Here is a 53,092-nt window from a genome sequence, read left to right on the forward strand (position 1 = left end):
CCCGGGTCGACACCGTCGGCGAAGGTGACCTTGGCCTTCTCCGTCGCGTAGTTGACCGTCGCGGTCACCCCGTCGAGCTTGTTGAGCTTGCGCTCGATCCGGTTGGCGCAGGAGGCACAGGTCATCCCGCCGATCGAGAGCTCGACCGCCTGGTGTGACCGGCCATCGGCGAGGTGAGACGTGTGGTGGGACATCGTCTCTCCCTTCTCGTGTCGGGCGGGACGCTCACCCTTGTGACACCACCTTGTATCCGGCCTTCTCGACGGCGGCGGTGATCTTCGCCGGGTCGACCGGGCCGTCGCCGCCGACGGTCAGCAGCCCGCCGGCCAGGTCAACCTCGACCGAGGTGACACCCTCGACCTCGCCGACCTCCTCCTTGACCGAACTCACGCAGTGGCCGCAGGTCATGCCCTCGACGACATAGGTGCTGGTGGTGGTCATTCCCATCAATCCTCCGTTAGCCGGCTCTTTCAAACGTCATTAATACCATACCCCCCCACCCTATTAGGAAGGCAACGCGGCACACCGCTTCCGGCCTCACTCGACGATCTCGGACAGTGGCCGGCGGACGGCGTCCTTGTCGTCGAACGTGATCCCGAACCGCATGATCATCTGCGGGTACTCGCCCGAGCACAGCTCGTCCTTGAGGAACTCACGCAGGTGGTGCATCTCCAGCACCTGGGTGTGGAAGGCGGCGCTGACACCGTGCGCCGAGGCCCGCAGCAGGACCCGCTGCAACGCCTGACCGGCGGCGATCCACTCTTCGCGGCTGTCGTCCGAGGTGGTCAGCAACGCGACCACCCCGGTCGCCGTCGACATGCTCTGGTCGGCCTCGCTGCCCCACTCGTGCCGCCAGGCGTAGTCGCGCTGCGCGAATCGCGGATCCGTCCGCGCAGCCTCGCGCGGGTAGCCGCCGGCCGGCACGCCGTCACCGCGGCCGCTGCCCGGCGGGCGCGCCCAGCGGATCACCTCCAGGCTGAAGCGCCGGTCCTGCGACTGCACCCCCTGGGCGGCCCGGGTGAGCGCGGCCACGACCTCGATCGCCTCGGGCGAGACGACCGGCGTCAGCCTGGCCCCCTCGCTCCTGGCCTCGCCGACCAGCGCCTCGATCAGCCGCTCCGGGATCGGCAGGGTGGTGAACCCCGCCCGGTGGGTGCGCCGCCGCTCGATCTCGCCGCCGAGCAGCCACGTGTGCTCGTCGGCCTCCATCGGCGCCCCGACACCCACGGTCGCCACCAGCGACGGGCGATCCGGGTCCGGCAGCACCCGCGCGACGGGCTCGAAACCCTCGCTCCGCAGGGCAGTACGGATGTTGAAGACGGCCGCGCCGCAGCCGATCAGCAGCTCCCGGCCGGCGCTGTCCTCCACGCGCAGCTTGCGGTCGGTGTCGGCCCGCACGCTGATGACCTCGCCGGACACGGAGAAGGACCAGGGTTGCGTGTTGTGCACCGACGGGGCCCAGCGTCCGGCCTCCAGAGCCGCCGTGATCGCATGCTCCCGCTCCTGTGCCGTACGACTGCTCATCTCTGCCTCCAACCGGTATCGATTCCAGCTCATCACAGGTGGGAGGCGCTCGGTGAGGGCCGAAGGTCCCGTCCGGCTAGGGCCCGTCGGCCTTCGCTCAGCCGGCTCCGGTCAGGCGGCGGCGGAAGACCCAGTACGTCCACCCCTGGTAGGCCAGCACCAGCGGCGTGAAGATGACCGCGACCCAGGTCATCACCGTGAGGGTGTACGGGCTGGAGGCCGCGTTGGTCACGGTCAGGCTGTTGGCCGGGTCGAGCGCGGGCATCACGTTCGGCCACAGGCTGGTGAACAGGGTGGCGGTGACCGCGGCGATGGCGACGGCGCTGGCGGTGAACGCCCAGCCGTCACGGCCGATCACGGTGGCGACCAGGGTGCCCACGATGCCCGCGAAGGCCAGGCCCACGGCGGCCCAGGAGACGGTTCCGGACCGGATCGCGACCAGGAACGCCATGACCACCAGCACGGTGGCCGGGGCGAGCACCCGAGCGGCGCGGACGGCCCGCTTCCTCAGCTCGCCGGTGGTGCGCAGGGCGAGGAAGACGGCTCCGTGCTGGGTGAACAGCAGCAGCGTGGCCGCGCCGCCGAGCAGGGCGACCGGGTTGAGCAGGGTGAGCAGTGTCCCGGTGTATTCGTGGTCGGCGTCGAGCGGCACGCCCCGCACGATGTTGGCGAACGCGACGCCCCACAGCAGGGCGGGGCCGAGCGAGCCCCAGAAGAAGGCCCGGTCCCAGCCCTTGGTGCTGTCGCTCTTGTCGCGGTACTCCAGGGCCACGCCGCGCATGATCAGCGCCAGCAGGATGAGGAACAACGGCAGGTAGAAGCCGCTGAACAGGGTGGCGTACCACTCGGGGAAGGCGGCGAAGGTCGCGCCGCCGGCCACGAGCAGCCACACCTCGTTGCCGTCCCACACCGGCCCGATCGTCCGCGCGATGGTGCGCCGGTCGGTCTCGTCCCGTCCCAGGAAGGGCAGCAGGATGCCGACCCCGAAGTCGAAGCCCTCGAGCACGAAGTAGCCGGTCCATAGCACGGCGATGAGCACGAACCAGATGGTGGTGAGTTCCATGACCGGGAATCCTTAGTAGCTGAGGGCGGGGACGGCGTCATCGGGCTCCTGCTCCTCCTGCGGCCCGATGCGGATGAACTTGAGCAGCAGCCGCACCTCGATGACGGCGAGCACGGCGTAGACGAGGGTGAAGCCGACCAGCGTGATGGCCACCTCGGTGACGTCCACGCCGGGTGAGACGGCGGCGGCGGTCCGCATGAGGCCGAACACGGTCCACGGCTGGCGGCCCATCTCGGTGAAGATCCAGCCGAGGGCGTTGGCCAGGAACGGCAGGCCGATGCCCACGATGGCCAGCCGGTAGGGCCACCGGCTCGCGGGCAGCCTGCCGCGCCTGGTCAGCCAGAGCCCGCCCAGCGCCGCCAGCGCGGCGAGCACCCCGAACCCGATCATCAGCCGGAACGACCAGTAGGCCAGTCCGACGATCGGCCGGTAGTCGCCCGGGCCGTAGAGCGCCTCGTAGCGGGCCTGGATGTCGTTGATGCCCTCGACCTCGCCGTCCAGGGTGTTGGTGGACAGCAGGCTCAGGCCGTACGGGATCTGCAGGTTGACGTGGTTGCGCCCGTTCTCGACGTCGCCGATGGCGAACAGCGAGAAGCCGGCCGACGTCTCGTCCTCCCACAGGGCCTCGGCGGCGGCCATCTTCATCGGCTGCTGCTCGGTCATGATCTGCGCCTGCCAGTGGCCGGAGAAGGACACGCCGATCGCGGCGACCAGGCTGACGACCATGGCCATCCGGGCGGAGACGCGAAAGATGTCCACGTCCCGCTTGCGCAGCAGGAACCAGGCGCTGACGCCGAGCACGAACGCGCCGGCGGTCATGAACGCGCCGAAGATCACGTGCGGGAAGGTGACCAGCGTGGTGGAGTTGGTGAGCACGGCCCAGATGTCGGTGAGCTCGGCCCGGCCGTTGTTGATCCGGTAGCCGACCGGGTGCTGCATCCAGGAGTTCGCGGCGAGGATGAAGTAGGCGGAGATGTTGGTGCCGATCGCGGCCACCCAGATCGTCGCCAGGTGCAGCCGGGGCGAGAGCCGGTCCCAGCCGAAGATCCACAGCCCGAGGAACGTGGATTCGAGGAAGAAGGCCATCAGCCCTTCCATCGCCAGCGGAGCGCCGAAAACGTCACCGACGAAGCGGGAGTAGTCACTCCAGTTCATCCCGAACTGGAACTCCTGCACGATGCCGGTCACCACTCCCATGGCAAAGTTGATCAGGAAGAGCTTTCCGAAGAATTTGGTCAGCCGCAGATACTCCGGCTTCCGCGTGCGGTGCCAGGCGGTCTGCAGACCGGCCACGAGGATCGACAGCCCGATCGTCAGGGGGACGAACAGAAAGTGGTAGACGGTCGTAATGCCGAACTGCCAGCGCGAAAGGTCCAGAACATCCATTGCAGCAGGGTCGGGCACCGGCGGGCACCCCTCGTAGGGCCGGCAGACCCCATCCCGATGGGACCTTTGGCACCGACCCGAGGGCCCTCCGGCACTGCCTCGCCCTGTGCGCGCTGCGCGAGCGTCTGGGTAGGAGGTGTGCCATGTCTACCCCACTCGCCACCGAACTGGGCGTCCGGAGGTTGCTTCTCGCCGCCGGGCACGCGCCGTCAGTGCTCAACACCCAGCCGTGGCGCTTCGACGTCGTCCGTCACGAGTTCGTCGAGCTGTTGGCCGACCCCGACCGGCGGTTGCGGGTGAGCGACCCTCGCGGGCGCTCGCAGCATGTCAGCTGCGGCGCGGCACTGTTCAACCTGCGGCTCGCGGTGCGGGCGGCCGGGCAGCGCCCGGTGGTCTGGCTGCTGCCGGCCTCGGTCGAACAGCCCGAGCTGCTGGCCGCCGTGCGCATGACCGACGCCCGCCCGGCGTCGGGCGAGCAGCGTGAGTTGTACGACCTCATCTGGGTGCGGCGCACCAACCGTGAGCCCTACTACGAGCGCCCGGTGCCGCCGTCGGTCATGGCCGAACTGCGCATCGCCGCCTCCCGGGAAGGCGCCAACCTGGTGCCCCTGGACCGGCACGGCACGGCCGACCTCCTGGACTACACCGCGATCGCCGAGGACGAGCTGTCCCGCGACCACGACTACCAGGCCGAGCTGGCCGCGTGGACGATGCCGGGGGCGCGGTACGACGGTGTGCCCGACTACGTGCACGGACCGCGTCCCAGCCGCGAGCCGGCTCCGGTGCGCGACTTCGGGCGGCGTGCGGACAGCGCGCGGTTCGAGGAGCGTCCCCAGATCGCCGTGCTCACCACGCCGGGCGACCGGCCGGTCGACTGGCTGCGGGCCGGCCAGGCGCTGCAGCGGGTGCTGCTGGTCGCGACCAGGCACGGGCTGTCGACGTCCTTCCTCAACCAACCCCTGGACCTGCGGGACATGCGCCGCCGCAGGGACCCGCACCACCGGCGCGGACACCCTCAGATGATCATCAGGCTCGGTTACGGCCCGTACGTGGCCCGCAGCCCGCGCCGACCCGCCACCGAACTGGAGACCTCGCATGTCTGACGGCTATGACGTCCTGTTGCGCAACGGCGGCATCGCCCACGTGCGCCCGTTGACCCCCGCCGACCGCCCGGCCCTGCACCAGCTGGTCGACCGATCCTCCGAACGCTCCGCCTACCTGCGCTTCTTCACCGGCGGCCGCAACACCGCCCACTCCTACATGGACCGGCTCACCAGCCCCGCCTACCAGGGCCACGCGCTGGTGGCCACCATGCGCGACCGGCTGGTCGCCGTCGCCGAGTACATCCCGGTCAAGGACGACATCGCCGACCTCGCGATCCTGCTGGACGACGCCGTGCACGGCCACGGACTGGGCACGCTGCTCCTGGAGCACGTCGCCCTCGACGCCGCCGCCCACGGCGTGAACGAGCTGATCGCCGACGTGCTGGCTGAGAACCAGACGATGATCCGCGTGCTGCAGAACCTCGGGCTGGACGTGCAACGCCGCTTCGAGGGCGGCTCCATGCACATCAGCATCGACGCGCAGCCGACAGCCCGGCTGCAGGCGGGCATCGAGGCCCGCGACCACGAGGCCGAGCGCGCCTCGCTGGCCCGCGTGCTGGCGCCCCGGTCGGTCGCCGTGATCGGGGCCGGCCGCAACCCCGCGAGCGTGGGCCACCGGGTGCTGCGCAACCTCATCGACGGTGGCTTCCCCGGAGACATCTACCCGATCAACCCCAAGGCCGACAAGATCGAGGGACTGGCCTGCCTGCCGAACGTGGGCGCGATCAAGGCGGGCGTGGACCTGGCGGTCGTCGCGGTGCCCGCCGAGCACGTGCTGAAAGTGGCCCGAGAGTGCGCCGAGGCAGGAGTGTCCGGGCTGGTCGTGCTGACCTCCGGGTTCGCCGAGGCCGGGCTGCGGCACGTGGAGACCGACCTGCTGCGGATCTGCCGCACCGCCGGGATGCGGCTGGTCGGGCCCAACTGCCTGGGCGTCGTGAGCACCCCCGCCCGGCTCAACGCCAGCTTCCTGCCACAGGCTCCGGCCCGAGGCCGCGTCGCGCTGATGTCGCAGTCGGGCGCCGTCGGGGCCGCGTTGCTGGAACGGCTGAGCGTGTCGTCGTTCGTCTCCGTCGGCAACAAGGCCGATGTGAGCGGCAACGACCTGCTGGAGTACTGGGAGGACGACGAGAACACCGACGTGATCGCGCTCTACCTGGAGTCGTTCGGCAACCCGCGCAAGTTCGCCCGCATCGCCCGGCGCGTCTCGGCGAAGAAGCCGATCCTGCTGGTCAAGAGCGGCCGGTCCGGCGCCGGTGACCGGGCGGTCCGCTCCCACACCGCGGCCGCCGCCAGCCCCGACGTCGCCGTGGACGCGCTCGTCCGCGCCTCCGGCGTGCTGCGGCTCGACAGCGTGCACGATCTCATCGACACCGCCCGCCTGCTGGCCACGCAGCCGCTCCCCCGGGGCCGCCGCGTCGCGATCGTCGGCAACTCCGGCGGCCCCGAGGCGATGGCCGCCGACGCCTGCGAGCGCCACGGGCTCGTCGTCCCCGAGCTGCCCCGCGGGCTGTTCGAGGCCCGCGAGTCGGCCGCCCTGGGCAACCCGATCGATCTGACCGCCGACGCGCTGGCCGACGAGATCGGCACCGCGATCAAGGCCGTGGCCGACTCCCCCGACGTCGACGCGATCCTGGTCGTCTACACACCGCCGTTCGGCTCCGGGCTGGAGGAGACCCGCCGGGCCATCGCCGCCGCCACCGAGCACACGAACAAGACCGTGCTGGCCTGCGTCGTCGGCCATGACGGGCTGATCGACGACCGCATCCCCAGCTACGCCTTCCCCGAGCAGGCCGTCGAGACGCTGTTCAACGCGGTGCGCTACGCCGAGTGGCGGGCCCGCCCGGCCGAGGCGGCGGAGGCCCGCCCCCAGGCCCAGGCGGAGGCGGGCCGGGAGATCGTACGGGCCGAGCTGGAGGCGCACCCCACCGGCGGCTGGCTGTCCCCCGCCGACGCCACCGCCCTGCTCGGCCACTACGGGCTGACCCTGGTGCCCTCCGTGGACGTGGACGGCCCGGAAGCCGCCGCCAAGGCCGCCGCCAAGGTCGGGCTGCCCGCCGTGCTGAAGGCGACGGGTCCGGTGCACAAGAGCGACGTGGGTGGCGTACGCCTCGATCTGAAGACCACCGAAGAGGTACGGCAGGCGTACGAGGACATGTCCGCGCGGATCGGGGCCGAGATGACCGGCGGCATCGTGCAGCCCATGCTGCCCAAGGGCGTCGAGATCATCGTGGGCGGCGTCAACTATCCGTCGTTCGGGCCGCTGGTCATGGTGGGAATGGGCGGTGTCACGGCCGAGCTGCTGGCCGACCAGGCCTTCCGGGTGCCGCCGCTCAGCCGTGCCACGGCCGTCGAGATGATCGAGCAGCTCCGCTGCGCGCCCCTGCTGCACGGCTACCGCGGTTCGCGGCCGGTGAACGTCGAGGCCCTGGCCGAGCAGCTGATCCGCATCGGCAGGCTGCTGGAGGACCTGCCCGAGGTGACCGAGCTCGACCTGAACCCGGTGATCGTCACCCCCGACGGCGCCACGACGGTGGACGTCCGGATCCGGGTCGCCCCGTCCCGGCCGCAGCCCTCGCCGCTGCTGCGCCGGCTGCGCTGACCGCGCCGGCCGCCCCGGCCGCGCTGACCAAGGACCGCGCGCATTCGGGACTTCCGCCCCTACGGGCGGGGCGTCCCACGAGATGAGATGAGAGCACCCCAAGGAGGTAGTCATGAGGATGACCGTCAAGGACGTGATGACCGGCCAGGTCGCCTCGGTGAGAGGCGACACCCCCTTCAAGGACATCGCCGAGACGCTCATCTCGGGCGGCATCAGCGCCGTGCCCGTGGTGGACGCCGGCAATCGCGTCATCGGCATGGTGTCGGAGGCCGACCTGCTCCGCAAGGAGGAGTTCAGGGAGCAGTTCTACCGCGAGGGCTACCAGCCGCCGCTCCGCGCCCGGCTGCGCCACCCCAAGGGCAGGCAGAAGGCGGCCGGTGACACCGCGGCCGAGCTGATGAGCTCGCCGGCGATCACCATCTCCCCGGAGGCGTCGGCGGTCTCGGCCGCGCGCCTGATGGACTCCCGCGACGTCAAGCGGCTGGCCGTGGTCGAACCCGGCGGCAAGCTGGTCGGCATCGTCAGCCGTCGTGACCTGGTCAAGCTGTTCCTGCGCGGTGACGAGGAGATCGCCACCGAGGTGCGGGACGAGATCCTCGACCGGGCCCTGTGGGTCGACACCTCCAGCGTCACCGTCGAGGTCCACCAGGGCGTGGTGACGCTGGGCGGATCGATGGACCGCCGCAGCGAGACCGGCATCGCGGTGCGGATGACCCAGCGCGTCAACGGCGTGGTGGACGTGATCGACAAGCTGGCCTGGAAGCAGGACGACTCGAAGTGGGAGGGCAGATAGCCATGCTCGTCCGCGAGGTCATGAGCAGCCCGGTCGTCACGGTCCTGCGCACCGACCCGGTGCGCAGGGCCATCCGGGTGTTGCACGGCCACGACATCACCGCCGCTCCCGTGGTCGACGCCGGGGGACGGCTGGTCGGCGTGGTCAGCGAGCTCGACCTGCTGCGCGGTGAGTTCGAACCCGATCCCCGGGCCTCGGCACGTCCCGTCGAGACGTCCGCCGAGCCGCCGCCGCGCCAGGTCTCGGAGGTCATGACCGGCGAGGTGGTCACCGTCACCGAGACGACGGACGTCACCAAGGCCATCGACCTCATGGTCGGCAAGCGGATCAAGAGCCTGCCGGTTCTCAGAGGCGACGAGATCGTCGGGATGGTGAGCCGCCGCGACCTGATGGCGATGCTGGCCCGCCCCGACGAGGAGCTGCGCCAGGCCGTGCTCGACGCGCTCGGGGAGCAGTATCCCTTCGGCCCGAGCTGGGAGGTCGCCGTCCACGACGGCGTGGCCGAGCTGAGCGGGCCGCCCCACCGGCACGCCGACCGCATCGCCGACGTGCTCGCCCGCACCGTGCCCGGCATCGTCCGGGTCAGACACCCGAGGTGATTCCCATGAGGATGACCGTCCAGGACGTGATGACCACCGAGGTGGCCGCCGTCAACCAGAACGCCTCCTTCCACGTCGTCGCCGAACTGCTCATCGGCAAGGGCGTCAGCGGCGTGCCCGTGCTGGACGACGACGACCACGTCAAGGGCGTCGTGTCCGAGGCCGACCTGCTGGCCAAGGAGGAGTTCAAGGAGCGCTACTACGGCGACGACTACCGCCCGCCGCTCCGCGCCCGGATCCGCCACTCCGTCGGCAGCGAGGGCAGCGGCTACTACAAGGCCATGGGCGAGACCGCCGGCGAGCTGATGACCTCACCGGCCCACGTCACCACGCCCGACTCCCCCGTCGTGCTGGCCGCCCGGCTGATGGACCGCCACGGCGTCAAGCGGCTGCCCGTCGTCGACGCCGACGGCAAGCTGGTCGGCATCGTCAGCCGCCGCGACCTGATCAAGGTCTTCGTGCGCGGCGACGACATGATCAGAAACCTGGTGCTGGCCGGCATCCCCTCCGCCGTGATGTGGGCCGACCCGAAGGGCGTCGACGTCAAGGTGACCGACGGCATCGTGCACCTGTCCGGCGTGGTCGGCAAGCACACCGAGGCGATCGCGGCGGTCCGGATGGTCGAGAGCATCGACGGCGTCGTGGGCGTGCGCGACGAGCTCACCTGGAAGCACGACGACGTGGTCGACGTCCCCATCTGGGGTGGCGCCTGAGTCGGGTCACAGCACTCAGGTCATAGCCAGCCTGGCCGCGGCGATCGCGGCCTGGCCGTAGCTGACGCCGCCGTCGTCGACCGGCACCCGCTCGCCGATGTACGGCTCGAAGCCGGCCAGGGTCAGCCGGGCGAGCACGTCGGCGGCCAGCAGCCGGTTCTGGAACACCCCGCCCGACAGGCAGACCGTGGTGACGTCGTGCTCGGCGGCGGCCCGCTCGCACAGCAGCACCGTGACCGCCGCGATCGTGGCGTGGAAGGCCGCCGCGATCCGCCCGACCGGCTCGCCGTCGGCCCTGGCCTCCAGCAGGTCGCGCAGCGTGGCCACAGCGTCGTACACCCACAGCCCGTCACGCCGCGCCAGCCGCCAGGCCAGCGGCTCCACAGGGGGCGAGACAGGGAGCGAGGCAGAGCACGAACCGGCCGCGGCCTGCTCCAGCCGCATCGCCGCCTCCCCCTCGAACCCGGCGACCGCGCAGAGGCCGAGCAGGGCGGCGGCCGCGTCGAACAGGCTGCCCGCGCCGGAGGTGACCGGGGCGCCTCGGGCGATCACCTGGCGGATGGCCTCCGGGGCGGGAAAGCCGGGGAGATCGGCGGCGAGACCCATGGGGATGGGCTTACCGGTGGTCTCGCCGCCGACGAGATAGCCGAGTGCCATGCGGGCGGGCCTGTGCAGGGCCGCGGCGCCGCCGGGCATCGGAGCATGGGAGAAGCGGCCGAGCCGCCGGTAGCCGGTATAGGTGGCCAGCAGCAGCTCGCCGCCCCAGAAGGTGCCGTCGTCGCCCAGGCCGAGCCCGTCGTAGGCGACCCCGAGGAAGGGCGCCTCCAGGGCGTGCTCGGCGGCCACCGCCGCGACGTGCGCGTGGTGGTGCTGCACGGCCACGCGGCTCGGCCAGCGCCGCGCCAGCCGGGAGGAGAGGCATCCGGGATCCAGGTCGTGCGCGGCGTGGACGGGCTCGATGCCGTGCAGCCTTCCCAGCCGGTCGAGCTCCCCCTCGTACGCCTCCAGGGCGCGGGCGTCCGTCAGGTCGCCGAGGTGCGGCCCGAGGATCGCCCGCTCGCCGTCGGCCAGGGTGAACGTGCTGGCCCGTGCCGCGCCCATGGCCACCAGGGGCCGCCGGGCGGCGACCGGCAGCGGCAGCGGCGCGTCCGCCAGGCCGCGAGCCCGGCGGATCACGGTCGAACGCGACCCGAGGGACCGGACCACGGAGTCGTCGCGGCAGGTCACGACGGGCCGGTCGTGGGTGAGGACGCCGTCCACACCGAGCGCCGCGGCGTCCTCCGAGCCGATGGAGTCGTCCGCGGCGACGACGACGAGGGGGCGGCGGAGCCCGTCCAGCAGCAGGTGGTGCAACGGCGTGCCGGGCAGGAGCAGCCCGACGCCGGTCGTCCCGGCGCAGACCCCCGTGGAGAGCACGGCGTGGCGCCGCCGCGGGACCAGCACGATCGGGGCGGAGGGGCCGCCCAGCAGGCGCCGGTCGTCCTCGGTCAGGACGCCCAGGGCGCCGGCGCCGGTCACGTCGCGGACCATGACGGGCAGCGGCTCCGCCGGGCGTCCGGTGAGCTCGCGGAAGCGGGCCACGGCCGCGTCGTCGATCGCGTCGCACATGATCTGGAAGCCGCCGGGCCCCTTGACCGCGATCACCCCGCCACCGGCGACGATCTCGATCGCGGCCCGTAGCGCCGGGTCTCCCGTGATGCCGAGGAACCGCAGCCGGGGACCGCACGACGCGCACGCGATCGACTCGGCGTGGAAGCGCCGCCCGGCCGGGTCGTGGTATTCGGCGCCGCAGGCCGCGCACATCGGGAAGTGACGCATGGTCGTGCGGTCCCGGACGTACGGCAGGCTCTCGATGATCGCCGCGCGGGGGCCGCAGGACGCGCAGTCGATGAAGGCATAGCGATATCTACGGTTGGCCGGATCGAACAGCTCACGCAGGCAGCCGGCGCAGGTCGCCTGGTCGGAAGGGAGGTCGCGGAGCGGGTCGCGCACCTGCCGGGCCTCGCTGCCGGTCACCGGGCGCTGGACGGACGGCCGGACCCGCACGCGAGCGTCTTCCTCGACGTCCACCGAAGGGCCTAGAGCACCGGCGGGACGACGAGGAGGTCTTCCTTCTCGTAGGTCAGCTCGTTGACGACGTCCACGACGCCCTCGACGCCCCGGATCGCCTCGACCAGCGCGATGACCTGGGAGTTCCAGGCGACCCGGCCGCTGATGGTCACGACGCCCCTGTCGATGTCGATCGTGAACGCGTCACGCTGGGGCAGCAGTGCCCGGATGTCCGCCTCCAGCTCCGACGCCGGGCGGAGGAAGACGCGGAGCACGTCGTGCTGGTGCAGGGTGCCGATGATGCGCCCGGTGACGGGATCGATCACGGGCAGCTGCTTGACACGCTTGTCGTACATCAGCCGGGCCGCGTCGCGGACGGAGACCCCCGGGGTGACGGTGATCGCCGGGGAGGTCATGAGCTGGGTCGCCGTGACCCCTGCCGCCTTCTGGTGTTCCAGCCGCTGCTTGCGGGACTCGAACATGGAAACGCTGTGCCGTACGGGATCGGCCTCCTTGAGCAACAGGTCGTTCTCGGAGACCACCCCCACCGGCCGCCGGTCGGCGTCGATCACGGTGACCGCGCCCACCGCGTAACGCTTCATCGCCGTCACGATGTCGGCGAACGAAGCGTCCTGGAGCACGGCGATGGCCACGCGCCCCATGATGTCCTTGACTTCGATTGCCATCGTGCTCACCTCCTCTTCATCCTTCACGATGCCGCCCGCCTGGCCGGTCGCGGCACCGGCGAACGTCCCACGTCCGTGGGCCCAAGGTCCCGCCCCGGCGCTCATCGGTAGAGGGCGTCGTCGATCGAGAACCGGATGAACTCACCGTCGGCCCACCGCTTCGTGCCCGGCCACCAGCCGATCCGGAACGACTCGGGGATCGTGAACCCGTCGAAGGCGACCTCGCCCTCGCACTTCGCCCCGAACCTATGGCTGTGGTACGCGCTCTGGTCGGGGTTACCCCAGCGGCAGAGGGTGACGGCCGTCAGTCTGCCGTTGGGGGCGACGTCGAGCGTCACCTCGTGCTCCTCGTCCCCGACCGGCAGGCGGGCGATCACCTGGCGGTCGTCGACCGGTTTCCACTGGATCCGCGGATCGAGCGCCGTGGCCGGCGCCAGCACGAACTCGCTCGCCAGCCGCCCGGCCGCGCTCCTGGTGATGTCCTTGCCGGTGCCCGACATGACCGGGACCGTGTTCAGCAACCGCCAGCGCATCTCCCCGGAGCCGTCCCGGTAGCGGTCGAACCCCTGCACGTTCAGCAGCCCCACGTACGCGGTGGCCGTCCAGACGAATCCCATCATCGGCAGCAGCACCTCCGTGGCGTGGAAGGTGCGCCAGCCGCCCAGCCGGATCGTGCCGTGCGTCTCCAGCACGACGCCCCGCAGCAGCGGCGTGCCGGGCGCGATGGTGTGCAGCAGCCAGCGCCGCGCGGGTTCCGGCAGCAGCTCGGCCTGCGCCGGGTCGAACGCAGGCGGATCCTCGGTCGCCGCCTGCAGCAGCTGCCAGTCGCGGCGGGCCTCGTCGGTCAGGTACGGGGGAGCGACGACGACGGTCATGACGGCCTCCGAGTTGCTCGTACCACGGCCACCGGGCAGTGCACCCGATGGATCACGCCGTGCGTGACCGAGCCGAGCACGGCGGAGGCGAATCCGCCCAGTCCGTGCGGTCCGATCACGACCAGGTCTGCGGTCCGGGAGGCGGCGGCCAGGATGGGCACCGGATGCCCCTGGACGATCGACTCGATGATCTCGACTCCTGGATACTTCTCCCGCCAGGGTGCGAGCCGCTGCCGGATCTCGGTCTCGACGTCGGCGAACGCCCCGCCGAGCAGGGGCCCGTATCCGGCTCCCTGCGGGGCGAGCGCCGGGTAGCGCTCGGCGTACACGACGAGCACCCGCGCGCCCAGGGCGGCGGCCTGCTTCAAGGCGTATTCGAGGGCGGCGTCCGCGTCGCCGGACCCGTCGTAGGCGGCGACGACCACGCCGTTCCCCACGTGCGCGGGAGCACGCACGATGACGAGCGGGCTGTGCGCGTGCCCGGCCAGGTGCAGCCCGACGGAGCCCAGCACGAGCCCGGCGAACCCGCCGAGGCCCCTGTTGCCGACCACCAGGGTGTCGGCGGTCTCCGACTCGGTCAGCAGCCGGGCTATCACCGCGCCGGTGAGGTGCGCGGTGGTCACTTCGAGGCCGGGGGCCAGTGTGCGTGCCCGGGCCGCGGCGGCGGCGAGCATCAGGGCGTCGTGTTCGGTGCGGGTCAGCTCATCGCCGCCCATCGTGTGGTGGTGCTCGCTCTTCCACGGCTCACGCACGTGCACGATCCGCAGGGGATGGCCGCGGCGGGCCGCGTCGCCGACCGCCCAGTCGAGAGCGGTGTTGGCCGACTCCGATCCGTCGATCCCGACCACGATGGGCCTGCTCATCGCCGTTCGCCTCCTGGTCCGAGGAGCGCGGGCGCACCCTCGCTCGGCCATGCTTCAGTGCGCGGCGGCCGTCCGCCGAGCGCCGATGCGGACAAAATGCCCGAATAGCTGGAAATCGAACATCGAATCCCATGTCAGGGAGCCTCAGGAAGCGAAAACCCCGCCCGCACCGGGACCGCCGACTCTCACTTCAGCGCCGGGGCGGCCGGCCGGACAGTGCCATTGGTCCCTCCGGGTGGGGACGTTCGCCGCTATCCACGGAGCGTGGCGGCGGGTCACGATGTGCTTGTCCAGCTCTCTTGGAGGTGAACCGATCATGATCGGTGGCCGCGTGATCATGGAGTCGCCGGTGCTCGACGCCGAGCTGGTGGCTCTGAAGAGGCGGGTGAGCACCCTGGAGGAGCAGGTGCGCACGCTGACCGCCGCGAACCTCGCCCTCGTCCGGGCCATGGAGAACTTTCGCACTGATCTCGCGCCCACGTGCTGAAGGGCTTTCGAGAGAGGCCGGACCCACCGGCAGACCCACCGACCTAGGGGGAGCCATGCAGGTCAAACAGTGGACAGTGCAGATCTACATCAGCGAGGACGACGGCGACGAGCGGACACTGGCCCGAGCGGTCCTGTCCGCCCGGGGCACCAGGTGGCACGAGAGCGTCGGCGTCGCCCGGCGCAACCCCGACGACCGTCCGGTGCCGGAGATCGGCGACGAGCTCGCCGCCGGGCGCGCGCTGATGGACCTGGCCGACAAACTCATCATCGAGGCCGCCGAGGACGTCGCCCAGATCGGCGGCCCCGCCAAGGAATGAGCACGCCGGGGGGCGTGCTCAGGCGGTCACGATGCGGCGTCCCGTCACATGGGACGGCGTGATCCGGAGATATTGCCGGCGATCGCCGCCGGCCCATGGCTCCACCTCGGCGGACGCCGCCGCGGCCGAGTCGTCCTCGGTGACGTGGTGCAACGAGCCCCGGACGAGCACGCTCCACCCGGTGCGCGTGAGGTCGTCGATCCGATCCACCTCGAACGCCACCTGATACTCGACCCCCCGCAGGCCGGTGCGAAGGTCCTCGTCGGTCGCGCTGCCCGCGACGGTGCGAAAGACGAGCGCCCCGTCGTGCATCCGGTAGTTGACCGGCAGCACCGTCGGGCCGAAGCGGCCGTTGAAGCCGATCCGGCCGACCCCGCCCGGCGAGATCAGCCGCAGGCACGCGCTCTCGTCGAGCCTCACCAGCTCCGGCTTACGCGGCCCGGCGCCCAGCTCCTCGGCCATGGTGTCCAGCGCCCGGACCAGCCTGGCGGCGACCTCCGGCTCCTCCAGGCACTCGACGTAGGCGACTGGCACGCCCGCCCGCTCCGCCAGCGCCTCACGCGTCAGGCCCAGCGCCGCCCGTCGCTCCGCGATCCGAGGCCCGAGCCCTCCGGCGGTGATTCCGTTGTCCGACATCTGGCACTCCATCTCCGCGGCACGACGACACTCCTGGGGCCCACGTTAGTAGCCGCGACGGCGACGAAGGTGCACCGCTGCCACCCGGAAGCGGGCAGGATCGGCCTGCCCGCTTCCTCCGCCTACCGGGCCTGGCCGTCGGCACGGCCGGCCAGCACGCGCTCGATGGCGGCCAGCCGTTCGGCGACGGAGCGGCTGTGCAGCAGATCGGCCAGCTGGTCGGCTTCGCCGCCGTCCAGGTCGACCGCCTTCGTGGGACGGTCGGGGTCGGCGGCATCAGGGGTGGAGTCGTAGACGAGCAGGGTGCGCCGCCCGTCAAGGTGGTGGATGACGGACAGCACGTGCCCTTCCTGGGTGTGGACATGATGGACGACTCCGATGCCGGGGGCGGTGGAGTGGGTGATGTCCATGCGGTTGACCTCCGATCGATGTCGTGGGGCGGGATCCGGACTCACATGAAGTAGCGCAGGTAGACGTAGATCCAGGCCATCACCGAGCTGAGGATCGTGACGAAGATTCCGTACTTGGTGAACTGCCAGAACGAGATGCGGTGACCGGCCCGGGCGGCGATGCCGATGGCCACCACGTTGGCGCTGGCGGCCACCGCGGTGCCGTTGCCGCCGAAGTCGGCGCCCAGGGCGAAGGACCACCACAGCGCCTGCCCGGTGACCGGATCCGGAGCCTGGGCCACCAGCCCTTCGACGATCGGCGCCATCGTGGCGGCGTAGGGGATGTTGTCGAAGAAGGCGCCCAGCACGGCCGAGCCGAACAGCAGCGAGGTGGCGGCGCCGAAGAAGTTGTCGCCGACCGCGCCGACCGCCCAGTCGCCCACGGTGGAGATGACCCCGGTGTGCACCAGCCCGGCGACCATGACGAACAGGCCCACGAAGAACACCAGCGTCGGCCACTCGACCTCGCTCAGGCTCTCCGAGACGTCGACGCGCGACACGAGGATCATCACACCGGCGCCGACCAGGGCGACGATCGACGGCTCGACGTGCACGACGGAGTGCAGCCCGAACCCGACGATGACCAGGGCCAGCACGACCATGCAACGCACCAGCAGGTGCGGGTCGGTGATGGCGCGCTTCTCCTGCAGGGCCATCACCTCGGCCACGCGCTCCGGGTTGTACCTGAACGACTTGCGGAACAACACTCGCGTCAGCAACACGAACACCACGAAGACCACCACGACGATCGGCGTCATGTGGATGAGGAAGTCGTTGAACGTCAGTCCGGCGCGGCTGCCGATGATGATGTTGGGCGGGTCACCGATGAGGGTGGCCGCGCCGCCGATGTTCGACGCGAGGACCTCCGCGATGAGGTACGGCTGCGCCGGCACGTCGAGTCGTTCACACACCACGATCGTCACGGGCGCGACCAGCATGATCGTGGTGACGTTGTCCAGGAACGGCGAGGCGACGGCGGTGATGACCATCAGCATCACCATGAGCCGGTACGGCCGCCCTTTGGACTTCTTCGCGGCCCAGATCGCCAGGTAGTCGAAGACCCCGGTCTGTTTGATGATCCCGACGATGATCATCATGCCGAGCAGCAGGAAGATGACGTTCCAGTCGATGCCCTCGTGCTCGGAATAGAACACGTCCGCCCCGGGTGCCAGCCCGAGGACGAGCATGATCCCGGCGGCGATGAGCACTACTTTGACTTTGTTAACTTTTTCGGTGGCGATGAAGAAGAACGCCACCGCGAAAATGGCCAGAGAGACGATTGCGCTCATCGGCCACACCCCGGCGGGCCGGTACGCACCCTGACCAGAACGGGCACCGCGGGAAGGGCGTATGAACAGATCAGTTCTCGGGTCAAGGCACGCCGCAAGGGCATCGCCACGGAATATTCACACACAGTCAGACCTCCGTACGTAGGGCGTCTCAATCCGGGCTGAAGATTTCAACCGGCCCGGGCGGTTCAGGCACAGGCCTCGGATGGCACGCCGACGCAGCCGCGCGGCGGCCGATCACGTGGGGGAAGGTCCTCGGGTGCGCTCAGTCGCCCAGGTCCGGTATGGCCAGGCTGGTCAGCAGCCGGTCCAAGGTGATCGCACCGGCCAGCACTCCGCTCCGGTCCACCACGGCGACCAGCGGGCTGCGCATGCGGGCCATCAGGGCCGCGACCTCCAGCAGCGTCGCCTCCGGCTTCACCGTGATCGGGGACACCTGCTGGCGTGGCAGACAGTCGCCCACGGTGAGGTTGCCCAGCGCCTCCCAGAACAGGTCGGCGTGGGCCTCGTCGATGGTCCTGGCCAGCGCCGGGTCCTCCTGGAACGCGCCGGGCACCGCCATGCGCAGCACCTGGGTGCCGGGCAGCACCATTCGGGGCCGGCTCTTGTCGTCGACGACGATCAGCCCGGGCAGGCCGCCCATCGCCATCACCCGCACCGCTCTGGCGACCGGATCGTGCACAGTCACCGTCGGGAGTTTTACGGCGATTTCGCGTGCCTGCATGACACCTTCTTTCGAGGCTCGGTCTCTTGAGGCTCGGTCTCTTGAGGCTCGGTCTCTTGAGGATCGGTCGGACTTCGATCGGGACTGCGCCGTCTCACGCATGCTCATCTCGCCCCCGAGCGGGCTGGCGCACGCCGGACGGAAAGTTCTCGGCCCAGCGGATCAGATCGGCTCTGAGCGGGATCTCGATGCGGGTGAGCTCGACGAGCCTCACCTCGACGCCCCAGTGAGCGGTCCTGCGGCTGATCCTCGCGGCCAGTTCCTCGACGCCGTCGTCGTCCGGCGCGGACAGCTCCGCCAGATCCCGCTCGGCCACATACCGGCGGACCTCGGTCTCGGCGGCGGCGCTCGTGGCGGCGGCGGAGGAGTCCTCGGCCACGGCGTAGGCGACGGGGTCGTTCACGGACGCCATGGCGACCCCGTTGACCATGACCGTCACCTGGTCCCTGGTGGTGGCCTCCACCCACAGCAGGTCGACGTGCACGGGTCGCATCGGGATCCGTACGGCGCGGACGATGCCCGCGGGCACCACGACCAGGCCGGGGCCCTTGATCCCCACGTAGCGGCCGAGCCGGAAGACGGCCAGCCGCTCCCCGGCGGGGACGACCCGGATCCAGGAGACGGCCAGGACGGCGAGCAGCAGCGCGCCCACGACGATCCAGGTGAGCGGATCACCGGCGATGGCGTACGCGTGCGCCGAGAGCGGCGTCGGGGCGCCGTTCGGAGGCACGGCCATTGACGTCTCCCTCCCACGATCCTGGCAAGTGTGTCTCCAGTCTCGTCAAAGAGGGTGGGTCGCACCATCGGGCCTGACACCCATCTAGCCGGGGGTGCACCATGTAAAAACGGCAGGTGAGAGCACACGACGGTGATGTGCGTCACCGTCATGGGAAGGCGGGAGATCATCGATCACCGCGGCGGGCCCGGCGGGGGCGGGCGGTGACGGCTCGGCCGAGCCGCGCTCGCGCTCGGGTCAGACACCCCGGAGCGTACGCCTCCGCGCGGGTGTCCGGCACCGGCACCCACAACCATGTATACGTACTTTTCTGGTGGTGTGCGGCCTTGGCTCTGCCCGGCTCGCAGGCGCTTGCCCGAACTTGTCAGACCAGCGTGACGGTCCCGCGCGGGGTCTCGAACTCCGCGTGCAGCGCGGGCTCCGGGCCCGTGGTCACGGTGAGGTCGACGCCGAGCGCGGCCAGGTCATGCCGTACGGAGTCGGGCTCCGGGTGGGACGCGGCGAAGGACGTCAGGCGCAGCCGCGGCAGGCCGGAGGCGGCCGGGTGCGGCGTCCGCCCCCAGTCGATGAGGAACGGCACCGGCCTGACCGCCGCCGCCTCCTCCCTGGAGGTGAGCCGCCAGTCCAGACGGCTGCCGTCCGGCTTGACCCGGGACAGCGGCCGCACGTCGCCGGGGTCGTAGCCGTGTTCCCGTGCCTGTCGTACGCGCCCGTCGAGGTCTTCCGGATGCACCGCCCAGGTCACGAGCCGGGGCTCGGTGAGGGTTTCCAGGCCGAACAGGCGGGGCGGCGCGCCGGGGCCGGCCGCCGGATCGGGACCGATGATCTCCAGGTAGGCGGTCGCGCCGAGGCCGACCAGGTAGTTGGCACTGCCCCCGGGATGGCTGCCGCCGGGGACGGGGGTGACGCCGGTGCGGGCGGCGAAGTCCTCGACACCCGCGAGGAGGTCGGGCACCGCGTAGACGAGGTGGTCCAGGCAGGGATCGGACATGGCTCAGACCGTACCCCGGAAGGTGCGAAAGGTCCGGAAGATCCGGAAGGCGGCGGAGTCGATCGGCCGCTCTTGACCTTAATTAAGTCCTGACTTATGGTACCAATTAGTTCCGGAACTTGGAGGTTCGCATTGGACAGGCTCAGCGCGGTCTTCGCGGCCCTCGCCGACCCGACCCGGCGCGCGATCCTCGCCCGCCTCCTGGACGGCGACGCGTCGGTCGCGGAGCTCGCCGAACCGTTCTCCATGACGCAACGAGCCGTCTCCAAGCACATCGCCGTCCTGGAGTCCGCGGGCCTCATCACCCGAGGCCGCGACGCGCAGCGCAGACCCAGCCGGATCCGGCTGGACCCACTGACCGACGTCGACGCCTGGCTCGACTCCTACCGGCAGGTCTGGCAGGACCGCTTCGACCGGCTCGACGAGCGGCTCGCCCGGCTGCCGAACCACGAAGACGATTCACCGACCAGCGAAGGGAGCGCCTGATGGCGCCAAGTCACGCCGACGGCCACGCAACACGCCCGATCTCGATAGTCCGGCTCTTCGACGCCCCACGTGAGCTGGTGTTCCGCACCTGGACCCAGGCCGAGGACGTCGCCGCCTGGTTCGCGCCAGACGGATTCACCGTCACCGACTGCGCGCTCGACGCCCGTCCCGGCGGGCGATGGCACGTGCGGTTCCAGTCCGCCTCCGGAGAGGCGCACCGGGAGTACGGCGAGTTCCGCGAGGTCGTGACGCCGGAAAGGCTGGTCTTCACCCTCACCCAGCAGGGCGACAACGGACACGCCGGCCCCGAGACGCTGGTGACGGTCGCCTTCGCCGAGCACGGCTCCAAGACGGAGATGACCTTCGAGCAGACCGGCTTCGACTCCGCCGCCACGCGCGACGGCAACGCCGAAGGCTGGCGAGGCTGCTTCGACAGCCTCGACCACCACCTGACCACCACCTGATCACCACCACCCGCGACCCCAAGGAGTGACCGATATGAGCAAGACCGCCGAAAAGGAGATCCGCGACCACTTCGAGGAGTGGTTCAGGGACGCCGCCGCGAAGGATCTCGACGCCGTGATGACGAAGATCGCCGACGACGCGGTCTCGTACGAGCACGACGCTCCGCTCGTCTGCACGGGCGCGCCCGCCATCCGCGAGGTCTGCCGTCAGGGCTTCGACGTGATGGCCGGCGAGCTCCGCTGGGACATCCCCGACCTGCACGTCATCGTCCGCGACGACCTCGCCGTCAGCTGGGGCCTCAACCGCATGCGCGCCCAGGAGCCCGGCAAGGAACCGGTCGAGTTGTGGTCGCGCGGCACCCGGGTGTTCCAGCGGATCGACGGCGAGTGGAAGATGATCCACCAGCACGTCTCCTACCCGCTCGACCCCGAGACGGGCCGGGCGGCCACCGACCTCCGGCCGGATCGCTGATCAGACCGTCACGGGCGCCGGCGGCTGCCGCCCGGCCTGACGGCCGACCGCGATGGTCGGCACGAACGCCACGGGCGATCCCGGGGTCCCACCCGCGGAAGGCCGATCGTTCGAGCCCGCCCGAACCTGTCACGGCGGCCGTCCATCTAAGGGATCTTGACCTCTTCCCCCTCGTAAACGAGGGGGATTCCCACGGTCCCCCGTAATAGCGAATGGGCGTTCGATTTTGCCGTATTGTTCCGGCTTTCGCCCCTGTCCCGACCGCGTCGCCCCGGAGGGCGCGCTCGCATGCGTTAGCCTCATCTCGTCAGCCTCACCCCGTCGACGGCCTCGTCTCGTCGACGGCCTCAACTCGTCGACAGTCTCGTCTCGTCGACCGCCGTGGGCGCGTGCCGAGCCGGAGGAGTGCGTCAATGATCTTCATCACCGCGAAGTTCCGCGTTCTGCCCGAACACGCCGACCGGTGGCCCGAGATCACCGACGAGTTCACCAGGGCGACCCGCGCCGAGCCCGGCTGCCTGTGGTTCGACTGGTCGCGCAGCGTCGCGGATCCGGACGAGTACGTCCTGGTCGAGGCGTTCCGCGACGACGAGGCCGGGGCCGCCCACGTCGGGTCCGAGCACTTCAGGAAGGCCCGGCGGACGCTCCCGCCGCACCTGGCCGAGACGCCGCGCATCGTGAACGTGAACGTCCCGCAGCAGGACTGGTCACTCCTCGGCGAGATGGCCGTACCCGAGGCGTAGACCGCCGCGGGGTCGTCCTCCGGCGAGGCGTGAGAGGTGGAGATCACCGCCGACGGCGCGCGGGGTTAGGCTCGGATACCCGGCACACGGGCGCGAAGGGATCCGATCATCGTCAACGACCATTTTCCGTTCGAAGACCCGCCACCGCGAGTGCGCCGCCGCGTGACCAAGGCGGCGATCCTGAGCGCCCAGTCCCCGGCCGACATCGTCGAGTGGACCTGCCCGCACGGCCGGCACGCCGGGCACGGCTGCGTCGCCTGCTACGACGCCTCCGCCGGGGCCGATCCGGAGCTGCCGCTGTGGGAGGTCGCGGCCTGGTTCACCACCACGCGGCCGATCCCGATCAGGGCCCTGCAGGACGTCCATCGCCACGGCCGCCGCTTCGCGCTCGACCAGCCGTCGACTCCCCTGGTCTACCTGCTGAGCGGGCAGGTGCGGGCCGCTCAGGGCGCGGAGGCGGTGGCGGGCGTGGTCGGGTTCCTCCTGCAGAACCGGCACATCGTCGACGACTTCACCATGACGGAGATCCGCGCCGTCCACTCCTGACGGAGATCACCGGTCCGCCCCGAATCCTCTTCTCCTCCCCGAAACGGCTACCCGCCGGGCCGGGCGGAATCGGGGCCGGAGTCACGGTCCTCGTCGAGGACGTCGGCGGCCGTGCGGACGATGAGCGGGTCGGGCACCCCGACCACCTCGTGATTCTTGCCCTCATAGTCGAACCGGCTCAGGACGTGACGGATCGCCTCGACCCGGGCGCGTTTCTTGTCGTTGCCCTTGATCACCGTCCACGGCGCGTAGCCGGTGTCGGTGTGCTGGAACATGTCCTCCTTGGCTTCGGTGTACTCGTCCCATTTCTGGCGGGAGGCCAGGTCCATCCGCGACAACTTCCAGCGCCGGACCGGGTCGACGGAGCGGATGACAAAACGGGTGAGCTGCTCGCACCGGACCGGCCTGGATCTACGACCGCCGTTTGACGCCCTGGAGGTGGTCGGGCTGGTTGGTCATGATGCCGTCGACGCCGTACGAGATGAGCCGGCGGATGGCGGCCCGCCTCTTCGTCGACCAGGTGTAGACGCGCATCCCCTGGTCGTGGACCTCTTCGACGTACTGCGGGGTGAGGCCGACGTGCGGCAGGTTGATGCCGCTGGCGTAGCGGGCCAGCTCGGGGAGCCGGGCGGCGGCCGGCTTGCCGAGCAGCGCGATGGGGACCTGGGGCATGACGCTGTGGAAGGTCCGCATCGACCGCCAGTCGAACGCCTGCACGGCCAGCCGTTTGCCGCTCCACCAGCTACGGAGGTCCTGCAGCTCGGCGGCCACCCGCCGGTCGACGTCCGGGTTGACCGGAGGATGCTTGATCTCCAGCAGCAGCCCGATCTCTCTGTTCCTCATCACCCGCACGGCCTGCGCGAGGGTGGGCACCCTCTCGCCCCGGTACGTCGGGGAGAACCACGAGCCGGCGTCCAGCCGCTGGATCTCCGCGAGCGTGAAGTCGGCGACCCGCCACGGCGACCGGCCGGGGAAGACCTTCTCGACGTTGGTGGTGCGGGCCAGCGTGGGGTCGTGCATCAGGACGAGCTGCTGATCCTTGGTCTGCTGGACGTCGAACTCGCACATGTCGGCCTGCTGGGCCCAGGCCAGGACACAGGCCGCGATGGTGTTCTCGGGCGCGTACGCGGAGGCGCCTCGATGCGCGATGTTGTCCACCTCTCTCGGCGAGGCGGACGCGATCCCCGTCATGACGACCAGGGTGGTCAGGGCAGCGGTGACGGCGGCGACGAGCTGGCGGTACATGTCCCTCCTCGGGCTTGGCCTATGCCGGTAACCCGAGCCGGACAATGCGTCTTATGTCGAGTTAAGTAGGAGGGTGCCCACTTAGGCCAGCGAAGAGTTGGTTCATCCGGCGCGCCGTTCACGTCAGGACGAACTTTTTGCCAGGCCCGCAGCGCGGCTTGGCGCGTCCGGCTTGCCCAGGGGCGGCACTCCCCCACGAGGCGCACGACCGGCGTCGCCCGGCGTGGCGCTAGACTTGTAGCGTTCGCTATCTTGTATCGTTCGTGTTTATGACGATAGGTTCGGCGCCATGACCGCACCCACGACTCCGACCACCGCCGAGGAGCTTCGCGGGGCAGGCCTGCGAGTGACGGCCGCCCGCGTCGCGCTGCTCGAGACCGTCCGGGAGGGTGACCACCTCGGCGTCGAGGCGATCGCCTCCGGGGTGCGCGATCGCGTAGGCCATATCTCCCTTCAAGCCGTGTACGAAGCCCTCCACGCGCTCACCGCGGCGGGACTCGTACGCCACATCGAACCGGCCGGCAGTCCAGCCCGGTTCGAGGGGCGCGTCGGCGACAACCACCACCACGTCGTGTGCCGGTCATGCGGAGACGTCGCCGACGTCGACTGCGCGGCCGGCGAGGCGCCCTGCCTGACCGCCTCCGACGACCACGGCTTCACGATCGACGAGGCCGAGGTCATCTTCTGGGGCCTGTGCCCCAACTGTTCCGCCACCCGCAACTCGTGAGCACCTTGATCCGCACAATCCGGAAGGATTCCCATGTCCGAGAATCATGATGCAATCGTCACAGACCCGAAGCCGGAGGGCGACGGCGGCTGCCCGGTCGCGCACGAGCGCGCCCCCCACCCGACTCAGGGCGGCGGCAACCGCCAGTGGTGGTCGGAGCGGCTCAACCTGAAGATCCTCGCCAAGAACCCCGCCGTGGCCAACCCCTTCGGCGAGCAGTTCGACTACGCCGAGGCGTTCAAGACCCTCGACCTCGCGGCCGTGAAGCGGGACATCGCCGAGGTGCTGACGACCTCGCAGGACTGGTGGCCCGCCGACTACGGCCACTACGGCCCGTTCATGGTCCGGATGGCGTGGCACAGCGCGGGCACCTACCGGATCAGCGACGGCCGCGGCGGCGCGGGGGCCGGCCAGCAGCGCTTCGCGCCCCTCAACAGCTGGCCTGACAACGCCAACCTCGACAAGGCTCGCCGCCTGCTGTGGCCGGTCAAGAAGAAGTACGGCAAGAAGCTCTCCTGGGGCGACCTCCTGATCCTCACCGGCAACGTCGCGCTGGAGACCATGGGCTTCAAGCCCTTCGGCTTCGCCGGCGGTCGTGAGGATGTCTGGGAGCCCGACGAGGACGTCTACTGGGGCCCCGAGTCCACCTGGCTCGACGACAAGCGCTACACCGGCGACCGGGAGCTCGAGAACCCCCTCGCCGCGGTCCAGATGGGCCTCATCTACGTCAACCCGGAGGGCCCGAACGGCAACCCCGACCCGCTCGCCTCGGCCCGCGACATCCGTGAGACGTTCCGCCGGATGGCGATGAACGACGAGGAGACGGTCGCCCTGATCGCGGGCGGTCACACCTTCGGCAAGACCCACGGCGCCGGCCCGGCGGACCACGTCGGCCCCGACCCCGAGGCCGCCTCGCTCGCGGAGCAGGGCCTCGGCTGGAAGAGCACCTTCGGCACCGGCAAGGGCGGCGACACGATCACCAGCGGTCTCGAGGGTGCGTGGACCAACACCCCGACGCAGTGGGACAACAGCTTCTTCGAGATCCTCTACGGCTACGAGTGGGAGCTGGCCAAGAGCCCCGCCGGCGCGCACCAGTGGAAGCCGAAGGACGGCGCCGGGGCGGGCAGTGTCCCCGACGCCCACGACCCGTCGAAGAGCCACGCTCCGACGATGCTGACGACCGACCTCGCGCTCCGCGTGGACCCGATCTACGACCAGATCTCGCGGCGCTTCCTCGAGAACCCCGACGAGTTCGCGGACGCCTTCGCCAGGGCGTGGTTCAAGCTGACCCACCGTGACATGGGCCCGGTCGTGCGCTACCTCGGCCCGGAGGTCCCGACCGAGACGCTGCTGTGGCAGGACCCGCTCCCCGCGGTGACGCACGAGCTCGTCGACGCCGAGGACATCGCCTCCCTGAAGGGCCGGATCCTCGCCTCGGGCCTGTCGGTGTCCCAGCTCGTGTCCACCGCGTGGGCGTCGGCCTCGTCCTTCCGCGGCAGCGACAAGCGCGGCGGCGCCAACGGTGCGCGCATCCGCCTCGAGCCGCAGAGCGGGTGGGAGGTCAACGACCCCGACCAGCTGGCGATGGTGCTGCGCACCCTGGAGGGGATCCAGGAGGCCTTCAACGCCGCCCAGACCGGCGGCAAGCGGGTCTCGCTCGCCGACCTGATCGTGCTCGCCGGTGGTGTGGCGGTCGAGCAGGCCGCCAAGAACGCCGGCTTCGACCTCGAGGTCCCCTTCACCCCGGGCCGCGTGGACGCCTCGCAGGAGGAGACCGACGTGGAGTCGTTCACCGCGCTCGAGCCGATCGCCGACGGGTTCCGCAACTACATCGGAAAGGGCAACCGGCTGGCGGCCGAGTACCTCCTGATCGACCGGGCCAACCTGCTGACCCTGAGCGCCCCCGAGATGACGGTCCTCGTCGGAGGTCTCCGCGTCCTGGGCGCGAACCACCAGCAGTCGCCGCTCGGCGTCTTCACCACGACGCCCGGGTCCCTGACCAACGACTTCTTCGTCAACCTGCTCGACCTGGGCACGACGTGGAAGGCGACGTCCGAGGACGCGAACACGTTCGAGGGTCGCGACGCCGCCACGGGCGAGGTCAAGTGGACCGGCAGCCGCGCCGACCTCGTCTTCGGGTCCAACTCCGAGCTGCGCGCGCTCGCGGAGGTCTACGCGAGCGATGACGCGAAGAAGAAGTTCGTGGACGACTTCGTCGCGGCGTGGAACAAGGTGATGAACCTCGACCGGTTCGACCTGGTCTGATCATGATGTCCAGGTCGGCCGCGCCGGCCGACCTGGACGTCCTCCGCCCGAAAGGGAGACCCGCCCGTCCCTGTGCCGTTCGCCCTGGTCGGCGACCTGAACCACTGCTCGGGACCGAGTGCCTTCGCGGGTTCGAACCTCCGCACCCGGCTCCGGAGAGGATCGCCGCACAACGAGGCCTCGACCCGCCGTTTTTCTTCAGGAGATGGCCATCGCCTTCGGCCCACCACTGGCCCGCACCAGCCGAGCCAGTCGATCAGTCGATCGTCTTGTCGGTCACCGTCTTGGGGTTCGGCGCCTTGATCGACACCTTGGTCCCCCATCCGGTGAAGCGGCTCTCGATGGTGATGGTCTTGCCGTCGTGACCGCTCACGTCGAGCACCCCCGTCGCCGCGTACGAGCTCTTCACCTTGCTCACGAGCCCGGCGGAGGTGAGCGTGAGGGTGTAGGAGACCTTGGTGTCGTCGTGCATGCGCAGCGGGATCGACCCGGCGAACCAGGGCGACACCTTGTCGAGCTCCTTGAAGGTGATCTTCCCTGTGATGGTGCTCCTGGTCAGCTTGCCCTTCTTGATCAGCGCGGCCAGGGTCTTGGGCTCGGCGGGGTTGATGACCTGCCCGCGGTAGCCGCCGGTGCCGGCGAACGAGCCGCGGCTCTTGAGCCAGGTCTTGCCCGCCGGCAGCCGGTCCTTCCACATGCCGCCCGAGGTGTAGCCGATCTTGCCGACGGTGATGGTCCGCTCGCGTCCCAGAGCCGAGGTGGCCACGATGTCGGAGGCCGCGAGGCCCTTGGCGTTGAACTGGAAGGCGCCCTTGCGGCTCTGCACCTTGGTCTTGTCGTCGCCCGAGAGGGTGGTGGTCTCGGTGAAGCGCACGCCGCGCCCGGGGGCCAGCTTGCCCTTCAGGGCTCGAACGGGATCTTTGGAAACGGCCTGGACGGGGGCGGCCTGAACGGGGGCCGCCTGGACGGAGACCGCCTCGGCGGGTACGGCCACCAACAGGGAGCCGCAGGCCGCCAGGGTCGTGATCGTCTTCTTCATGAGTCGTGATCATGCCGAAGGCGGGTCACGGGCAGGGCACGACCGGAGCGGGCCCGGCGCCGCTGGTCGGGTGGGGTCGCGGAAGCCGACGGCGAACCCGCCGGCGAGTTCGATCACTGTGCCGGCGCCCTTGCCAGCGGCGTTGGAGACACCCGGCAAGATGGCGGTGGCGATCTCGGTCATCCAGCGGGAAGGGGCAGGACCGTCATCGGTGCACTGCCCGTTCCCGGACCGGAAGCGTTCAAGATCACCATTCCGGCAGTCTGCTCAAGTGGTGGGCGCGGATTGGGTGTCGGCGTCGATGGACCGGTGTTTGGTCTCGCCGATGGCCAGCACGCACACGGTGCTGACCAGGCCAAGAGCGGCCAGGTAGTAGCCGACGCCCATGCCGCCGTATGCGGCGACGAGTGGTGGGGCGACGATCAGCGGGACCGCGCCGCCGAGTATGCCGGCGAGGTTATAGCCCATGCCCGCGCCGGTGTACCGGTAACGGGCGTGGAACAGTTCGGGCAGGTAGGCGGCGGCCGGGCCATAAGGGATGCCGAGCACCAGCATCAGCAGGCCGAGCCCGACGTAGTACGACACCGCGTTTCCCGGCTTCATGATGATGAACGCGGCCGGGCCGGCGGCGATCGCCGAGACGGTGCCGATGAGCATCACCTTGCGGCGGCCGATCAGGTCGGAGTAGTGGGCCGACAGGACGACAGAGACGGCGAACATGATTCCTCCGGAGACTCCGGCGGCCAGCACAGTGGGCCTGGACAGGCCGAGCACACCCACCCCGGGGGCCGATCCGGCGTAGCTGGTGAGGAAGACGGCGCCGATGTAGAACATGCCGAGCGCCATGGTGAGCGTGCCACCGGCGAGCAGGACCTGCTTCCACTGGTGGCGCAGGGCGTCGGCGAACGGCAGCCTGGGCGGGGCGACCGTTGTCACGGCCTTGGCGAACACCGGAGTCTCCTCGACCTTGAGCCGAATGTAGAGGCCGACTCCGACCAGCCCCAGGCTGGCCAGGAATGGAAGCCTCCATCCCCAGCCGGTGAAGTCCGCCGTGCTCATGGTCAGCGCGGCGACGAGGAACGTGCCGCTCGACATCGTCATCGCGATCGCCGGGCCGAGCTGGGGGAACATGCTGTACCAACCGCGTTTCGCCGACGGGGCGTACTCAGCGGTGAGCAGCGCCGCGCCGGCCCACTCACCGCCGACCGCGAGCCCCTGGAGCGCTCGCAGCACCACCAGCAGGAGCGGGGCGATCATCCCGATCTCGTCCGCGGTCGGCACCAGGCCGATGGCGAAAGTCGACAACCCCATCAGCAGGAGCGTGGACATCAGGGTCTTCTTCCTGCCCAGACGGTCCCCGAAGTGGCCGAACAGGATCGACCCGAGCGGCCGGAACAGGAACGCCACCCCGAACGTCGCGAACGCCGCCACCGAAGCCGCGGCGTCGCCTAACGCGGGGAAGAACAGCGGCCCGAACACCAGAGCGGCCGCGGTCCCGTAGATGAAGAAGTCGTAGAACTCGATCGAGGTGCCGATAAGTGATGCCGCGGCCACCCGCCGCATCACCCTCCGCTTGTCCCCCAGAAGTCTGGACGATCCTGGATTCGTGTGCTCGATTGTCATGATCACCTCACATGGGTGCGCTGGGCGACGCCCAGGGGGATAGGGAGCTCCGAGGCCGTTCTGTCGCCCCGCCGACCTGGACCGTCACTATCCCTCCGGTGTGACCTCGACCACACGGTTATCGGGTGACAAGATGTTCGACCACGACCTGTGGTTCAACCACAAGCCATGAGGGTTCTGTCCGTCGATTTCGCCGCAGCCTCAGACTGTCCAGGCCGGCGGGAAAGGGTGACGATGATCGAATCAGTCGATCCGGGCACAGGCGGTCTCGATCCGAGGGAGCGGCGGATCATCGACGCGGTCGAAGCGTCGCTGCCGCAGGTGACCGAGGCGGCGGTGGCCGAGATCTGGCGGCAGGTGCCCGGTTACGCCGCCAGCCCAGACCCCGGTCTGCGCGGGGAGGTGGCCGCACATATTGCCGCGATATTCCGCGTGTTCCTGGTCACGGTGGCCGAGCATCGGCCCGTACGGACCTCGGACTTCCCCTTCACGGTGGAGAACGCCTCCCACCGCGTACGCCAAGGGGTGTCGCTGTCGGACTTCTTGCAGGCGTTCCGGCTCAGCCAGCTGATCCTGTGGGAGGGCATGCTGGAGATCGTCCGTGACGACACAACGATGCGAGAGGCCGTGTTGTCGCTGGTCAGCAAGCTCATGCAGGTGATCGAGGTGGGCAGCTCGGTGGCCGCTGAAGCCTATGTCGAGGCGCAGCATCTGCAGTTGGCCGAGCGTGACCGCGTCCGCCGCGACCTGTTGGAAGACCTGCTCGCCCGTCGGGACGTCTCACCAGGATCCAAGCGGGCGATGCTGCGGTCGGTCGGCCTCGATTCGGCCGCCCGCCTGGTCGTCGCCTCGGCGGTGCTGGTGCAGCCGCTGACGGGGGATCAAACGATGCACGGCGCGGTGGACGTCGTGCGTCGCGCGATCGGGGGGCAGCATCGCGGGCTCATCATGGTTCGCCAGGAGGAGGTCATCGCGGTCTCCCCCATGCCCGCACCCGGACTGCGGTCCCTGGTCACCGACCTGCGCGAGGCGGTAGGTCAACTGGCCCGCCAGGGGGCGGAACTGGCCGTGGGGATCAGTACGGTGCACAGCGGGCCGGCCAAGGTGCCCGACGCCTACACCGAGGCGTGTGTCGCACGCGATGCCCTGAATGGCGAACCCGGCGTGCTCGCCTTGCCCATGCTGTCCAGCTTCGACTACCTGATGCTTCGCGACGACGAGATCGCCCACCGCCTGATCCGTGCCCCGTTGCGACGGTTCGTGGAGGACGACCGAGCCCGCGGTGGCGCCCTGGTCACCACGCTGATGGAGTACATCGCCTGCGACCTCAACGCCAAGATCGCCGCCCAACGGCTGCATCTGCACGTCAACACCGCCTACTACCGTCTGGAACGCATCGCCGAGCGCACCGGTTGCGACCTGCGCAGTCTCGCCGACATCCAGGAGTTGCTGATCGCGGTGCGGCTGCTGAGCGGACGCCGGCGCCCCTCAGCCCTGCCGGGCACGTGACGTCTCCCCCCGCGGCCCAGCAGCCGGGGGGAAGACGATGGACCAGCCCGAGCGGTCCGCGGCGGTGTGTGAGGCGCGCCGTGACCGGCGAACCGGCTTGTGGTCGTCCCACAAAGAAGCCTGTGAATCGGCCTCTAACAGCGGACGACGGCGTGAGGTCACGCTAGGGATCCAGCCGCCCGCCGCATGGGGGTTTCGGCCAAGCCACGGAGGTGCCGCATGCTCAACCTCGCCACCCTTCTGGAGCACAGCGCACGAGAGTTCCCCGGTCGAGAGGCGGTCGTGGCCGACGCCGTCAGGCTCACCTACGCCCAGGTCGACCGGACCGCGAACCAGGTCGCCAACGCCCTGATCGCGCTCGGTGTCGCGCCGGGTGACCGGGTCGCACTCAGCTGCCCGAACGTGCCGGAGTTCCCGATCGTCTACTACGGGATACTCAAGACCGGCGCCGGCGTGCTGCCGCTGAACATGCTGCTGACCGAACGGGAGGTCGCCTACCATCTCCGTGACAGCGCCGCCAGGGCCTACGTCTGCTTCGAAGGCACGGCGGAGCTGCCCACGGGCAAGGTCGGCCGGGCCGCATTCGACGCGACCCCCGGTTGTGAGCATTTCGTCCTCATCACCGATGACCTGCGCGACACGCGGCCCGGCACCCTCGCCCGCCTCATCGACAACCAGCCGGACACGTTCGACACCTCGATGACCCAGGAGAGCGACACCGCGGTGGTGCTTTACACCAGCGGGACGACCGGGAAACCCAAGGGCGCCGAACTGACCCACAGCAATCTCGTGCTGAACGCGCTGATCCCCGGCCGGCTCTTCGGCCACCACCCGCATGATGTCCATCTGGTCGCCCTGCCGCTGTTCCACACCTACGGGCAGACCGTTCAGCTGAACGCCGGATTCGCCGCCGGCGCGACCCTGGTGCTCCAGCGGCGGTTCGACGCCGACCAGGCCCTGGCTCTCATGGAGCAGGAAGGGGTCACGTTCTTCGCGGGCGTGCCGACGATGTTCTGGGAACTGCTGGCATGCCGGGCAGCCGAGCAGCTCGACCTCACCATGATCACCCGCACCCTGCGGATGTGCCTGAGCGCCGGGGCGGCGCTGCCCCGCAGCATATCGGAGCAGTTCAAGCACCGGTTCGGCGTGCCGCTGCTGGAAGGGTACGGCATGACAGAGCTCAGCCCGATCGCCCTGTGGCACCCGGTGGACCAGGAATACCGCCCCGGATCGGTCGGCCTGCCCGTCTGGGGTGTGGAGGTCAAGGTCGTCACCGAGACAGGCGTCGAGGCGGGCGTCGACGAGCCGGGAGAACTCCATGTGCGCGGCCACAACGTGATGAAGGGCTACTTCAATCGGCCCGGCGCGACGGCTGATGTCCTGGGCGCCGACGGCTGGTTCCGAACCGGTGACATCGGCCGTCGTGACACGGACGGCTATCACTATCTCATCGACCGCAAGAACGACGTGATCATCCGTGGGGGGTACAACGTGTATCCGCGCGAGCTGGAAGAGATCCTGCTCACCCACCCTGAGGTCAGCCTCGCTGCCGTCGTCGGCGTACCACACGAACGCAACGGCCAGGAAGTCCACGCCTTCGTCATCCGCAAGCCCGGCTCGCAGATCAGCGAGGACGAGCTGATCGCCTGGTGCAGGCAGAACATGGCCGCTTACAAGTACCCGCGGATCATCACTTTCCGCGGCACACTGCCGATGACGGCCAGCGGCAAGATCCTCAAGCGCGAGCTCGCCCCCGCCCCGCTCTGACCCCTCACATGATCTGGCCCCGTCCGGACGCCGGTGACAGGCGGCCCCGGGCGGGGCTGACTCGGGCCACGTCGAACAGGCGCCCACATCATCGCGACGCTCGATGGGCGAGTTTCCCGAAAAACGGAGAGCCTAGGTAGGCGTTTTTGTGCCCGACATAATCGGCCGGCGAACAGTTCGCCGCCAACCCGCTCGACATGACACCGATCAACTTATGCGGTAAAAGTCCTTCTTGTCGCCTTGTGATCGCTGTTGTACCCTCCATTAAAGATCAAATCGAATCCGGTTATGGAGCGGCCATGGCTGTTCAAGTGCCACAGGAACGCAAACGCCGACTGTCTCGACGAGTCTTTACCCGGGTTGTCGGCGCGAGCGCACTGGCCGCCGCGGCCTCCGTGGCAACCCAGGCGCGTCCCGCCTCCGCGCAGGCCATCTGCAACTATCTCTGCTGCCGCCTGATTTACTGCCCGACTTTTCCCTACAGCACGTGTGCGAACAATGCCACCTACATCTGGGGCTGCTACTCGGGAGCGTCCTTCTGTCGATGCTGTGAGGCTCCAGGGCGGGCCTCCATCAGCTGCTCCCCCTAAGCAACGGACGGACCTCGGAGGCCCGGAATGCAGCAAACACCGACAGATCACGGGTACGCGTACATTTTCCAGAACGAAGGCGCGGTGAACGTAGCGGTCTGTTCCCGCATCGAGAACGAGAAACCCGTCGGAGTCATCGCCATCCATTTTCGCACCAAGCAGGTCAAGGTCGATTCCAAAATTGCGTTGACCGGCGTAAACGGAGCTCGTTTCACGACCGAACCCGTCGCCGTCTATGGGGAAGACCAGGTGGTCCATCTACGGATCACGACCGTGGGCGAGGGGTTGACCGCGGCCGGGCTTCCGTAGTCCGGCATGGAGGCACTGCCTGTCATCCTCAGCGCACTGCTCGCCGCGACTCTGCTCACCTCGGGTGTGGGAAAGATGGTCAGTCCTCGCGGTCTGGCCGCGGCCCTGGGTGAGCTGGCCGGTTCACGGCGGCCGCCCGTGATCCTGATCAGAGCGGTCGCCTCCGTGGAGATCGCGCTGGCGGCGCTGGCGACGTTCAACCAGGAGCATGTGCTCACCTTCGTGCTGGCGGTCGCGCTCGGAGCGAGTTTCGTGCTCGTGGGGGTCGCGGGCCGGCTGCGCGCGAGTTCACTCCCCTGCGGCTGCTTCGGCCGGACCGGCTCCCGGTCGTTCGGAGGATGGAACGTACTGGCCGGCGCAGCGGTGATGGCCTGGGCGATGGTGCCCGCGTTGCGCGAGACCGGTCACGACCAGGCCGCCCTGCTGCTCGCGCTGAACATCACGGTGGTTGTCCCCGTCTGGGCGAACCGCCGGTATCTGAGCGTCTTCGTGAGAGGGACCATGGCGCGCGAACGGACCGAATCATGATCACGATACTGATCGTCACCCTGCTCGTACTGCTCACCGTGGCGGTCGTGATCCTGTTCGCCATGCTGGGCGAGCTATCCGCGCAGGTGTCCGCGGCACCCGTGACCGGAGAGGGCCGCCCCGAGTCCATCCAGCCGCTACCGGACGCCAAGCTCGGCGCGAAGGTCATCGAACTGCCGAAGGGGCTCGCCCGGCCGCCGGGCGTGCTCCTCGTGCTCAGCACAACGTGCGGGGCGTGCCAGGAACTGGCTCCGCAGGCGCGCGGATTCTTCGCGTCGGCGGGAGTGGAACTGGTCGGCATAGTGGTGTCGTGCGCGTCGGCTGAGTCGGGCAGAGACTTCGTGACGCAATTCGGGCTGGCGGACGTCCCCAGCTACGTGGACGTCTCGGGCCAGTTCAGCACGGCGGCGCTCGGCGTCGGGATGAGCCCGGCCGCGGTGGCGCTCTCGGCCGAGGGGATCATCCGGTCCGCCGTGGTATTCAGCTCCTTCAATGCCCTGTCAAGCTGGATCGGCTCCCTCGACGAGGTCCCCGCCCCGGCGGACGGCGCGAGCATCATGCCGAGCAGGGACCCCGTCCGTTGAACACCCTGGAAATCGCGGCGCTGGCCCTGGCCGGCTTCATCTTCCAGTACTGGAGCCCTTGAGGCCGTTCCATGGTCGGCGTCGCCGGCCCGTTGTCCAGGCGGTCGCCTGGCGCCGCACGCCGCTTCATCGCGGGCTACTCACTGGGCCTGCTGGTGGGCGGTACGGTAATCGCCCTGTTCGCCGCTGCCGTCGCGGAAGGGCTGGGGAGTGCGCTCCCGATCCGGTGGCGCGAGCTCGCGGCAGGCGCGCTGCTCGTCGGGGTCGGCGTCGCCGACGTCCTGAACCGCACCCCACACGTGATGCGGCAGGTGCCCCAGGACTACGCGCGGGCGCTCGAACCCGGCTGGCGCGGCCTGATCTGGGGCGTGGACCTCGGCCTGCTGTTCACCACGCAGAAGACCACCTCGCTCATCTGGGGTGCGCTGGTCGCCACGATGTTCCTCAACCCCTCGGCGGCTCCGGTTTTCCTCGTCGGAATGGTTGTCGCCTCGGTGGTGGGGACAGCGCTCGGGACGGCGCTCAACCACGTTCCAGGCCGGGCGTTCTTGAGCGGTGAGCGCATGTTCATCCGCACCGTACGCATCCTGAGTGGAATAGTGCTGATATGCCTGGGTTTGCTCCAGATCGCGTAGTGGCCGAGGCCGCCTCGCGCTGCGCTCCGGATCCGGACGACGGGGTCATCGTGGTGACCAGATTCGACTGCGGTGGACTCTGGCGGCTGCTCGTCTTCCGGATCGCGCACGCCTGGATCTCGGCTCGCATCAGACTGCGGCTCGAAGGGCTGGTCTTCCTGTCCACCCGTACGGACTTCGCGGCCCGCCGGGTGCTGAGCGTCACCATCTTCCACAACCTCGACGAGGTCTACCAGATGGGCACCATCCCGGCGCACATCAAAGCGGCCCGCATCACCCGCAAGGTCGGCGTACGGACCCGAGGCGCCATCTTCGCCAACGTCGGAGACTGGCGGACGGTACTGTTCGACGCGGCGGCCGGCGAGCCCGTCATCGACCGACATACTCCAGGTCGATCGAGTCCGCGTGCGAGCTCCACGTCAGATCCAGCCGCCAGCAACCCGGGCTCGGCAGGTCGATCCCCGAAGGACCCGGCCCGCCGTCGACCGTGATGCGCACCGGAGTGCCCACGCCGTCCAGCCGGGCCTCGATCCGCAACGGATCGGACGGGACCAGTGGCAGCTTCGACCGCCAGAGGATCTTGTTGCCCCGGTCCGGCATCGGCGGACTGAACAACGGATAGCCGAAGAGCACGGCGAGCATGTCACCCCGCCTGCTGGACGCGTAGTGGATCATCGCATCCGGCTGGAAGCCGGCTCGCGCCCATTGGGGCGGCTCGCCCTTGACGACCCGGAACTCACATGGCGCCCCGGCGGTGGCCGCCGCCTGGCTCGGCGACTCCTGGGCCGGAGTTTCCCCCTTCGTGCAGCCCGCCGCCAAAAGCAGTATTGCCGCCACCATGACGTGGCTCGACCGCATCAAACCGACCTCCAAGGCGGCGGGGAAGCGAACTCAATACCAACGTACGCGCGCCGGGCAGGCCGGGGAATCGCCTCTGCCGCATTGATCCTTCTCATCCTCGGGCGGCGTCGTGATTCCGGCCGGCGGTGCCGTCCAGCTCGACACCACCGGTGATCCCGGCCGCGATCGGCGCCGCCACCGGAGCGCTGATCATGGGCGTGCTCAACAACGGCGGCAACCTCCTGGCGATCAACGCCTTCTACCTCCAGATCGCCATCGGCGTGCTCATCCTCGTCGCGGTCGGATTCGACCAGCTGAAGACCAGGCGGTCGGCCGCAAGCGGCGGTTGACACGACGTCCGAATAGGGTGAGCCGATGTCCTGGACGCTCGAAACTCCGAACGGCGAGCCGCTGAAGGTCAACGCGTGGAACTGGCGGCCGACCCTGGAACTACTGGAGAGCTCCGGCATCCTGGACACCGACACGGCCGCGCTGCTGGGCTACAACATCGCCATGGAGCTGACCGGCGAACAGGCCCAGCGGATCGCCACCTTCCTGGACGCCTACCTGGCGACCACTCCCGCCGGCGGCCGGGTCCTCCTCGACGGATCGATCACCACGGACCCCGACACCTTCGAGTTCCACCGGGACGACATCGGGCGCAACTATTCCGCGACGGTCGCATGGCTGACCCGCTTCCGCGATTTCTGCCGCACCGCGACGGACGGCTTCACCGCCTGCTGAACCAATGGGGCACCCGGTCGAAGGCCGGTCAGCGGTTCAGCCGAAGCCGGCGCGCGGTGCGCTGGTGCCCTGTGGCACGCGGACTGGGCCGGACGCACTGGGACGGATGTCGAAGTCGAAGATCGCGGTCGGCAGGTAGACGGTGGCGCAGGAGTTGGGGATATCCACCACTCCCGACAGCCGACCCTCGATCGGCGCGGCGCCGAGCAACAGGTATGCCTGCTCGGGGCTGTAGCCGAACGTCGTCAGATAGTCGATCGCGTGGAGGCAGGCCCGCTGGTAGGCCAGCTGCGAGTCGAGGTAGCGCTGCTCGCCGTCCAGCGTGACGGAAATCCCGGAGAACGCGAGCCACTCGCTGTACTGGGGGGCGGTGCGGCCCGGCATGAAGATGGTGTTCTCGCCGACGCGGTACGTTTGCATACCGCCCTTGATGAGGTCGACGTGCAAGTCGACGAAGCCGCCCATCTCGATGGCGCCGCAGAAGGTGATCTCGCCGTCGCCCTGTGAGAAGTGCAGGTCGCCGACCGACAGGTTCGCGCCGGAGACGTACACCGGATAGAAGACGCGGGAGCCCTTGGTGAGGTTCTTGATGTCCTGGTTGCCGCCGTTCTCCCGGGGCGGCGCGGTGCGGCCAGCTTCGCCCGCGATCCTGTCGAATTGAGCCGAGGGCACCGACCCGAGGATGGCGTCCTGAGGCTCGGGAGCCAGGGCCAGCGGCGGCACTCTCTGTGGGTCGGTGGCGATCAGCGCCCCCTCCCGCGCGTTCCATTTGGCCAGCAGCTCCGCCGACGGCGCGGTGCCCATGAGCCCGGTGTGGATGATGCCGGTGAACGACACCGCCGGGATGTGGCGCGATGTGGCGTCCTGACCGGAGAAGTCCCAGATCGCCTTGTAGGCGTCGGGGAACTGTTCGGTGAGAAACCCGCCGCCGTTCTTGGTGGGGAAGATTCCGGTGTAACCCCAGCCCTGGCCGGCCAGCGGGCCGTTGTCCTCCTGAGGGATGGGCCCCACGTCAAGGATGTCCACGATCAGCAAGTCGCCCGGCTCGGCCCCCTCGACCGCGAACGGGCCGCTGAGCGCGTGCACCTTCGTGAGCGGGGCGTCACGGATGTCCTCGGCGGAGTCGTCGTTGTGGATCGCGCCGTCGAACCACTCCCGGCAGTGGACCCGGAAGCTGTCGCCCGGCTTGACCCGTGCCACCGGCGGGATCTCGGGGTGCCAGCGGTTGTGACCGATCTTGGCCTGGTCGGTGAACTTCTTGGTCGAGTCGAGCGGGAAGATCAGCTCTGGCACGGCTGGATTCCTTTCGGCGCAGGCACGGTCACGGGCGCGGCAGGCGGCTGGTGGCGGGATGGATGGTCACCGCGCCCGCGGTGCGGCGAGGCGGCAGGGACGTGACGACCTCGGGCTCGGAGGCGCTGCGCTCCGCACGCTGCAACTGAGCCGACACGGCAGCCGGAGTGCGCGCCAGCATCGGCGTCGAGAACACCCGAACCGAGGTCGCGCCGCAGTCCGGGCACGGCACCGCGGCGGGTGCGGTGCCGATCGGAAAAGCGACCTCGATATCGGAGCAATGCGGACAGCGATAGCCATATGTCGCCATAAAGGCGCCCTTCGAGCGAGTTCAAACAAAAACCTCCCCAGGCCACGACGTCTCTATCGACGTGACCTGGGGAAACAGCCTCAGAGCCGGATACATATGCAACGTAACGCGTGAATGAACTGCAATCGATCTCACTTCCGCCAAGCTTGCTCGCGGAGTAAGGCAGATCGCTAAGTCCGTAGGCAAAACCCATGCAACGTACATCCCGTATGTGCATTGGTCGGGGGCGCAGGCCATCGGGGGTTCCAGCCGGCGAGCTTCAACGAGAGCGGGCGGGCCTCCATGAGACTGGAGACCCGCCCGTTGATCGCATCGTGACCCCGGAGTCACACCTTGATCACTGTGACCGCGTCGCCGCACAGAGCCACAAGATCCTCGGGATCCGAGGTGAGCGCCACGACAAGGGCGGCTACGTCTTCCTCGGCACCGTCGCCGCCGCCACGCTCTTGATCTGCCTCAGGACCTGACTCGCAGGCGACATGCCGTTGCCGGTCACAGGAACAGGTCCTACTTGTGGTGCACGATCTGGATCAGGTTGCCGCAGGTGTCGTCCAAGACCGCGGTGGTGACCGGGCCCATCTCCAGCGGCTCCTGGGTGAAGCGCACCCCGAGCTCGCGCAGCCGGTCGAACTCCGCGTGTACGTCGTCCACGGCGAAGGCGGTGGCCGGGATGCCGTCCTGGACCAGCGCCGTCTTGTACGGCTTCACCGCTGGATGGCCGTCGGGCTCCAGCAGTAGCTCGGTCCCGTCGGGATCGTCCGGCGAGACAACGGTCAGCCAGCGGTCCTCGCCCAGCGGGACCTCGGTCTTCTTCAAGAAGCCCAGCACGTCGGTATAGAAGCGCAGGGCCTTGTCCTGATCATCGACGAAGACGCTGGACAGGTGGATCTTCATGCGGTGCCCTCCGGTGTATCGGGCCTGAGCCACCGGGTCACGATGTGCTCAAGGGGTTCGGTATTCAGATCGTGGAACTTGTAGCGGCCCTCGCGCCGCGAATGGACCAGACCGGCCGATTCCAGTACGGCCAGGTGCTGGCTGATCGCTTGGCGAGACAGCCCCAGGCCGTGCTTGGCCACCAGTCGTGCGCAAATCTCGAATAGGGTCTGGCCGTCCCGTTCCGCCAGCTCATCGAGGATGCGCCGGCGGGTGGGGTCGGCCAGTGCCTTGAAGACATCTTCCGCCACACCCCGTACTATAGGCAAGTCGATACTTGCCTATCAAGACCGGCGCCGGTACGGGCGCGGCGCTGTCTTGGCGGCCCGGGGCCTGTCCGGGGCCTTCAACGACGATCGGCAGCTCATGCCGGCGGCAGCCCGGATGCCCCCGGGTGTATGCCGCGATGATTCGCCACCGCTGTTGCCGAACAGTCTTTTCCGGCCTGATTGGGAGGTGTTCACAGATCTTGTGTCCATACGCCGTGCGGGTGTTCGTGGGGTCTCAACCCGAATCTCCCGGACGAACTGGTGGTGCGCGGCTGAGCCAATCACTCTCCTAACCGGGTTGGCTAGGAATTGGATGGCTGCTCGGCGTGAAGGCGAGGGTCAGTGCCGAGAACTGCAGCGAATTTGTGAAGACGCGGGATTTCGTGCCGGTGGTTGCCGCCGAACCGGCGTGTACGACAGGAGGCCGACTTCCGCCGTAGGCTGAATCTCGCACGTGATGGACAGGAGGCCGAGGTGGCCGAGACGATGGTGGCCGAGGTGATGGCCGAGCTGGCCGAGCTCGAGGACCCGAAGACACGCGGGGTGAACGAGAAACACGGTGACGATCACGGTGTGAACCTCAGCAAGCTGCGCGCGCTCGCGAAGCGGCTGAAGACGCAGCAGGAACTCGCGTGCCAGCTCTGGGAGACGGGTGACACCGCGGCGAGACTGCTGGCGACCCTGATCTGCCGCCCGAAGGCGTTCGATCGTGACGAGTTGGACGTCATGTTGCGCGAGGCGCGCACACCCAAGGTGCACGACTGGCTCGTGAACTACGTGGTGAAGAAGAACCCACACTCCGAAGAGCTGCGCCCGGCATGGTCCGCCGATCCGGATCCAGTGGTCGCGAGCGCCGGCTGGGCGCTGACCACCGAACGCGTGACGAAGAAGCCAGAGGGCCTCGACCTCGCAGGACTGCTCGACGTCATCGAGGCGGAGATGAAGGACGCCCCGGATCGCCTGCAGTGGGCGATGAACCACTGCCTGGCTCAGATCGGGATCGAGCACGCCGAGCACCGCGCCCGTGCAATCGACATCGGTGAGCGCCTGGAGGTGCTCAAGGACTACCCGACGTCCCCGGGCTGCACGTCTCCGTTCGCGCCCATCTGGATCACCGAGATGGTGCGCCGACAGCACGATGATGAGGGCCAGACACTTTTGCCGGCCGGCGCAGTCATGGCTCACACCAAGAGCCCTGGCTCGATGTAGCGAGCCAGGGCCACCTAACTGATTACTGGCGTTCGTCAGTACGTCAACATGCAGGTTCGGGCGAAGGACGAGGACGCCGCTGCCGACGCACTCCTGATCGTTGACCGTCAACCTCTGAGCAGTCTGAGTCCGAAGATCACCCAGGAGGTCGGGGCAGGTCGGACACGTTCCGCTTCAGGGGCGGATCTGGCTGGTGATGGTGGGATCGGTGATCGTGGTGTCCTTTGCCAGCATCATCGCTTTGCTGAGGATGACGGCCAGCACCCGATCGCCTTCGAAGGGAAGGAACACCGGGCCCGGTTCGGGCGCCTGTTTGGGGACGATGCACAGATACTGGTCGCCGGGGGTCATCAGGATGTTGCCCGAGCCGAGGTGGATCTTATAGGTGCGCAGGTCGCCCCGGACGTACAGGAACCGGCCGTCGAGAGAGCAGCGGTCGGCGACGGCCAGTCGCGGCAGGAGCCGCGCGAGCAGGTCGTGGCGGGTCCGCGCGGTGGCCGACAGCTCGCCGAAGCCGTAGGAGGTCCAGTAGTCCTGGAACCTGCCGCCCGGTCCGCCGTCCTGCCAGGTCGGGTCGTTGCCCACGCTGGCCACGCCGACGAACAGGTCGACGTCGCGCATGATCTCGCTGAACACCAAGGGTGGGATCTGGTCGAGTGGCAGGGGCCGGATCCGGTCCGGGTCGTTGTGCAGCCAGTCGGCGTACCCGCCATAGTTCGTCTGGGCGTGAAGCGGATAGAAGCGCACCTGGTCGGTGTGGACGCGAAGATAGGCGCCCGAGTCGGTGAACTCGCCGTCGCCGTAGTCGGGCTCGGTCCAGAACTCCGCACGCACTCCCCAGCCGGGCAGTTCGCGGGTGGCGGGCGGGAAATCGCCGTCGACGGCCATGTGCAACTCGTGGCGCCAGCCGCGGGTCAGGGCCAGCGCGTGGAGCTGGTGCTGGCGCAGGACGTGGGCGGCGAAGCGGTTGGAGTAGACGCCGGTGTTCTCCTCGGCCGCGGTCAGCAGGTAGACCTCCCGATGCGCCTGCTTGAACGGCTGGGTGATCTCATGCCGTTCAAGCCAGTCGCGCCAGGCCGGCACCTCGGCCAGATCACGGCCGATCGGATGCCAGAGCCTGACCGTCGCGCCGGCCGCGGGCTCGGCCGGCGCGTCGCTCACCTCGCGCAGGCTGCCGTCGGCGTAACCGCAGGGAACGTCGTCGATCAGCCAGATCAGCCGCCTGGCCAGGGTGCCGAGCAGCGGATGGTCCAGGTACCGCTCCCGCCAGACCTGGTACGGCCAGGCCCGCTGGGACAGGAACAGGTGATCCAGGCGGCCGGCCTGAGCCGTGAGCATCTTGGTGATGTCCTTCACCACGCCCTTGAGCTCGGCGAGATCCTCGGGATGCTCCTGCCGTACGCTCGCGGGCGGCGCCTTGACCGGCTTGCCCTGGGCGTTGCGCCAGTTCAGTACGGCCTTACTGCCGGTCACGGTCAGCTCGGCCGTGACCTGTCCGAGCGTTTCGACGCGGCGGCCGACCTCGGTGAGGCCGTAGGAGGCCACGGCGAGCTCCTCCACCTCCTCCCTGGACAGGCCCCGTGCCCTCGCCAGCGCGTCGAGGGTGTTGTCGAGCAGCTTCAGTGTGGGCTTGAAGGTGACCTTCGCGGTCAGCCGCGCGAGTTGCCCCAGCGCTTCGGCGCTGTCTATACGCGCCAGCGTGTGGATCGCGCAGGTGGCGGCCGCCCGGTGACACGGCCCGATGCCAGGAGCCTTGCGCAGGGCCCTCTCGACGAGCGCGGCCAGGTGCCGCGCCGTTTCCCGCCGCGCGGGGAGTAGGCCCATCAGCCAGATCAGGCCACGCAGCGCGGGCAGGTTGTAGGAGTCGACGTAGTGGGTGCTGCTGTAGCGAAGCATCAGAGTCCTGGGCCGCCCGACCAGGGCGAACCAGCCTGCGATACGTCCGGCCGCACCGGCGCCGACCTGCTCGAGCAGGGCAAGGCCGGTACGCTCCCACCTGGCCGACGGCTTCGAGCTCGACGCGGTCAGCGCGTGCCGGAGCAGGGCGGTCCAGTGCTCGTCCAGGTCTTCCGCCAGGATCTGGTCGGCCCACGGCTCACCCGGGTTGAGCAGCGGGAGATCTCGGAGCCCCGACAACACCGGCCTGGTCCCCTTCGTACGGCGAAGGGCGGCCAGCGCCTCGGGTGAGAGCTCGTTTCCCGCCTTGAGCCAGCACTCCACGATCCGCGAGAGATATTTGTGGCCGTAGCCCTCCCTGTCCGCTCTCCACTCCAGGAACACCCCGGCGGCCTCCGGGGTCCACGCGTCGGAGATGTCGTCGGTGATGAACCAGGCCGTGTAGTCGATCAGGTCGGCTTCGTCCTGGGGACGGGACAGTAACCTGGTCGCCAGCTCCACCCGGGAGGGGGCCGGCAGCTGTTTCAGCCTTTGACGGACCAGCTCGCCGCAGTAGTGGCGGTCCATGAAGCTCTCGTCCGGCCGCTCATGGTGGAAACGGACCAGTTCGTCGGCCAGCTCCTCGATCTGGCCCGTCTCGACCAGCGCGAGCACCACATCCGCCCGTTCCTGTACCGACATCAGCCACCTGCCGGCGGGCTCACGAAGGTGATCTCACTGAGCTCCTGAACGTGTCGCTCGGCCACGAAGCCGTCGGCCTCCCCTGGTGCGGCGAACCGCTTCTTGAAGATCCCCAGGTGGTGCTGATCACGTGCCGCCGTCTCGTCCACGAGACTCACTGTCATCATGATCGCGCAGCATAGTGAGGCCAGGCGACATTTCACCCTGATCGCCCAGCCGTCGCGCCTGCCGAGCTGCCTAGCCGCACCCCGCCCGGCACCACTCCTGTTCGGCCGGCCGCGGATCGCTCATGGATCCTCCGATCCGAGCTGAGCAGGGAAGTGGGCTTCCCCTCGTAACGTGGAGACCGAACCGGGAGAGGTTTGGTCGTGGCTGGAACCACGAGGCGTCGCTTTGATCCGGAGTTCCGGGCCGGAGCGGTGAGGATCGTCAGGGAGACCGGCAAGCCCGTCGCGCACGTCGCGCGGGATCTTGGGATCAACGAGCACACGCTGTACAACTGGGTGCAGATGGACCGGCTCGCGGAGGGCAGGCCGGCGACGGCGGAGGCCCGGCTGAAGATCGCGACCTGGATCGCGGATTTCTACAACGTCAAGCGCAGGCACGGCGCATTCGACCCGCCGTTCTGGGATGAACCTGAGGCGGACTGAGCGACCAATCGCCGTGTTGAGGTCAGCGGGAACGGCGGCGCTGGACGGGGTCGGCTTCGGCGGTGATGCGGGCGGAGGTCTCTTCGCCGAGGCGGGCGTGGGCCGCCGCACGGCGCAGCATCGTCACGCCCACAGCAAGCAACCACAGCTGCACGATCATGGAGCCGAGGACGCCGTACAACAACGCGCCGGGGAACAGGGGAGGCGACAGGAACAGGCCCGTCGCGGCGAGCAGTGTCACGGTGCCGACGACTGTCCCGGCCCAGCCGAGCCAGGAAGGGTAGTTGTCCAGAGCCATCGCGACCCCGAACAGCAGCAGTGGCACGCCGTACAGTAGCGCCATCGCGGCCAGGGAGGGGCCGTGGGTCGTCATCGCCACCGCGTGCGCGGCACGCACCAGTTCGGCCCGCCCGCCGGGAGCGGCCTTCGCGGCCGCCTCGGCCAGCTCGGGTAGGGCCAGGCCCTCGCTGGTGCTTTCGACGCTGAACACGGCGAGTCCGACGGCGGAACTCGCCAGCCCCACTCGGCCCAGCATCCGGGCCGTAGGGTGGGTGAGCGACTTGATCAGCGAGATCAGTCCCGCCATCGCGATCAACGCGGCGAAGACGGCGATCAGGTGCACTGCGGCGTAGGTCGGTCGTGACGCGACGAAATCCAGTGCGGCTTGGGCATCGGCCGCCGGAGTGTCGCCGTGCAAGAGACGGGCCGTGGTGAAGACGACGGCGCCGAGGACAGTGCATACACCGCCGATCTTCAGGTTATGGGCGGTATCCGACTGTTGACCGGCGGCCAAGGCGGTCGCGTTGGGCAGCGTCATGATGGGGTCTCCCGGGTGGATGTGCGTGATCGATGTAGGTGGAATCGGGCCACTCAGCCCAGTGTGTTGACCAAGAAGGCGGTCACCGTGTCGGTGAGTTGCTGGGGGGACGGTCGTTGGCCGGGAGTGTCCAGGGTGTGCCCGGTGCCGTGGACCTCGATCAGGACGGTGGGCACGCCGGCGGCGCGCAGGCGCATGGCGAAGCCGAAGGAGTGGCGGGGAGAGACGTCCTCGTCGCGGTCGCCGTGGAGCACAAGGAACGGCGGGGCGCCGGCGGTGACGTAGGTGTTGGGGCTCATGGCGCGGCGGGTCCCGGCAGAGTCCCCGACGCCAATCGCCAGGCACAAGCGGATGAACAGCGGGGCATCATCGAAGTCGTTGAGGTCGGCGGGGCCGAACATGTCCACCACGACCTGGACGGCACTGGACTGGTCGAGGTACTGACCGTCGTCGAATCCTGCTCCCGGCCCCGCGAGGCCGAGCAGGGACGCGAGTTGCCCTCCGCCGCTACCACCCCAGGCTCCGATCCGGTGGGCGTCGATGCCCAGTGCGGTGGCATGGGCGCGCAGGAAGCGCACGGCACATTTGGCGTCCTGGATCGATGCAGGCCATGGCGCGCCGGGGGGCATTCGATAGTCGATCGAGGCCACCACGAATCCGCGGGCGTTCAGTTGACGTCGCAGCGGGGTGAACAGGGCGCCCTCGTGGTTGGCAAGTGTCGCGCCGGGCCCGGTGGTCTTGCGGTCGCCGAGGATGGTGCCGCCACCGTGGATGTACACCGCCACGGGCATCCCGGTCCGCGCGGCGGTGGAGGGCATGTAGAGGTCCATGGCCAGGGGCACGCCGTCGGGGCGGCAGTATTCCACTGTGCTGCGCTGTCCGGCGGGCAGGTTCGACGGCTTCGCCGCGTCGGCGGGCAACCCGGCGCCGGCCAGCCCGTCGCTGGCCGCAGCGACTCCCACGAAGCTGCCCAGCAGGACGACCAGCGTCAGCGGCGCGATCGCCGCGCTGGCCGTCGCCCTCCGCAGGCGCCGCTGCGGGCGCCGCCCGAGCACCGCCACCCCGGCGAGACCGGCCACCGCGATGCCCTCCAGCGCGGCGCAGACGTAGTCGGTGAACCCGATCACGGAGTTCCCCGGCATCCACGGATCCGGTCCGGGAAGGATCCCGGCAAGCCGGGTCAGCGCCCACAAGGTGACCACGACCAGCGCGGCCGTCGCGGCGAGCAGCAACCGCCGCGGCGCCGGCCGCGCCAGCACACCGGCACCGGTGCCCAGTTGCGTCGCTCCCAGCGCGAGGAACAGCAGCCCGTACGGCCAGGACATACGCCACACCGCGGCGAGCGGAGCCAGATAGATCGCGGTGCCTCCCGCCGCCGCCAACAACGCGGTGATCAGCAGCGGCCCTCTCTTCACCGCGGTGGGCTCCGCGTTCCTCATCCTGCCGGAGAACGCCCCGGTGCACAGTGCGGCATCAGACATGCCCGCAATGATCGCCACCGCGAGGGGGCGGCGCGTCCGCCGTAGGCAGACACCTTCCAGCCCCGGCTACTGTGTCGGCGTACTCCAGGGGGAGTATCAACCGAGCGTGACCAGCCCCGTCTGGTAAGCGAACACCACGAGCTGGGCCCGGTCCCTCGCGCCCACCTTGATCATGGCTCGTGACACATGCGTCTTGGCGGTCAACGGGCTGACCACCAACTGTGCCGCGATCTCATCGTTGGACAGGCCGGTCGCCACCAGCCTGACCACCTCGCGCTCCCGGCCGGTCAGCAGGGCCAGTTCCGGCGGCTCCGGCCGTGGCCTGGCCTCCGGGCCGGCGCCGAGGGACCGGGCGATCACCGTCCGCGTGACGCTGGGCGACAACAGCGCGTCGCCGCGCGCCACGATCCGCACCGCGTGCAGCAGTTCATCAGGCTCGATGTCCTTCACCAGGAATCCGCTCGCGCCAGAACGAAGCGCGGCGAAGACATTCGCCTCCTCCGCGAACGTGGTGAGCACGACCACGCGTACCCCACAGAGCCCCGGATCGTCGGTGATCTTCCGGGTCGCGGTCACCCCGTCCACTTCCGGCATCCGGATGTCCATCAGCACGACATCAGGCCGCAGCTCGCGTACCAGCGCGATCGCCTGCCCACCGTTGGCGGCCTCGGCGACCACCTCGATATCGGCCGCGCTGTCCAGCAACGCTCGAAAGCCGGCCCGCACCAGGGCCTGGTCGTCGGCCAGCAGCACCCGGATCACGCTGCCTCCAGCGGCAGCCGTACCCGCACCCGGAAACCGCGCCCGCGCAGCGGCCCCGCCTCGAACCGCCCGCCCAGCCCTTCAGCGCGCTCGCGCATCCCCGCCAGACCATGCCCGCCACCCGACGTTTCCGCTTCGGCGCCCACACCGTCGTCAGTCACCTCGATCGCGATCCACTCCGGCTCCCACGCCCAACAGACCCGGGCGCGCGCCGCTGACCCGGCGTGGCGCAGCACGTTGGTCAGCGACTCCTGCAAGATCCGGTACGCCGCGCGATCGACTGGTCCGGCCAACCGTCGGCTCGCCATGTCGCCGTCGAATCGCACCTCCAGACCCGCCGCCCGCACCGCGGCCAGAAGATCCGGCAATCGGTCGAGGCCGACGTCGCGATCGGCCACCACGGCGGGTTCACCGTCGGCCCGCAACACGCCCAGCGTCGTGCGCATCTCCCCCAGCGCCGCCTTGCCGGTCTGCCGGATGGCCTTGAGCGCATCCCGCACCCGCGCCGGGTCCTGGTCGATCAGGTGCAGTGCAGCACCAGACTGCACAGTGATGGTGGCTACCGCGTGCGCCACCGTGTCGTGCAACTCCCTGGCGATGCGCAGCCGCTCCTCGGCCACCTGGCGCTCGGCGTCGCGCCGGCGCTGCTCCTCGGCCAGACGAAGCCGTTGGCGCACCTCCGCGGCGTACGCACGCCGGCTGCGCACGAGCGCGCCCAGCAGCATCGCGACCACGACTAGCGCCATCGATGGCAGGAACACGGCGACCGCGTCGAGCGGCGGCATGCCGTCCCGCACCGCCACAACGTAGCCCATGGACAGAAACGCGACCGGCACCGGCAGCGCCCACCACAGGTGGCCCGCCAGCACCGCATCGTACAGCGGCACAGCCAGCACCACTGATGGTGGGAAGCCCGGATAACCCAGCGAATAGAACAGCAACAGCACCGCCGAAGCGATGTACAGCGCGGCAGCGGGATTCCGCCGCCGCAGCAGCAACGGCGCGGCCATCGCGGCCCCGAGCACGTACGCCAACCAGTCACGGGAAACGGAGTGCGTCTCTCTACCGGTAGCGATGGCGATCTCCGCCGCCATCAGCACCGCGACCGCCACGGCAGCGTCGATCGTCCAGCGCCGCACAGCGGGCCGCAGCTCAACCATGCGCCAACCGTACGCATACGACACCGTGGCTCTCTACCCCCGGACAACGCCTCGCCGAGCTGCGCCCCTGCCAAATCACGGGCCAACGATGAGCCGCCGCGCAGCTATCGCAAACGGTGATGATCTTGAGCCGCCCGTTCTCATAGGCCCACAAGCTGAGCGGCTCGTTGAAGACGTTGTCCGCAACGTGGGCACGCATGGTCTGGGAGCATTGATCAGCAATGGCCGATCATTACCGGACAGCGGCTCGGGAAGCAGGGCCCAACGGTGATATGCCGGATTCAAGTGAACCCGCCGCGCGTAAACGACCCAGTACCGCGGCCAACACACCGGCTGACGTTCTCATAAACGCTCCTTCTTAAAGACCGTGGAGAAGGGTCTCATCCGATCGGCTGCACAGATCGATTGCACCGTCCACTCCTAGGAACCGCGCGACGTAACGGGCATAATCGCCGTGTTGGGTGTCCGGGCCCGTCAGGACGGCGGCTGCCCGAGTAGTTGCAGGCATGAGGCCTCCCGAAGCTACCGGCTTAAGAACTTCAGCCGGGCGGCCTTCCACGACACGCGACTGGGGGCAGGGTCCATGCCGACTTCCACGAACTAATCACCATCCAACGCACCACTGTTGGCGATCTCGCATTGATCGTGGTCACCGACGATTGATCAACCTGGTTGTCGGCGAGTCTGCTGGCTTGTCAACGGACACGCCGATCTCAATCGCGTCTAAGGAAGCATCAGGTGGCATGACGCCGCCTCGCCGTTCAAGGCTTGGAGGGAAGCTCGATCATTGGTTCCCAACTGGCCCACAGCCAGCGAGCGTCAACGAGAACGGGCGGGCCTCCGTGAGACTGGAGACCCGCCCGTTCGTACGATGTTTGCCCTGGTCAGCGGCCGGAACTGCTGCTCAAGATCGAGTGCCCCCTGTAGGATTCGAACCTACGCACCCGGCTCCGGAGAGGGCTACGGATTTCGTCCATGCAAACGATCTGACCAGGCATTACGCGTTCGGCAATACAAGGCCATGGCTCTGATGGCCCACCACTGGCCCACGCCAGAGCCCGCAGGCGTTGATCCTCAGCCGTTGTCCCGCGGCTTCACGGTCCGCTCGACCGGGACATGCTGCTCGCCCGCGAGAGTACTCACGACGATCTAGACATGATCCACGACACGTAGACGCACCGGCTCGACAACCTCATACTGGACCGGGTCGCCGGGTGGTCCGGAGACCCCTATGGCCTTGGTGCCACTCATCTTGATGGCCCATTATGGATTACGGATGTGACCTTTGCGCTTCGGAACCTGAAGTGCTCATCCGACACGCCAGGCATTCCTAATGAGATATCCGCCCATATGTTCCTTGATACGTGAATCACGAAGGTAGCGTATTTCGGCGCTGAGCAGCAAACGCCTGGTCAGATGCCGTGGCGGCCGCCCTCCGGGGGGGCCGAGCATCGCAACACGCCAGGGAACACCTTCGTCCCGTCAGCGTTGCCGAAGGTGGCGGCCGCCCTCCGGGGGGGCCGAGCATCGCAACGACCTGGGCGGCGACGTGGTCGAAGCCTGGGAGGTGTGGCGGCCGCCCTCCGGGGGGGCCGAGCATCGCAACCCGCACTACGGCGACTCCGAACTCGCCGACGTGTACTGGTGGCGGCCGCCCTCCGGGGGGGCCGAGCATCGCAACCCCAGCATCGGCGCGAGTGCGGCCAGGCCGGAGGCGTGGCGGCCGCCCTCCGGGGGGGCCGAGCATCGCAACAAACGGGTCGAGGAGGCCGTGGCCACCATGCACCGGTGGCGGCCGCCCTCCGGGGGGGCCGAGCATCGCAACGGCTCTGCCCGTAATCGGTGGTGGCGCTGGGTGATAGTGGCGGCCGCCCTCCGGGGGGGCCGAGCATCGCAACTGCGATGAGCTGGCTGCGGAACTGGCGGCAGGGGAGCAGTGGCGGCCGCCCTCCGGGGGGGCCGAGCATCGCAACGCCTCCGGCCTGGCCGCACTCGCGCCGATGCTGGCCGTGGCGGCCGCCCTCCGGGGGGGCCGAGCATCGCAACAACGCGGGCCGCGACCTCGTGATCGGCTTCTGGAACGGGTGGCGGCCGCCCTCCGGGGGGGGCCGAGCATCGCAACAACGGCGGTCTCACGAGGGCTCTCAACCTGGCCAGAAGTGGCGGCCGCCCTCCGGGGGGGCCGAGCATCGCAACCGTCCCACCGCTCCGCGGGAACCGGACCCGCCAAGGGTGGCGGCCGCCCTCCGGGGGGGCCGAGCATCGCAACGGGCGCCGGCCCGCGCAGGGTGCGCGGTGACCGGGGGTGGCGGCCGCCCTCCGGGGGGGCCGAGCATCGCAACTGCACTACGCGCGGTGCAGTGTGTACGAGATGAGTGGCGGCCGCCCTCCGGGGGGGCCGAGCATCGCAACGTTGACCCGGCTGGAGCCGAGATCGTCCAGGACCAGGGTGGCGGCCGCCCTCCGGGGGGGCCGAGCATCGCAACGCGGAGCTGTACGTGCAGCGCGGCGACTCCGGCAGCAGTGGCGGCCGCCCTCCGGGGGGGCCGAGCATCGCAACAAGCTCTCGCCGTCCATTGACGGTAGCGGCGTCACCCTGGTGGCGGCCGCCCTCCGGGGGGGCCGAGCATCGCAACCGCCGATGCAGCAACTGCCGTGGTACCGTGCTCGCCGGTGGCGGCCGCCCTCCGGGGGGGCCGAGCATCGCAACATTGTCAGCCCGGCCGCTTTGGCGAGCTGCTCGCGCGGTGGCGGCCGCCCTCCGGGGGGGCCGAGCATCGCAACAGTCCGCCGTCTTCGAGCCTGCTCATAGCGTGCGGTGGCGGCCGCCCTCCGGGGGGGCCGAGCATCGCAACGCTATACCGAAACCGCGACTGCCCGCCTTCGTCGAGGGTGGCGGCCGCCCTCCGGGGGGGCCGAGCATCGCAACCCTCCCGCCGAGCCGGTGGCTGACGCTCTCGTGAAGTGGCGGCCGCCCTCCGGGGGGGCCGAGCATCGCAACCATCCACGGGTCCGCGGGCTTCTCGTCACGGGTAGGTGGCGGCCGCCCTCCGGGGGGGCCGAGCATCGCAACCGGCTGGGCTGGGTGCTGCTCGACGACGAAGGCGGCTGTGGCGGCCGCCCTCCGGGGGGGCCGAGCATCGCAACCCGAGCGCTCGTGTGAGGACGGCGATCCTGTGCGCGAGTGGCGGCCGCCCTCCGGGGGGGCCGAGCATCGCAACACGACACCGGCAAGGAACACGCCGAGGATCAGAACGTGGCGGCCGCCCTCCGGGGGGGCCGAGCATCGCAACGTCGTCCCACGCGAGCGGCGGAAGCCACCGCTTGCGGTGGCGGCCGCCCTCCGGGGGGGCCGAGCATCGCAACGTCGTCGTCCATCAGTGACGCCCGGCGCCGCAGCTCGTGGCGGCCGCCCTCCGGGGGGCCGAGCATCGCAACCTTCACCCCCACGCCGAAAGGGTTCTAAATTCCTCGATGTGGCGGCCGCCCTCCGGGGGGGCCGAGCATCGCAACCGCAGGGCGGCGATGCCGCATGAGCACCAAGCAGGGTGGCGGCCGCCCTCCGGGGGGGCCGAGCATCGCAACCTTGGAGATCACCGGTGAAGCCGTCCATGAAGATCTTGTGGCGGCCGCCCTCCGGGGGGGCCGAGCATCGCAACCTTGGAGATCACCGGTGAAGCCGTCCATGAAGATCTTGTGGCGGCCGCCCTCCGGGGGGGCCGAGCATCGCAACTTCCTGCTCGGGTCCACTGGCCAATTTGGCCACTGTGGCGGCCGCCCTCCGGGGGGGCCGAGCATCGCAACCATTCGGCGTAGGCGGCGCGGCGCTTGCGGTCGGCCGTGGCGGCCGCCCTCCGGGGGGGCCGAGCATCGCAACCGTGCTGGCCGTTTCCGGCGGCAGCGTGGGGAACGCGTGGCGGCCGCCCTCCGGGGGGGCCGAGCATCGCAACCATTCGGCCACGTCAGGCGCTACCTCCGCCATGCCCACGTGGCGGCCGCCCTCCGGGGGGGCCGAGCATCGCAACCCGCAGTACGCGTCCAGCATGGACGGTGTGCCTGCGGGGTGGCGGCCGCCCTCCGGGGGGGCCGAGCATCGCAACCCGTTGACCCTGTACTCGGCATTAAAAACCTCGGCGAGTGGCGGCCGCCCTCCGGGGGGGCCGAGCATCGCAACGAGATTGCTGTAGCGGCCGGCGTTGATGTGGGCGCGGTGGCGGCCGCCCTCCGGGGGGGCCGAGCATCGCAACCTGGTGCGGGGCGCCCGGCCGCACTTCGAGCGGAGTGGCGGCCGCCCTCCGGGGGGGCCGAGCATCGCAACCTCATGGGGAAGTACCTTCCGGCATCACTTGGTGAGGTGGCGGCCGCCCTCCGGGGGGGCCGAGCATCGCAACTGGGAATGGCTCTCGGAAGCCCCGACGCGACCAGGTGGCGGCCGCCCTCCGGGGGGGCCGAGCATCGCAACCACACAAGGTGAGGTGACTAGGCGAGCCTACGGGGGGTGGCGGCCGCCCTCCGGGGGGGCCGAGCATCGCAACCACACAAGGTGAGGTGACTAGGCGAGCCTACGGGGGGTGGCGGCCGCCCTCCGGGGGGGCCGAGCATCGCAACCACACAAGGTGAGGTGACTAGGC

At 69.4% G+C, this 53,092-nt stretch carries 54 protein-coding genes, 1 pseudogene and 1 CRISPR repeat array; of the genes and pseudogenes, 25 read left to right on the plus strand and 30 right to left on the minus strand.

Translation table 11 applies throughout. From position 1 onward, the window contains the following. From AB0C16_RS34265 to AB0C16_RS34285, 5 genes are all read right to left on the minus strand, one after another. Positions 1-194 (minus strand): heavy metal-associated domain-containing protein (locus tag AB0C16_RS34265; protein WP_357689227.1); only part of this gene is annotated, 194 nt, incomplete at its 3' end. A gap of 31 nt (positions 195-225) precedes the next feature. Continuing rightward, the gene (locus AB0C16_RS34270) at positions 226-441 is read right to left on the minus strand and encodes a heavy metal-associated domain-containing protein (protein ID WP_357689229.1); all 216 of its coding nucleotides are present in this window, start codon (positions 439-441) and stop codon (positions 226-228) included. A gap of 96 nt (positions 442-537) precedes the next feature. Continuing rightward, positions 538-1,524 carry a nitroreductase family protein gene (locus AB0C16_RS34275; RefSeq protein ID WP_357689231.1) on the minus strand — a complete coding sequence of 329 codons (987 nt, stop codon included), beginning with the start codon at positions 1,522-1,524 and terminating at the stop codon, positions 538-540. Between the two features lie 97 nt (positions 1,525-1,621). Further along, positions 1,622-2,587 carry a cytochrome d ubiquinol oxidase subunit II gene (gene cydB / locus AB0C16_RS34280; RefSeq protein ID WP_357689233.1) on the minus strand — a complete coding sequence of 322 codons (966 nt, stop codon included), beginning with the start codon at positions 2,585-2,587 and terminating at the stop codon, positions 1,622-1,624. 12 nt (positions 2,588-2,599) lie between these two features. Beyond that, on the minus strand, positions 2,600-3,973 hold the full coding sequence (locus AB0C16_RS34285; protein WP_357689235.1) for a cytochrome ubiquinol oxidase subunit I: 1,374 nt from the start codon (positions 3,971-3,973) through the stop codon (positions 2,600-2,602). Between the two features lie 143 nt (positions 3,974-4,116). On the opposite strand from AB0C16_RS34285, the gene AB0C16_RS34290 reads away from it, so the two are divergent. From AB0C16_RS34290 to AB0C16_RS34310, 5 genes are all read left to right on the plus strand, one after another. After that, the gene (locus AB0C16_RS34290) at positions 4,117-5,076 is read left to right on the plus strand and encodes a nitroreductase family protein (protein ID WP_357689237.1); all 960 of its coding nucleotides are present in this window, start codon (positions 4,117-4,119) and stop codon (positions 5,074-5,076) included. After that, positions 5,069-7,675: a GNAT family N-acetyltransferase gene (locus AB0C16_RS34295; protein WP_357689239.1), complete on the plus strand. Its 2,607-nt coding sequence runs from the start codon at positions 5,069-5,071 to the stop codon at positions 7,673-7,675. Before AB0C16_RS34290 ends, AB0C16_RS34295 begins: the two co-directional genes overlap by 8 nt. 112 nt (positions 7,676-7,787) lie before the next feature. Further along, the gene (locus AB0C16_RS34300) at positions 7,788-8,468 is read left to right on the plus strand and encodes a CBS domain-containing protein (protein WP_357689241.1); all 681 of its coding nucleotides are present in this window, start codon (positions 7,788-7,790) and stop codon (positions 8,466-8,468) included. Continuing rightward, on the plus strand, positions 8,453-9,067 hold the full coding sequence (locus AB0C16_RS34305; RefSeq protein ID WP_357689243.1) for a CBS domain-containing protein: 615 nt from the start codon (positions 8,453-8,455) through the stop codon (positions 9,065-9,067). Before AB0C16_RS34300 ends, AB0C16_RS34305 begins: the two co-directional genes overlap by 16 nt. Before the next feature lie 5 nt (positions 9,068-9,072). Then, entirely contained in the window at positions 9,073-9,780 is a 708-nt protein-coding gene (locus AB0C16_RS34310) for a CBS domain-containing protein (RefSeq protein WP_357689245.1), read from the plus strand. A gap of 15 nt (positions 9,781-9,795) precedes the next feature. Here AB0C16_RS34310 and hypF read toward each other — a convergent pair whose 3' ends face one another. From hypF to AB0C16_RS34330, 4 genes are all read right to left on the minus strand, one after another. Beyond that, positions 9,796-11,850, minus strand: coding sequence for a carbamoyltransferase HypF (hypF, locus tag AB0C16_RS34315; RefSeq protein ID WP_357689247.1), 2,055 nt, complete (start codon positions 11,848-11,850; stop codon positions 9,796-9,798). An 8-nt stretch (positions 11,851-11,858) separates the two neighbouring features. Beyond that, positions 11,859-12,515 carry a CBS domain-containing protein gene (locus tag AB0C16_RS34320; protein ID WP_357689249.1) on the minus strand — a complete coding sequence of 219 codons (657 nt, stop codon included), beginning with the start codon at positions 12,513-12,515 and terminating at the stop codon, positions 11,859-11,861. Between the two features lie 101 nt (positions 12,516-12,616). Next, positions 12,617-13,390 carry a DUF6544 family protein gene (locus tag AB0C16_RS34325; protein WP_357689251.1) on the minus strand — a complete coding sequence of 258 codons (774 nt, stop codon included), beginning with the start codon at positions 13,388-13,390 and terminating at the stop codon, positions 12,617-12,619. After that, a complete protein-coding gene (locus AB0C16_RS34330) occupies positions 13,387-14,253 on the minus strand; it encodes a universal stress protein (RefSeq protein ID WP_357689253.1) in 867 nt (288 codons plus the stop codon). Before AB0C16_RS34330 ends, AB0C16_RS34325 begins: the two co-directional genes overlap by 4 nt. A 316-nt stretch (positions 14,254-14,569) precedes the next feature. Here AB0C16_RS34330 and AB0C16_RS34335 point away from each other — a divergent pair, with 316 nt between their 5' ends. Both AB0C16_RS34335 and AB0C16_RS34340 read left to right on the plus strand, forming a co-directional pair. Beyond that, positions 14,570-14,740 (plus strand): hypothetical protein, encoded by a 171-nt coding sequence (locus AB0C16_RS34335; protein WP_357689254.1) that lies wholly within the window; start codon positions 14,570-14,572, stop codon positions 14,738-14,740. A gap of 55 nt (positions 14,741-14,795) precedes the next feature. Beyond that, positions 14,796-15,059 carry a DUF1876 domain-containing protein gene (locus AB0C16_RS34340; RefSeq protein WP_357689256.1) on the plus strand — a complete coding sequence of 88 codons (264 nt, stop codon included), beginning with the start codon at positions 14,796-14,798 and terminating at the stop codon, positions 15,057-15,059. Positions 15,060-15,077: 18 nt separating this feature from the next. On the opposite strand, the gene AB0C16_RS34345 is transcribed toward AB0C16_RS34340, so the two are convergent. The 6 genes from AB0C16_RS34345 to AB0C16_RS34370 all read right to left on the minus strand — a co-directional run bounded on the left by AB0C16_RS34345 (position 15,078) and on the right by AB0C16_RS34370 (position 19,884). Further along, on the minus strand, positions 15,078-15,695 hold the full coding sequence (locus tag AB0C16_RS34345; RefSeq protein WP_357689258.1) for a pyridoxamine 5'-phosphate oxidase family protein: 618 nt from the start codon (positions 15,693-15,695) through the stop codon (positions 15,078-15,080). Between the two features lie 122 nt (positions 15,696-15,817). Beyond that, on the minus strand, positions 15,818-16,105 hold the full coding sequence (locus AB0C16_RS34350) for a hypothetical protein (protein WP_357689260.1): 288 nt from the start codon (positions 16,103-16,105) through the stop codon (positions 15,818-15,820). Positions 16,106-16,146: 41 nt separating this feature from the next. Next, positions 16,147-17,433: an ArsB/NhaD family transporter gene (locus AB0C16_RS34355; protein WP_357689262.1), complete on the minus strand. Its 1,287-nt coding sequence runs from the start codon at positions 17,431-17,433 to the stop codon at positions 16,147-16,149. A 265-nt stretch (positions 17,434-17,698) separates the two neighbouring features. Beyond that, entirely contained in the window at positions 17,699-18,157 is a 459-nt protein-coding gene (locus AB0C16_RS34360; protein ID WP_357689264.1) for a CBS domain-containing protein, read from the minus strand. A 94-nt stretch (positions 18,158-18,251) separates the two neighbouring features. Next, complete coding sequence (locus tag AB0C16_RS34365; RefSeq protein WP_357689266.1) at positions 18,252-18,893, minus strand: SPFH domain-containing protein; 642 nt, start codon at positions 18,891-18,893, stop codon at positions 18,252-18,254. A 364-nt stretch (positions 18,894-19,257) separates the two neighbouring features. After that, positions 19,258-19,884, minus strand: a complete 627-nt coding sequence (locus AB0C16_RS34370; RefSeq protein ID WP_357689268.1) for a VOC family protein — start codon at positions 19,882-19,884, stop codon at positions 19,258-19,260. A 96-nt stretch (positions 19,885-19,980) separates the two neighbouring features. On the opposite strand from AB0C16_RS34370, the gene AB0C16_RS34375 reads away from it, so the two are divergent. The 5 genes from AB0C16_RS34375 to AB0C16_RS34395 all read left to right on the plus strand — a co-directional run bounded on the left by AB0C16_RS34375 (position 19,981) and on the right by AB0C16_RS34395 (position 22,595). Then, entirely contained in the window at positions 19,981-20,370 is a 390-nt protein-coding gene (locus tag AB0C16_RS34375) for a metalloregulator ArsR/SmtB family transcription factor (RefSeq protein ID WP_357689270.1), read from the plus strand. After that, on the plus strand, positions 20,370-20,834 hold the full coding sequence (locus AB0C16_RS34380; protein ID WP_357689272.1) for an SRPBCC domain-containing protein: 465 nt from the start codon (positions 20,370-20,372) through the stop codon (positions 20,832-20,834). Before AB0C16_RS34375 ends, AB0C16_RS34380 begins: the two co-directional genes overlap by 1 nt. Positions 20,835-20,868: 34 nt before the next feature. Continuing rightward, positions 20,869-21,306, plus strand: a complete 438-nt coding sequence (locus AB0C16_RS34385) for a nuclear transport factor 2 family protein (protein ID WP_357689274.1) — start codon at positions 20,869-20,871, stop codon at positions 21,304-21,306. 413 nt (positions 21,307-21,719) lie between these two features. Then, a complete protein-coding gene (locus AB0C16_RS34390; protein ID WP_357689276.1) occupies positions 21,720-22,049 on the plus strand; it encodes a putative quinol monooxygenase in 330 nt (109 codons plus the stop codon). Positions 22,050-22,211: 162 nt separating this feature from the next. Next, positions 22,212-22,595 (plus strand): hypothetical protein, encoded by a 384-nt coding sequence (locus tag AB0C16_RS34395; protein ID WP_357689277.1) that lies wholly within the window; start codon positions 22,212-22,214, stop codon positions 22,593-22,595. Between the two features lie 47 nt (positions 22,596-22,642). On the opposite strand, the pseudogene AB0C16_RS34400 reads toward AB0C16_RS34395, so the two are convergent. Together AB0C16_RS34400 and AB0C16_RS34405 are read right to left on the minus strand one after the other, a co-directional pair. Continuing rightward, a pseudogene (locus tag AB0C16_RS34400) lies at positions 22,643-22,978 on the minus strand (polyphosphate kinase 2); the annotation flags it as partial. 28 nt (positions 22,979-23,006) lie between these two features. Continuing rightward, on the minus strand, positions 23,007-23,840 hold the full coding sequence (locus AB0C16_RS34405; RefSeq protein ID WP_357689279.1) for a glycerophosphodiester phosphodiesterase family protein: 834 nt from the start codon (positions 23,838-23,840) through the stop codon (positions 23,007-23,009). 289 nt (positions 23,841-24,129) lie between these two features. On the opposite strand from AB0C16_RS34405, the gene AB0C16_RS34410 reads away from it, so the two are divergent. Continuing rightward, the gene (locus AB0C16_RS34410; RefSeq protein ID WP_357689281.1) at positions 24,130-24,567 is read left to right on the plus strand and encodes a Fur family transcriptional regulator; all 438 of its coding nucleotides are present in this window, start codon (positions 24,130-24,132) and stop codon (positions 24,565-24,567) included. A 33-nt stretch (positions 24,568-24,600) separates the two neighbouring features. Further along, a complete protein-coding gene (katG, locus tag AB0C16_RS34415) occupies positions 24,601-26,832 on the plus strand; it encodes a catalase/peroxidase HPI (protein ID WP_357689283.1) in 2,232 nt (743 codons plus the stop codon). Positions 26,833-27,088: 256 nt separating this feature from the next. Here the strand turns inward: katG and AB0C16_RS34420 are convergent, their stop codons facing one another. Then, the gene (locus tag AB0C16_RS34420; protein ID WP_357689285.1) at positions 27,089-27,871 is read right to left on the minus strand and encodes a hypothetical protein; all 783 of its coding nucleotides are present in this window, start codon (positions 27,869-27,871) and stop codon (positions 27,089-27,091) included. Positions 27,872-28,138: 267 nt separating this feature from the next. Then, the gene (locus tag AB0C16_RS34425; RefSeq protein WP_357689287.1) at positions 28,139-29,425 is read right to left on the minus strand and encodes an MFS transporter; all 1,287 of its coding nucleotides are present in this window, start codon (positions 29,423-29,425) and stop codon (positions 28,139-28,141) included. A 303-nt stretch (positions 29,426-29,728) separates the two neighbouring features. Here AB0C16_RS34425 and AB0C16_RS34430 point away from each other — a divergent pair, with 303 nt between their 5' ends. The 6 genes from AB0C16_RS34430 to AB0C16_RS34455 all read left to right on the plus strand — a co-directional run bounded on the left by AB0C16_RS34430 (position 29,729) and on the right by AB0C16_RS34455 (position 35,416). Continuing rightward, on the plus strand, positions 29,729-31,003 hold the full coding sequence (locus tag AB0C16_RS34430) for a helix-turn-helix domain-containing protein (protein ID WP_357689289.1): 1,275 nt from the start codon (positions 29,729-29,731) through the stop codon (positions 31,001-31,003). A gap of 219 nt (positions 31,004-31,222) precedes the next feature. Continuing rightward, positions 31,223-32,770, plus strand: a complete 1,548-nt coding sequence (locus AB0C16_RS34435) for a long-chain fatty acid--CoA ligase (RefSeq protein WP_357689291.1) — start codon at positions 31,223-31,225, stop codon at positions 32,768-32,770. 617 nt (positions 32,771-33,387) lie between these two features. Then, positions 33,388-33,669 carry a hypothetical protein gene (locus AB0C16_RS34440; RefSeq protein ID WP_357689293.1) on the plus strand — a complete coding sequence of 94 codons (282 nt, stop codon included), beginning with the start codon at positions 33,388-33,390 and terminating at the stop codon, positions 33,667-33,669. A 6-nt stretch (positions 33,670-33,675) separates the two neighbouring features. After that, positions 33,676-34,197 (plus strand): MauE/DoxX family redox-associated membrane protein, encoded by a 522-nt coding sequence (locus AB0C16_RS34445; RefSeq protein ID WP_357689295.1) that lies wholly within the window; start codon positions 33,676-33,678, stop codon positions 34,195-34,197. After that, positions 34,194-34,781 carry a hypothetical protein gene (locus AB0C16_RS34450; RefSeq protein ID WP_357689297.1) on the plus strand — a complete coding sequence of 196 codons (588 nt, stop codon included), beginning with the start codon at positions 34,194-34,196 and terminating at the stop codon, positions 34,779-34,781. The genes AB0C16_RS34445 and AB0C16_RS34450 overlap by 4 nt, the downstream gene beginning before the upstream one ends. Before the next feature lie 71 nt (positions 34,782-34,852). Next, on the plus strand, positions 34,853-35,416 hold the full coding sequence (locus AB0C16_RS34455; RefSeq protein WP_357689299.1) for a hypothetical protein: 564 nt from the start codon (positions 34,853-34,855) through the stop codon (positions 35,414-35,416). A 369-nt stretch (positions 35,417-35,785) separates the two neighbouring features. Here AB0C16_RS34455 and AB0C16_RS34460 read toward each other — a convergent pair whose 3' ends face one another. Further along, positions 35,786-36,274: a hypothetical protein gene (locus AB0C16_RS34460; protein WP_357689301.1), complete on the minus strand. Its 489-nt coding sequence runs from the start codon at positions 36,272-36,274 to the stop codon at positions 35,786-35,788. Between the two features lie 128 nt (positions 36,275-36,402). Here AB0C16_RS34460 and AB0C16_RS34465 point away from each other — a divergent pair, with 128 nt between their 5' ends. Together AB0C16_RS34465 and AB0C16_RS34470 are read left to right on the plus strand one after the other, a co-directional pair. Further along, positions 36,403-36,606, plus strand: coding sequence for a hypothetical protein (locus AB0C16_RS34465; RefSeq protein WP_357689303.1), 204 nt, complete (start codon positions 36,403-36,405; stop codon positions 36,604-36,606). A 25-nt stretch (positions 36,607-36,631) separates the two neighbouring features. Continuing rightward, positions 36,632-37,000, plus strand: coding sequence for a hypothetical protein (locus AB0C16_RS34470; protein ID WP_357689305.1), 369 nt, complete (start codon positions 36,632-36,634; stop codon positions 36,998-37,000). A 36-nt stretch (positions 37,001-37,036) separates the two neighbouring features. On the opposite strand, the gene fmdA is transcribed toward AB0C16_RS34470, so the two are convergent. Next, a complete protein-coding gene (fmdA, locus tag AB0C16_RS34475) occupies positions 37,037-38,293 on the minus strand; it encodes a formamidase (RefSeq protein WP_357689307.1) in 1,257 nt (418 codons plus the stop codon). 28 nt (positions 38,294-38,321) lie between these two features. After that, positions 38,322-38,603: an FmdB family zinc ribbon protein gene (locus tag AB0C16_RS34480; RefSeq protein ID WP_357689309.1), complete on the minus strand. Its 282-nt coding sequence runs from the start codon at positions 38,601-38,603 to the stop codon at positions 38,322-38,324. A gap of 314 nt (positions 38,604-38,917) precedes the next feature. Between AB0C16_RS34480 and AB0C16_RS34485 the strand changes: the two genes are divergently transcribed. After that, complete coding sequence (locus AB0C16_RS34485) at positions 38,918-39,070, plus strand: hypothetical protein (protein ID WP_357689311.1); 153 nt, start codon at positions 38,918-38,920, stop codon at positions 39,068-39,070. Positions 39,071-39,110: 40 nt separating this feature from the next. On the opposite strand, the gene AB0C16_RS34490 is transcribed toward AB0C16_RS34485, so the two are convergent. Continuing rightward, on the minus strand, positions 39,111-39,497 hold the full coding sequence (locus AB0C16_RS34490) for a VOC family protein (RefSeq protein WP_357689313.1): 387 nt from the start codon (positions 39,495-39,497) through the stop codon (positions 39,111-39,113). After that, positions 39,494-39,787, minus strand: coding sequence for a metalloregulator ArsR/SmtB family transcription factor (locus AB0C16_RS34495; protein WP_357689315.1), 294 nt, complete (start codon positions 39,785-39,787; stop codon positions 39,494-39,496). The genes AB0C16_RS34490 and AB0C16_RS34495 overlap by 4 nt, the downstream gene beginning before the upstream one ends. Before the next feature lie 492 nt (positions 39,788-40,279). On the opposite strand from AB0C16_RS34495, the gene AB0C16_RS34500 reads away from it, so the two are divergent. Beyond that, positions 40,280-41,014 carry a DNA alkylation repair protein gene (locus tag AB0C16_RS34500; RefSeq protein WP_357689317.1) on the plus strand — a complete coding sequence of 245 codons (735 nt, stop codon included), beginning with the start codon at positions 40,280-40,282 and terminating at the stop codon, positions 41,012-41,014. A gap of 174 nt (positions 41,015-41,188) precedes the next feature. On the opposite strand, the gene AB0C16_RS34505 is transcribed toward AB0C16_RS34500, so the two are convergent. Both AB0C16_RS34505 and AB0C16_RS34510 read right to left on the minus strand, forming a co-directional pair. Continuing rightward, entirely contained in the window at positions 41,189-43,591 is a 2,403-nt protein-coding gene (locus AB0C16_RS34505) for a DUF4132 domain-containing protein (protein ID WP_357689319.1), read from the minus strand. Continuing rightward, a complete protein-coding gene (locus tag AB0C16_RS34510; protein WP_357689321.1) occupies positions 43,591-43,758 on the minus strand; it encodes a hypothetical protein in 168 nt (55 codons plus the stop codon). Before AB0C16_RS34510 ends, AB0C16_RS34505 begins: the two co-directional genes overlap by 1 nt. A 201-nt stretch (positions 43,759-43,959) precedes the next feature. Here AB0C16_RS34510 and AB0C16_RS34515 point away from each other — a divergent pair, with 201 nt between their 5' ends. Continuing rightward, entirely contained in the window at positions 43,960-44,241 is a 282-nt protein-coding gene (locus AB0C16_RS34515; protein ID WP_357689323.1) for a transposase, read from the plus strand. A gap of 22 nt (positions 44,242-44,263) precedes the next feature. Here AB0C16_RS34515 and AB0C16_RS34520 read toward each other — a convergent pair whose 3' ends face one another. The 4 genes from AB0C16_RS34520 to AB0C16_RS34535 all read right to left on the minus strand — a co-directional run bounded on the left by AB0C16_RS34520 (position 44,264) and on the right by AB0C16_RS34535 (position 48,461). Next, positions 44,264-45,058 carry a DUF4386 family protein gene (locus tag AB0C16_RS34520; protein ID WP_357689325.1) on the minus strand — a complete coding sequence of 265 codons (795 nt, stop codon included), beginning with the start codon at positions 45,056-45,058 and terminating at the stop codon, positions 44,264-44,266. Positions 45,059-45,111: 53 nt separating this feature from the next. Continuing rightward, entirely contained in the window at positions 45,112-46,539 is a 1,428-nt protein-coding gene (locus tag AB0C16_RS34525) for an alpha/beta hydrolase (RefSeq protein ID WP_357689327.1), read from the minus strand. A 96-nt stretch (positions 46,540-46,635) separates the two neighbouring features. Then, a complete protein-coding gene (locus AB0C16_RS34530) occupies positions 46,636-47,301 on the minus strand; it encodes a response regulator transcription factor (RefSeq protein WP_357689329.1) in 666 nt (221 codons plus the stop codon). Then, a complete protein-coding gene (locus AB0C16_RS34535; protein WP_357689331.1) occupies positions 47,298-48,461 on the minus strand; it encodes a sensor histidine kinase in 1,164 nt (387 codons plus the stop codon). The genes AB0C16_RS34530 and AB0C16_RS34535 overlap by 4 nt, the downstream gene beginning before the upstream one ends. Positions 48,462-49,882: 1,421 nt before the next feature. After that, positions 49,883-53,069: a CRISPR direct-repeat array (repeat unit 37 nt; unit sequence GTGGCGGCCGCCCTCCGGGGGGGCCGAGCATCGCAAC). Positions 53,070-53,092: the final 23 nt, after the last annotated feature.

It is taken from the genome of Nonomuraea sp. NPDC048916 (assembly GCF_040649575.1).
Lineage (GTDB): Bacteria > Actinomycetota > Actinomycetes > Streptosporangiales > Streptosporangiaceae > Nonomuraea.

Coding starts and splice junctions, on each gene's coding strand:
- AB0C16_RS34270 (WP_357689229.1), bottom strand. CDS start 441: ATGACCACCACCAGCACCTATGTCGTCGAGGGCATGACCTGCGGCCAC.
- AB0C16_RS34275 (WP_357689231.1), bottom strand. CDS start 1,524: ATGAGCAGTCGTACGGCACAGGAGCGGGAGCATGCGATCACGGCGGCT.
- cydB (WP_357689233.1), bottom strand. CDS start 2,587: ATGGAACTCACCACCATCTGGTTCGTGCTCATCGCCGTGCTATGGACC.
- AB0C16_RS34285 (WP_357689235.1), bottom strand. CDS start 3,973: ATGGATGTTCTGGACCTTTCGCGCTGGCAGTTCGGCATTACGACCGTC.
- AB0C16_RS34290 (WP_357689237.1), top strand. CDS start 4,117: ATGTCTACCCCACTCGCCACCGAACTGGGCGTCCGGAGGTTGCTTCTC.
- AB0C16_RS34295 (WP_357689239.1), top strand. CDS start 5,069: ATGTCTGACGGCTATGACGTCCTGTTGCGCAACGGCGGCATCGCCCAC.
- AB0C16_RS34300 (WP_357689241.1), top strand. CDS start 7,788: ATGAGGATGACCGTCAAGGACGTGATGACCGGCCAGGTCGCCTCGGTG.
- AB0C16_RS34310 (WP_357689245.1), top strand. CDS start 9,073: ATGAGGATGACCGTCCAGGACGTGATGACCACCGAGGTGGCCGCCGTC.
- AB0C16_RS34320 (WP_357689249.1), bottom strand. CDS start 12,515: ATGGCAATCGAAGTCAAGGACATCATGGGGCGCGTGGCCATCGCCGTG.
- AB0C16_RS34325 (WP_357689251.1), bottom strand. CDS start 13,390: ATGACCGTCGTCGTCGCTCCCCCGTACCTGACCGACGAGGCCCGCCGC.
- AB0C16_RS34330 (WP_357689253.1), bottom strand. CDS start 14,253: ATGAGCAGGCCCATCGTGGTCGGGATCGACGGATCGGAGTCGGCCAAC.
- AB0C16_RS34335 (WP_357689254.1), top strand. CDS start 14,570: ATGATCGGTGGCCGCGTGATCATGGAGTCGCCGGTGCTCGACGCCGAG.
- AB0C16_RS34340 (WP_357689256.1), top strand. CDS start 14,796: ATGCAGGTCAAACAGTGGACAGTGCAGATCTACATCAGCGAGGACGAC.
- AB0C16_RS34345 (WP_357689258.1), bottom strand. CDS start 15,695: ATGTCGGACAACGGAATCACCGCCGGAGGGCTCGGGCCTCGGATCGCG.
- AB0C16_RS34350 (WP_357689260.1), bottom strand. CDS start 16,105: ATGGACATCACCCACTCCACCGCCCCCGGCATCGGAGTCGTCCATCAT.
- AB0C16_RS34355 (WP_357689262.1), bottom strand. CDS start 17,433: ATGAGCGCAATCGTCTCTCTGGCCATTTTCGCGGTGGCGTTCTTCTTC.
- AB0C16_RS34360 (WP_357689264.1), bottom strand. CDS start 18,157: ATGCAGGCACGCGAAATCGCCGTAAAACTCCCGACGGTGACTGTGCAC.
- AB0C16_RS34365 (WP_357689266.1), bottom strand. CDS start 18,893: ATGGCCGTGCCTCCGAACGGCGCCCCGACGCCGCTCTCGGCGCACGCG.
- AB0C16_RS34370 (WP_357689268.1), bottom strand. CDS start 19,884: ATGTCCGATCCCTGCCTGGACCACCTCGTCTACGCGGTGCCCGACCTC.
- AB0C16_RS34375 (WP_357689270.1), top strand. CDS start 19,981: ATGGTACCAATTAGTTCCGGAACTTGGAGGTTCGCATTGGACAGGCTC.
- AB0C16_RS34380 (WP_357689272.1), top strand. CDS start 20,370: ATGGCGCCAAGTCACGCCGACGGCCACGCAACACGCCCGATCTCGATA.
- AB0C16_RS34385 (WP_357689274.1), top strand. CDS start 20,869: ATGAGCAAGACCGCCGAAAAGGAGATCCGCGACCACTTCGAGGAGTGG.
- AB0C16_RS34390 (WP_357689276.1), top strand. CDS start 21,720: ATGATCTTCATCACCGCGAAGTTCCGCGTTCTGCCCGAACACGCCGAC.
- AB0C16_RS34405 (WP_357689279.1), bottom strand. CDS start 23,840: ATGTACCGCCAGCTCGTCGCCGCCGTCACCGCTGCCCTGACCACCCTG.
- AB0C16_RS34410 (WP_357689281.1), top strand. CDS start 24,130: ATGACCGCACCCACGACTCCGACCACCGCCGAGGAGCTTCGCGGGGCA.
- katG (WP_357689283.1), top strand. CDS start 24,601: ATGTCCGAGAATCATGATGCAATCGTCACAGACCCGAAGCCGGAGGGC.
- AB0C16_RS34420 (WP_357689285.1), bottom strand. CDS start 27,871: ATGAAGAAGACGATCACGACCCTGGCGGCCTGCGGCTCCCTGTTGGTG.
- AB0C16_RS34430 (WP_357689289.1), top strand. CDS start 29,729: ATGATCGAATCAGTCGATCCGGGCACAGGCGGTCTCGATCCGAGGGAG.
- AB0C16_RS34435 (WP_357689291.1), top strand. CDS start 31,223: ATGCTCAACCTCGCCACCCTTCTGGAGCACAGCGCACGAGAGTTCCCC.
- AB0C16_RS34440 (WP_357689293.1), top strand. CDS start 33,388: ATGCAGCAAACACCGACAGATCACGGGTACGCGTACATTTTCCAGAAC.
- AB0C16_RS34445 (WP_357689295.1), top strand. CDS start 33,676: ATGGAGGCACTGCCTGTCATCCTCAGCGCACTGCTCGCCGCGACTCTG.
- AB0C16_RS34450 (WP_357689297.1), top strand. CDS start 34,194: ATGATCACGATACTGATCGTCACCCTGCTCGTACTGCTCACCGTGGCG.
- AB0C16_RS34455 (WP_357689299.1), top strand. CDS start 34,853: ATGGTCGGCGTCGCCGGCCCGTTGTCCAGGCGGTCGCCTGGCGCCGCA.
- AB0C16_RS34460 (WP_357689301.1), bottom strand. CDS start 36,274: ATGCGGTCGAGCCACGTCATGGTGGCGGCAATACTGCTTTTGGCGGCG.
- AB0C16_RS34470 (WP_357689305.1), top strand. CDS start 36,632: ATGTCCTGGACGCTCGAAACTCCGAACGGCGAGCCGCTGAAGGTCAAC.
- AB0C16_RS34480 (WP_357689309.1), bottom strand. CDS start 38,603: ATGGCGACATATGGCTATCGCTGTCCGCATTGCTCCGATATCGAGGTC.
- AB0C16_RS34490 (WP_357689313.1), bottom strand. CDS start 39,497: ATGAAGATCCACCTGTCCAGCGTCTTCGTCGATGATCAGGACAAGGCC.
- AB0C16_RS34505 (WP_357689319.1), bottom strand. CDS start 43,591: ATGTCGGTACAGGAACGGGCGGATGTGGTGCTCGCGCTGGTCGAGACG.
- AB0C16_RS34510 (WP_357689321.1), bottom strand. CDS start 43,758: ATGATGACAGTGAGTCTCGTGGACGAGACGGCGGCACGTGATCAGCAC.
- AB0C16_RS34520 (WP_357689325.1), bottom strand. CDS start 45,058: ATGACGCTGCCCAACGCGACCGCCTTGGCCGCCGGTCAACAGTCGGAT.
- AB0C16_RS34525 (WP_357689327.1), bottom strand. CDS start 46,539: ATGTCTGATGCCGCACTGTGCACCGGGGCGTTCTCCGGCAGGATGAGG.
- AB0C16_RS34535 (WP_357689331.1), bottom strand. CDS start 48,461: ATGGTTGAGCTGCGGCCCGCTGTGCGGCGCTGGACGATCGACGCTGCC.